The organism is Bacillus sp. FDAARGOS_235, from assembly GCF_002073415.2.
GTDB classification, from domain to species: Bacteria; Bacillota; Bacilli; order Bacillales; family Bacillaceae_G; genus Bacillus_A; species Bacillus_A toyonensis.
The window spans coordinates 1,555,595-1,612,596 of sequence record NZ_CP020437.2 but is presented as its reverse complement, the minus strand read 5'-3'; the positions used below and the strand labels follow the sequence as shown (position 1 = coordinate 1,612,596).

The 57,002-nt window shown below is 36.0% G+C and carries 63 protein-coding genes, 3 pseudogenes, 3 riboswitches and 2 other annotated features (1 of these 71 cut by a window edge); of the genes and pseudogenes, 49 read left to right on the top strand and 17 right to left on the bottom strand.

Annotation, left to right across the window (positions count from 1 at the left end):
• The 3 genes in view from dltB to A6J74_RS09955 are tightly spaced (at most 12 nt apart) and all read right to left on the bottom strand, a layout consistent with a single transcriptional unit that may run on beyond the window.
• On the bottom strand, window positions 1-437 hold the beginning of the coding sequence (gene dltB, locus A6J74_RS09965; protein ID WP_000127922.1) for a D-alanyl-lipoteichoic acid biosynthesis protein DltB. The gene continues 730 nt to the left of window position 1, outside the view; only the first 437 of its 1,167 coding nucleotides appear in the window; its start codon is at window positions 435-437; the stop codon falls past the left edge of the window.
• Window positions 434-1,948, bottom strand: coding sequence for a D-alanine--poly(phosphoribitol) ligase subunit DltA (gene dltA, locus A6J74_RS09960; RefSeq protein ID WP_000770500.1), 1,515 nt, complete (start codon window positions 1,946-1,948; stop codon window positions 434-436). The genes dltB and dltA overlap by 4 nt, the downstream gene beginning before the upstream one ends.
• Before the next feature lie 12 nt (window positions 1,949-1,960).
• Complete coding sequence (locus A6J74_RS09955) at window positions 1,961-2,107, bottom strand: teichoic acid D-Ala incorporation-associated protein DltX (RefSeq protein ID WP_000440293.1); 147 nt, start codon at window positions 2,105-2,107, stop codon at window positions 1,961-1,963.
• A gap of 341 nt (window positions 2,108-2,448) precedes the next feature.
• On the opposite strand from A6J74_RS09955, the gene A6J74_RS09950 reads away from it, so the two are divergent.
• The 5 genes from A6J74_RS09950 to A6J74_RS29995 all read left to right on the top strand — a co-directional run bounded on the left by A6J74_RS09950 (window position 2,449) and on the right by A6J74_RS29995 (window position 5,571).
• Window positions 2,449-3,618 carry a M20 metallopeptidase family protein gene (locus A6J74_RS09950; protein WP_001082804.1) on the top strand — a complete coding sequence of 390 codons (1,170 nt, stop codon included), beginning with the start codon at window positions 2,449-2,451 and terminating at the stop codon, window positions 3,616-3,618.
• Between the two features lie 234 nt (window positions 3,619-3,852).
• Window positions 3,853-4,023, top strand: coding sequence for a hypothetical protein (locus tag A6J74_RS30000; RefSeq protein ID WP_001228174.1), 171 nt, complete (start codon window positions 3,853-3,855; stop codon window positions 4,021-4,023).
• Window positions 4,016-4,462 carry a flavodoxin gene (locus A6J74_RS09940; RefSeq protein ID WP_000041161.1) on the top strand — a complete coding sequence of 149 codons (447 nt, stop codon included), beginning with the start codon at window positions 4,016-4,018 and terminating at the stop codon, window positions 4,460-4,462. Before A6J74_RS30000 ends, A6J74_RS09940 begins: the two co-directional genes overlap by 8 nt.
• A gap of 24 nt (window positions 4,463-4,486) precedes the next feature.
• Complete coding sequence (locus A6J74_RS09935) at window positions 4,487-5,260, top strand: hypothetical protein (protein WP_000544543.1); 774 nt, start codon at window positions 4,487-4,489, stop codon at window positions 5,258-5,260.
• Between the two features lie 149 nt (window positions 5,261-5,409).
• Window positions 5,410-5,571 (top strand): hypothetical protein, encoded by a 162-nt coding sequence (locus A6J74_RS29995; RefSeq protein WP_000651091.1) that lies wholly within the window; start codon window positions 5,410-5,412, stop codon window positions 5,569-5,571.
• Here A6J74_RS29995 and A6J74_RS09925 read toward each other — a convergent pair.
• Window positions 5,568-6,476, bottom strand: a pseudogene (locus tag A6J74_RS09925) (aminoglycoside phosphotransferase family protein). The gene A6J74_RS29995 and the pseudogene A6J74_RS09925 overlap by 4 nt on opposite strands.
• A 99-nt stretch (window positions 6,477-6,575) precedes the next feature.
• Here A6J74_RS09925 and A6J74_RS09920 point away from each other — a divergent pair.
• Window positions 6,576-7,085, top strand: coding sequence for a hypothetical protein (locus tag A6J74_RS09920; protein WP_033659258.1), 510 nt, complete (start codon window positions 6,576-6,578; stop codon window positions 7,083-7,085).
• 82 nt (window positions 7,086-7,167) lie between these two features.
• Here A6J74_RS09920 and A6J74_RS29990 read toward each other — a convergent pair whose 3' ends face one another.
• From A6J74_RS29990 to A6J74_RS09900, 3 genes are all read right to left on the bottom strand, one after another.
• The gene (locus A6J74_RS29990; protein WP_000743731.1) at window positions 7,168-7,317 is read right to left on the bottom strand and encodes a hypothetical protein; all 150 of its coding nucleotides are present in this window, start codon (window positions 7,315-7,317) and stop codon (window positions 7,168-7,170) included.
• A gap of 18 nt (window positions 7,318-7,335) precedes the next feature.
• The gene (locus A6J74_RS09910; protein ID WP_000343564.1) at window positions 7,336-7,509 is read right to left on the bottom strand and encodes a hypothetical protein; all 174 of its coding nucleotides are present in this window, start codon (window positions 7,507-7,509) and stop codon (window positions 7,336-7,338) included.
• Between the two features lie 81 nt (window positions 7,510-7,590).
• Entirely contained in the window at window positions 7,591-8,949 is a 1,359-nt protein-coding gene (locus A6J74_RS09900; RefSeq protein WP_000665536.1) for an MATE family efflux transporter, read from the bottom strand.
• A 180-nt stretch (window positions 8,950-9,129) separates the two neighbouring features.
• Here A6J74_RS09900 and uppP point away from each other — a divergent pair, with 180 nt between their 5' ends.
• Both uppP and A6J74_RS09890 read left to right on the top strand, forming a co-directional pair.
• Window positions 9,130-9,924: a bacitracin resistance undecaprenyl-diphosphatase gene (uppP, locus tag A6J74_RS09895; protein WP_000796245.1), complete on the top strand. Its 795-nt coding sequence runs from the start codon at window positions 9,130-9,132 to the stop codon at window positions 9,922-9,924.
• A 192-nt stretch (window positions 9,925-10,116) separates the two neighbouring features.
• On the top strand, window positions 10,117-10,581 hold the full coding sequence (locus A6J74_RS09890) for an SRPBCC family protein (protein ID WP_000006430.1): 465 nt from the start codon (window positions 10,117-10,119) through the stop codon (window positions 10,579-10,581).
• A gap of 35 nt (window positions 10,582-10,616) precedes the next feature.
• Here the strand turns inward: A6J74_RS09890 and A6J74_RS09885 are convergent, their stop codons facing one another.
• Complete coding sequence (locus tag A6J74_RS09885) at window positions 10,617-11,204, bottom strand: thioredoxin family protein (RefSeq protein WP_105299437.1); 588 nt, start codon at window positions 11,202-11,204, stop codon at window positions 10,617-10,619.
• A gap of 33 nt (window positions 11,205-11,237) precedes the next feature.
• Window positions 11,238-11,572, bottom strand: a pseudogene (locus tag A6J74_RS09880) (YrvL family regulatory protein).
• Window positions 11,573-11,842: 270 nt separating this feature from the next.
• On the opposite strand from A6J74_RS09880, the gene A6J74_RS09875 reads away from it, so the two are divergent.
• Both A6J74_RS09875 and A6J74_RS09870 read left to right on the top strand, forming a co-directional pair.
• Window positions 11,843-12,262, top strand: a complete 420-nt coding sequence (locus A6J74_RS09875) for a MarR family winged helix-turn-helix transcriptional regulator (RefSeq protein ID WP_000081437.1) — start codon at window positions 11,843-11,845, stop codon at window positions 12,260-12,262.
• A gap of 152 nt (window positions 12,263-12,414) precedes the next feature.
• Window positions 12,415-12,570 (top strand): hypothetical protein, encoded by a 156-nt coding sequence (locus A6J74_RS09870; RefSeq protein WP_000184925.1) that lies wholly within the window; start codon window positions 12,415-12,417, stop codon window positions 12,568-12,570.
• Window positions 12,571-12,592: 22 nt separating this feature from the next.
• Here A6J74_RS09870 and A6J74_RS09865 read toward each other — a convergent pair whose 3' ends face one another.
• Window positions 12,593-13,828: a dicarboxylate/amino acid:cation symporter gene (locus A6J74_RS09865; protein ID WP_000814825.1), complete on the bottom strand. Its 1,236-nt coding sequence runs from the start codon at window positions 13,826-13,828 to the stop codon at window positions 12,593-12,595.
• Between the two features lie 1,005 nt (window positions 13,829-14,833).
• Here A6J74_RS09865 and A6J74_RS09860 point away from each other — a divergent pair.
• Window positions 14,834-16,177: a TrkH family potassium uptake protein gene (locus A6J74_RS09860; RefSeq protein ID WP_000869131.1), complete on the top strand. Its 1,344-nt coding sequence runs from the start codon at window positions 14,834-14,836 to the stop codon at window positions 16,175-16,177.
• 34 nt (window positions 16,178-16,211) lie between these two features.
• Here the strand turns inward: A6J74_RS09860 and A6J74_RS09855 are convergent, their stop codons facing one another.
• Window positions 16,212-16,604 (bottom strand): hypothetical protein, encoded by a 393-nt coding sequence (locus A6J74_RS09855; RefSeq protein ID WP_002038267.1) that lies wholly within the window; start codon window positions 16,602-16,604, stop codon window positions 16,212-16,214.
• Window positions 16,605-16,713: 109 nt separating this feature from the next.
• Between A6J74_RS09855 and ytfJ the strand changes: the two genes are divergently transcribed.
• Complete coding sequence (gene ytfJ, locus A6J74_RS09850; RefSeq protein ID WP_002038268.1) at window positions 16,714-17,181, top strand: GerW family sporulation protein; 468 nt, start codon at window positions 16,714-16,716, stop codon at window positions 17,179-17,181.
• A 111-nt stretch (window positions 17,182-17,292) separates the two neighbouring features.
• Complete coding sequence (locus tag A6J74_RS09845; protein ID WP_000608227.1) at window positions 17,293-17,382, top strand: hypothetical protein; 90 nt, start codon at window positions 17,293-17,295, stop codon at window positions 17,380-17,382.
• A 381-nt stretch (window positions 17,383-17,763) separates the two neighbouring features.
• On the opposite strand, the gene A6J74_RS09835 is transcribed toward A6J74_RS09845, so the two are convergent.
• On the bottom strand, window positions 17,764-18,003 hold the full coding sequence (locus tag A6J74_RS09835) for a YkuS family protein (protein ID WP_000101012.1): 240 nt from the start codon (window positions 18,001-18,003) through the stop codon (window positions 17,764-17,766).
• A gap of 86 nt (window positions 18,004-18,089) precedes the next feature.
• On the bottom strand, window positions 18,090-18,329 hold the full coding sequence (locus A6J74_RS09830) for a DUF3911 family protein (protein WP_000752506.1): 240 nt from the start codon (window positions 18,327-18,329) through the stop codon (window positions 18,090-18,092).
• A 59-nt stretch (window positions 18,330-18,388) separates the two neighbouring features.
• Between A6J74_RS09830 and A6J74_RS30670 the strand changes: the two are divergent.
• The 21 genes and pseudogenes from A6J74_RS30670 to A6J74_RS09725 all read left to right on the top strand — a co-directional run bounded on the left by A6J74_RS30670 (window position 18,389) and on the right by A6J74_RS09725 (window position 36,980).
• Window positions 18,389-18,604, top strand: a pseudogene (locus tag A6J74_RS30670) (hypothetical protein).
• 141 nt (window positions 18,605-18,745) lie between these two features.
• Window positions 18,746-19,642, top strand: a complete 897-nt coding sequence (ilvE, locus tag A6J74_RS09820; protein WP_001005494.1) for a branched-chain-amino-acid transaminase — start codon at window positions 18,746-18,748, stop codon at window positions 19,640-19,642.
• A 16-nt stretch (window positions 19,643-19,658) separates the two neighbouring features.
• Window positions 19,659-19,886, top strand: a binding site (T-box leader).
• A gap of 73 nt (window positions 19,887-19,959) precedes the next feature.
• Complete coding sequence (gene ilvB / locus A6J74_RS09815) at window positions 19,960-21,660, top strand: acetolactate synthase large subunit (protein WP_000095847.1); 1,701 nt, start codon at window positions 19,960-19,962, stop codon at window positions 21,658-21,660.
• The gene (gene ilvN, locus A6J74_RS09810) at window positions 21,657-22,166 is read left to right on the top strand and encodes an acetolactate synthase small subunit (RefSeq protein ID WP_000822948.1); all 510 of its coding nucleotides are present in this window, start codon (window positions 21,657-21,659) and stop codon (window positions 22,164-22,166) included. The genes ilvB and ilvN overlap by 4 nt, the downstream gene beginning before the upstream one ends.
• 26 nt (window positions 22,167-22,192) lie before the next feature.
• Window positions 22,193-23,203, top strand: a complete 1,011-nt coding sequence (gene ilvC, locus A6J74_RS09805) for a ketol-acid reductoisomerase (RefSeq protein ID WP_001151718.1) — start codon at window positions 22,193-22,195, stop codon at window positions 23,201-23,203.
• A gap of 1 nt (window position 23,204) precedes the next feature.
• Complete coding sequence (gene leuA / locus A6J74_RS09800) at window positions 23,205-24,725, top strand: 2-isopropylmalate synthase (protein ID WP_000809591.1); 1,521 nt, start codon at window positions 23,205-23,207, stop codon at window positions 24,723-24,725.
• A 77-nt stretch (window positions 24,726-24,802) separates the two neighbouring features.
• Window positions 24,803-25,867, top strand: coding sequence for a 3-isopropylmalate dehydrogenase (gene leuB / locus A6J74_RS09795; protein WP_000415349.1), 1,065 nt, complete (start codon window positions 24,803-24,805; stop codon window positions 25,865-25,867).
• Entirely contained in the window at window positions 25,867-27,261 is a 1,395-nt protein-coding gene (gene leuC, locus A6J74_RS09790; protein ID WP_000520118.1) for a 3-isopropylmalate dehydratase large subunit, read from the top strand. The genes leuB and leuC overlap by 1 nt, the downstream gene beginning before the upstream one ends.
• Complete coding sequence (gene leuD, locus A6J74_RS09785; RefSeq protein ID WP_000433201.1) at window positions 27,239-27,820, top strand: 3-isopropylmalate dehydratase small subunit; 582 nt, start codon at window positions 27,239-27,241, stop codon at window positions 27,818-27,820. The genes leuC and leuD overlap by 23 nt, the downstream gene beginning before the upstream one ends.
• Before the next feature lie 308 nt (window positions 27,821-28,128).
• Window positions 28,129-29,391 carry an ATP phosphoribosyltransferase regulatory subunit gene (locus A6J74_RS09780; protein WP_000170308.1) on the top strand — a complete coding sequence of 421 codons (1,263 nt, stop codon included), beginning with the start codon at window positions 28,129-28,131 and terminating at the stop codon, window positions 29,389-29,391.
• Window positions 29,367-30,002: an ATP phosphoribosyltransferase gene (gene hisG / locus A6J74_RS09775; RefSeq protein WP_001244463.1), complete on the top strand. Its 636-nt coding sequence runs from the start codon at window positions 29,367-29,369 to the stop codon at window positions 30,000-30,002. Before A6J74_RS09780 ends, hisG begins: the two co-directional genes overlap by 25 nt.
• Window positions 30,003-30,013: 11 nt before the next feature.
• Window positions 30,014-31,303: a histidinol dehydrogenase gene (gene hisD, locus A6J74_RS09770; protein WP_000402925.1), complete on the top strand. Its 1,290-nt coding sequence runs from the start codon at window positions 30,014-30,016 to the stop codon at window positions 31,301-31,303.
• The gene (gene hisB, locus A6J74_RS09765) at window positions 31,303-31,887 is read left to right on the top strand and encodes an imidazoleglycerol-phosphate dehydratase HisB (RefSeq protein ID WP_001249957.1); all 585 of its coding nucleotides are present in this window, start codon (window positions 31,303-31,305) and stop codon (window positions 31,885-31,887) included. The genes hisD and hisB overlap by 1 nt, the downstream gene beginning before the upstream one ends.
• The gene (hisH, locus tag A6J74_RS09760; RefSeq protein WP_000560640.1) at window positions 31,888-32,517 is read left to right on the top strand and encodes an imidazole glycerol phosphate synthase subunit HisH; all 630 of its coding nucleotides are present in this window, start codon (window positions 31,888-31,890) and stop codon (window positions 32,515-32,517) included.
• The gene (gene hisA, locus A6J74_RS09755) at window positions 32,490-33,209 is read left to right on the top strand and encodes a 1-(5-phosphoribosyl)-5-[(5-phosphoribosylamino)methylideneamino]imidazole-4-carboxamide isomerase (RefSeq protein WP_000402302.1); all 720 of its coding nucleotides are present in this window, start codon (window positions 32,490-32,492) and stop codon (window positions 33,207-33,209) included. The genes hisH and hisA overlap by 28 nt, the downstream gene beginning before the upstream one ends.
• Window positions 33,203-33,961, top strand: a complete 759-nt coding sequence (gene hisF, locus A6J74_RS09750) for an imidazole glycerol phosphate synthase subunit HisF (protein WP_000880098.1) — start codon at window positions 33,203-33,205, stop codon at window positions 33,959-33,961. Before hisA ends, hisF begins: the two co-directional genes overlap by 7 nt.
• Window positions 33,958-34,263, top strand: coding sequence for a phosphoribosyl-AMP cyclohydrolase (gene hisI, locus A6J74_RS09745; RefSeq protein WP_000803970.1), 306 nt, complete (start codon window positions 33,958-33,960; stop codon window positions 34,261-34,263). The genes hisF and hisI overlap by 4 nt, the downstream gene beginning before the upstream one ends.
• A gap of 10 nt (window positions 34,264-34,273) precedes the next feature.
• Window positions 34,274-34,597 (top strand): phosphoribosyl-ATP diphosphatase, encoded by a 324-nt coding sequence (gene hisE / locus A6J74_RS09740; RefSeq protein ID WP_000390407.1) that lies wholly within the window; start codon window positions 34,274-34,276, stop codon window positions 34,595-34,597.
• Window positions 34,598-34,609: 12 nt separating this feature from the next.
• A complete protein-coding gene (locus A6J74_RS09735) occupies window positions 34,610-35,629 on the top strand; it encodes a histidinol phosphate phosphatase domain-containing protein (protein ID WP_000861853.1) in 1,020 nt (339 codons plus the stop codon).
• A gap of 67 nt (window positions 35,630-35,696) precedes the next feature.
• Window positions 35,697-35,864 (top strand): YozQ family protein, encoded by a 168-nt coding sequence (locus A6J74_RS09730; RefSeq protein WP_001118881.1) that lies wholly within the window; start codon window positions 35,697-35,699, stop codon window positions 35,862-35,864.
• Window positions 35,865-36,008: 144 nt separating this feature from the next.
• On the top strand, window positions 36,009-36,980 hold the full coding sequence (locus A6J74_RS09725; protein ID WP_001062842.1) for a 2-hydroxyacid dehydrogenase family protein: 972 nt from the start codon (window positions 36,009-36,011) through the stop codon (window positions 36,978-36,980).
• Between the two features lie 98 nt (window positions 36,981-37,078).
• Here A6J74_RS09725 and pssA read toward each other — a convergent pair whose 3' ends face one another.
• Together pssA and A6J74_RS09715 are read right to left on the bottom strand one after the other, a co-directional pair.
• Window positions 37,079-37,780: a CDP-diacylglycerol--serine O-phosphatidyltransferase gene (gene pssA, locus A6J74_RS09720; RefSeq protein WP_000285424.1), complete on the bottom strand. Its 702-nt coding sequence runs from the start codon at window positions 37,778-37,780 to the stop codon at window positions 37,079-37,081.
• A gap of 181 nt (window positions 37,781-37,961) precedes the next feature.
• Complete coding sequence (locus tag A6J74_RS09715) at window positions 37,962-39,848, bottom strand: LTA synthase family protein (protein ID WP_000939071.1); 1,887 nt, start codon at window positions 39,846-39,848, stop codon at window positions 37,962-37,964.
• A gap of 262 nt (window positions 39,849-40,110) precedes the next feature.
• Here A6J74_RS09715 and A6J74_RS09710 point away from each other — a divergent pair, with 262 nt between their 5' ends.
• The 12 genes from A6J74_RS09710 (at window position 40,111) to A6J74_RS09650 (ending at window position 51,264) form a co-directional block, all read left to right on the top strand.
• Window positions 40,111-40,506 (top strand): DUF3888 domain-containing protein, encoded by a 396-nt coding sequence (locus A6J74_RS09710; RefSeq protein ID WP_001228518.1) that lies wholly within the window; start codon window positions 40,111-40,113, stop codon window positions 40,504-40,506.
• 89 nt (window positions 40,507-40,595) lie between these two features.
• A riboswitch (Lysine riboswitch) is annotated at window positions 40,596-40,777 on the top strand.
• Between the two features lie 180 nt (window positions 40,778-40,957).
• Window positions 40,958-42,274, top strand: a complete 1,317-nt coding sequence (gene lysA, locus A6J74_RS09705; protein ID WP_000280670.1) for a diaminopimelate decarboxylase — start codon at window positions 40,958-40,960, stop codon at window positions 42,272-42,274.
• Between the two features lie 163 nt (window positions 42,275-42,437).
• A riboswitch (SAM riboswitch) is annotated at window positions 42,438-42,546 on the top strand.
• Window positions 42,547-42,618: 72 nt separating this feature from the next.
• Window positions 42,619-42,762 carry a YezD family protein gene (locus A6J74_RS09700; RefSeq protein WP_000116159.1) on the top strand — a complete coding sequence of 48 codons (144 nt, stop codon included), beginning with the start codon at window positions 42,619-42,621 and terminating at the stop codon, window positions 42,760-42,762.
• Window positions 42,763-42,848: 86 nt separating this feature from the next.
• Window positions 42,849-43,553, top strand: coding sequence for a phosphoadenylyl-sulfate reductase (locus A6J74_RS09695; RefSeq protein ID WP_000959008.1), 705 nt, complete (start codon window positions 42,849-42,851; stop codon window positions 43,551-43,553).
• A gap of 38 nt (window positions 43,554-43,591) precedes the next feature.
• The gene (sat, locus tag A6J74_RS09690; protein ID WP_000213327.1) at window positions 43,592-44,728 is read left to right on the top strand and encodes a sulfate adenylyltransferase; all 1,137 of its coding nucleotides are present in this window, start codon (window positions 43,592-43,594) and stop codon (window positions 44,726-44,728) included.
• A gap of 12 nt (window positions 44,729-44,740) precedes the next feature.
• A complete protein-coding gene (gene cysC / locus A6J74_RS09685; protein WP_000380522.1) occupies window positions 44,741-45,352 on the top strand; it encodes an adenylyl-sulfate kinase in 612 nt (203 codons plus the stop codon).
• Window positions 45,353-45,444: 92 nt separating this feature from the next.
• Window positions 45,445-47,067: a nitrite/sulfite reductase gene (locus tag A6J74_RS09680; RefSeq protein WP_000119600.1), complete on the top strand. Its 1,623-nt coding sequence runs from the start codon at window positions 45,445-45,447 to the stop codon at window positions 47,065-47,067.
• A gap of 10 nt (window positions 47,068-47,077) precedes the next feature.
• Window positions 47,078-47,278: a DUF3906 family protein gene (locus tag A6J74_RS09675; RefSeq protein WP_000424930.1), complete on the top strand. Its 201-nt coding sequence runs from the start codon at window positions 47,078-47,080 to the stop codon at window positions 47,276-47,278.
• An 86-nt stretch (window positions 47,279-47,364) separates the two neighbouring features.
• Window positions 47,365-48,141 (top strand): uroporphyrinogen-III C-methyltransferase, encoded by a 777-nt coding sequence (gene cobA / locus A6J74_RS09670; protein ID WP_000521277.1) that lies wholly within the window; start codon window positions 47,365-47,367, stop codon window positions 48,139-48,141.
• A 1-nt stretch (window position 48,142) separates the two neighbouring features.
• The gene (locus tag A6J74_RS09665) at window positions 48,143-48,895 is read left to right on the top strand and encodes a sirohydrochlorin chelatase (protein WP_000644376.1); all 753 of its coding nucleotides are present in this window, start codon (window positions 48,143-48,145) and stop codon (window positions 48,893-48,895) included.
• Window positions 48,870-49,487, top strand: a complete 618-nt coding sequence (locus A6J74_RS09660) for an NAD(P)-binding protein (RefSeq protein WP_000283324.1) — start codon at window positions 48,870-48,872, stop codon at window positions 49,485-49,487. The genes A6J74_RS09665 and A6J74_RS09660 overlap by 26 nt, the downstream gene beginning before the upstream one ends.
• A 61-nt stretch (window positions 49,488-49,548) precedes the next feature.
• Window positions 49,549-49,797: a binding site (T-box leader), on the top strand.
• A 111-nt stretch (window positions 49,798-49,908) separates the two neighbouring features.
• The gene (locus A6J74_RS09650; protein ID WP_000665429.1) at window positions 49,909-51,264 is read left to right on the top strand and encodes a sodium-dependent transporter; all 1,356 of its coding nucleotides are present in this window, start codon (window positions 49,909-49,911) and stop codon (window positions 51,262-51,264) included.
• A gap of 25 nt (window positions 51,265-51,289) precedes the next feature.
• Here A6J74_RS09650 and A6J74_RS29985 read toward each other — a convergent pair whose 3' ends face one another.
• Together A6J74_RS29985 and A6J74_RS09645 are read right to left on the bottom strand one after the other, a co-directional pair.
• Window positions 51,290-51,454 carry a hypothetical protein gene (locus A6J74_RS29985; RefSeq protein ID WP_000380940.1) on the bottom strand — a complete coding sequence of 55 codons (165 nt, stop codon included), beginning with the start codon at window positions 51,452-51,454 and terminating at the stop codon, window positions 51,290-51,292.
• 101 nt (window positions 51,455-51,555) lie between these two features.
• Entirely contained in the window at window positions 51,556-52,824 is a 1,269-nt protein-coding gene (locus A6J74_RS09645; protein WP_000726105.1) for a murein hydrolase activator EnvC family protein, read from the bottom strand.
• 492 nt (window positions 52,825-53,316) lie between these two features.
• Here A6J74_RS09645 and gltP point away from each other — a divergent pair, with 492 nt between their 5' ends.
• The 3 genes from gltP to A6J74_RS09630 all read left to right on the top strand — a co-directional run bounded on the left by gltP (window position 53,317) and on the right by A6J74_RS09630 (window position 56,817).
• Complete coding sequence (gltP, locus tag A6J74_RS09640) at window positions 53,317-54,591, top strand: glutamate/aspartate:proton symporter GltP (protein ID WP_000821124.1); 1,275 nt, start codon at window positions 53,317-53,319, stop codon at window positions 54,589-54,591.
• A 70-nt stretch (window positions 54,592-54,661) separates the two neighbouring features.
• Window positions 54,662-55,180, top strand: a complete 519-nt coding sequence (locus tag A6J74_RS09635; RefSeq protein WP_000824639.1) for a ribonuclease FAU-1 family protein — start codon at window positions 54,662-54,664, stop codon at window positions 55,178-55,180.
• A 120-nt stretch (window positions 55,181-55,300) separates the two neighbouring features.
• A riboswitch (SAM riboswitch) is annotated at window positions 55,301-55,406 on the top strand.
• 94 nt (window positions 55,407-55,500) lie between these two features.
• Window positions 55,501-56,817, top strand: coding sequence for a Na+/H+ antiporter NhaC family protein (locus tag A6J74_RS09630; protein WP_000665472.1), 1,317 nt, complete (start codon window positions 55,501-55,503; stop codon window positions 56,815-56,817).
• The last annotated feature ends 185 nt before the right edge of the window (window positions 56,818-57,002 follow it).

Here is a 57,002-nt window from a genome sequence, read left to right as displayed (position 1 = left end):
AAAACAAACTCCCAGAAATTAAAGAAGGAAAGTTCTTTAATTAAATTATCACGAACTTCAAAGACCATTTGTACAGCTCTAAATGTTACGTAAGACATACCTGCGAAAACAATAAAATGCAATTCAGGTACAAATGGTGCGATTTTTGCCAAAATAAGTGGCAAAATCGATAAAATAACAGCTATACAAAACATGAATGTACTATTATTTTGTTTTCTTAAAATTAAATAGCCTTTAATAAGGGCATATTGCCAAATAATAAATGCGGCTAACATAATCGCTTGCTTTGGTTTATCCGAGAAGATAATAGCAATCATGACTAATGTTAAAACGGCATTATATTTACGCAACATTTTACCTTTTAATCCAGCTATGATAGTAGGTATTAATAAAATGCCCACTATAGCGAAAAAATAAAATGATCCATATGCGGTCATGCTGTAACCTCACTCAATAATTTTTTGCGATCTACCTTTCCATTTGGTGTCATTGGAATAGAAGATTGATACATGAATTTACGTGGAATCATGTAGTTTGGTAATCGCTCATTGAGTTCTTTTTTAATTGCAGATGTTAATTTGAATTCTTTTTCAAACGAATGTTCTCCAGGAACAACAACCGCTAATAAATAATCGTATTTCTCACCTTTTTTAATCGGAACAATAACTGCTCCTTCTACGTAAGAACACGCACGAAGATGATGCTCAATTTCTTCTAATTCCATTCGATAACCATGAAGCTTAATTTGGAAATCAAGACGACCATTATAGAATAGAAGACCATTTTCTACATAGCCAGCATCGCCTGTTTTATAGGCGCGCTCACCGTCAATCATAGTAAATGCTTTTTCTGTTAATTCAGGGCTTCCTAAATATCCAACGCTTACACTTGGACCGACAATTACGATTTCACCTTTTTCACCATCAGGTGCAATTGTACCATCTTCTTTCATAATAAGAAGGCGACAGTCTGATTTACAGTAGCCAACTGGAAGTGATTTGTATTGATCAAGCACTTCTTCTGTAACGTGAATACCTGTTACAGCAACAGTAGCTTCTGTTGGACCGTACGTATTCATAATCGTTGCTTTCGGGAAACGCTCAATTAGTTTTCTAGCCACTTCATTTGGTAACACTTCACCGCAGAATAAGAATGTTTTCATGTTTGGTAGCATACTCTCAGAGAAAGATGCTTCCATTAAACACATTTCAGCGAAAGATGGTGTTGAAGTCCATACTTGAGTATCCGATTGCTCTAGAGAAGCAAACAAGTCTTTTGGACGTGCAATCATATCTTTATCGATTGCCCAAAGTGTACCGCCTGTTACTAATGATGGGTAAATATCCATTACAGATAAATCGAATGAGAAAGGTGCTTGGTTTAAGAATACTTGCCCTGTTTGTAAGTTGAAATCTTCTACAGCCCATTTTGTAAAGCTAACAAGGCAGTTATAAGTAATCTGAACCCCTTTCGGATTACCTGTACTTCCTGATGTGTAAATAATGTAGAAGTTCTCATCACCTTTTACCGCATGTTCAGGATTTGGAATGTTCCCTTTATGAGTAAAGAAAATATCTTTTAAGTTGTCTTCACTTACGATGCGAACTGGTAAATCAGTTACAGTTACTTCTGCAGCTGATAAAAGTAATTTCGCACCAGAATTTTCAGCGATACGTTGTACGCGATCAGCTGGGATAGATAAATCTACAGGAATGTAAGCATGTCCAGCTTTTACACACCCTAAAAAGTTTATAATCATTTCAGGTTGCATATGGCCATACACCATAATTGGTGAACGATCATCTGGATATTCAGAAGAAATCCAATGTGCTAACGCATCAGAATCTTCCTTTAATTGTTTGTACGTAATTTTCGCATCTCGCCAAACAAAAGCGGTTTGATCAGGCGTTTCTGCAGCCCACTTTTCAATTTGTTCTAATAACTTCATAACGTTCCCACCCTAGAATTCATTGTAAATAAATGTACTTGTGTTTGTATCATGGAATCCATACAACCAAAGTAATGCAAATAAAATTGCAAGATAATAAACCGTCTTTGCAACCCATTGTGTGAGTGGTCGAGACCATATCTCTTTTAATCTTTCCATGTCTTTCCCTCTCTTAATGAAATAATAGCTCTTTGTAGGTATCATGTCCTACATTATTGTGAAAAAAACAAAATTCCACATTTTAGGTAAAAATAAGACAAAAGGCTCTTTTCTGATATTAGCACTAAATACTAAAAAAGAAAATCCCTAACTTAGCAATTATATTACATTCGGCATGAATTTGTAATGGGTTTGACATGTAAATAGAAAGTGGATTGTATGAATACATAAAAGTGGATTGTGAGAAGGCGTGAAAAATATAATATTTGTTTTTTCATGCAATCAACAAAGGCTGAGTAAACTTTAAATTTCTAGCTCTTTTTTAAAAGGAGGAAATTATCATGAATAGAGTGTGGAAGAGTCTTATTTCAGAAGAAAATATTATGAAATGGAGACGGCATTTTCATAAGTATCCGGAATTATCGTTTCATGAAAAAGAAACTTCGCAATTTATATATGATACGTTATGTTCATTTTCTTCTTTTGAAGTAACAAGGCCAACGAAATACAGTGTTTTAGCAATTAAAAGGGGTGTGGAACAAGGTAAAGTAGTTGCGATTCGAGCTGATATTGATGCTTTACCAATTCAAGAGGAGACAAGTAAATCTTATACATCTGTTCATAAAGGAAGGATGCATGCGTGTGGGCATGATGCACATGCGGCTATTTTGTTAAGTACAGCAGAGGCGCTGTCAAATATGAAGGAAGAGTTTGTAGGGGAAATTCGTCTATTCTTTCAGCATGCAGAAGAGGTATATCCTGGTGGTGCTAGGGAAATGGTTGAGGCGGGTGTGATGGACGGTGTTGATTATGTAATAGGTTTACATGTTATGTCTGGATTGGAAAGCGGGAAGATAGGAATTGTATATGGGCCGATGATGGCAGCGCCAGACGTATTTACAGTTGAAATTCACGGTAAAGGAGGGCATGCAGCGCGGCCAGAAGAAACGATAGACCCTATTGCTATTGGAGCGCAGATTATTACAAATTTACAACATATCGTATCAAGAAATACAAGTGCTTTTATGCAGAGGGTAGTTTCAGTTACGCAATTTCATGGGGGAAAGGCTGACAATATTATTCCCAATACGGCAACTTTAATGGGAACTGTGCGTTCTTTTAATAAAACGTTAAGATTGGAAGCAGAAGAGAAAATTGAACAAATCGTGAAAGGAATTACAAAAGCACATGGAGGGGATTACACATATACGTATCGTTACGGATATGATCCTGTTATTAATAATGAATATATTACAAAAGTGGTAGAAGAAAGCGCACTATATTTGTTCGGGAATGAGCGTGTTGTGAAGCTTGAACCTTCTATGGGGGGAGAAGATTTTTCAGCATATTTAAGAAAAGCACCGGGTTGCTTCATTAAATTGGGGACGAGGAATCAAGAGGATAATACTTGTTATCCGCACCATCATCCAAAATTTGATGTAGATGAATCGGCTTTAATTTATGGAGTGGAATTATTTTTAGAGGCGGCCATAAGACTACTAAAATCATAGGTGCATATAAAAAAAGGCAACTGCGCTCTATCGCAGTTGCTTTTATTTCTTTCCGTCAGAGAGGGCTGAGAAAGAACTATGCTCATTTATAGTATATGAATAGCTAACGGACAAGCTTGTACATTTTAATCATTTTTTTAAAAATAGTTATTGACTTTGATAATCAATTTCAATTAATCTAATGTTACAGTTGAAATTGATAATTATTATCAATAGAATGGATGCGACATGTTAATGAGAAAAAAATATCACCTTCTGCGAAGGGGATTAAAAAATAAAAATAAAGATGTTGATCAGCATATGGAATGGCAACGAAATGTAATTCGTTCTGAATATGTAGATGAGAAGAATAAAATGCAAACAGAAAAAGCGATACATAGTAAAGGGAGAGATTCAGTTGAGTAAGCTAGTAATGATTTATGCAAGTATGAGTGGAAATACAGAGGAAATGGCAGATCATATTGCAGGCGCCATTCGTGAAACAGAGAATGAGATTGAAGTTATTGATATTATGGATTCACCAGAAGCTTCTATATTAGAACAGTATGATGGTATTATTTTAGGCGCTTATACTTGGGGAGACGGGGATCTTCCAGACGACTTCTTAGATTTTTATGATGCAATGGATTCTATTGATTTAACTGGTAAAAAAGCAGCGGCATTCGGTTCTTGTGATTCGGCTTATCCAAAATACGGAGTAGCGGTTGATATTTTAATAGAAAAGCTGCAGGAACGCGGAGCAGCAGTTGTGTTAGAAGGACTAAAAGTAGAATTAACGCCAGAAGATGAAGATGTAGAAAAATGTTTACAGTTTGGAGCTGAATTCGTAAAACACCTTTCTTAATGGCAGAAGGGAGATGAAGAGCAATTGCATGAGAAAATCGCAATAAAAACGATGACAGATTATCATTTGTATGATTTTATGCGTTGTCCACATAAATTTTATTTCCGTCATATAAAAAGAAGAGAACCTTCTTCATTTGAATGGCAACAAATAGCACAAATGATTGTGAATCAAATTATTAATGAGTATTACACGCTACCTGCGAGCCAACAAACGAAAATTGTACTTTTAATATTAATAGAAAAGTATTGGAAAAAGGTAAGGATTAGTATGTTTGCTTCGAAGACGGAGTACTATATTGTATTAGCAAAGCTAACTGATCACTTATTACAGTTTGTTGAAAGAGATGATAGTCAGACGCCACCATTGTTTTTGTATGAGAAGTTTCAAACATATATGGAAGAGTTAGGTGTCCACATGTCATTGACATTTGAAGTTGGTGAGTGGAGTACAGAGTCATTTGTAATTAAAAAATATGTTATTGATGCGGATGAGGAAATGCTAGCTCTTTGTCAGAAGTTAATGACAGTATTCAGTTATAAAGCTTTCGGCATTCTTCCAGGGAAAATTGAAATTATTAATTTAATAGAAGGAACTAAGTATGAATACATTCCGAAACAGGAAGATATTATAACTGGAATGGATGATTTATTTAGAATGAAAGAAATGTTACAGCAACCTGAGCACTATACAGAGCGTCATTTTCGTTCAGAGTGTACGAGTTGTGCTTTTCGTAGTGAATGCCAGGGGGAAGAAGTAAAGGAAGAAGCGAAGCAGAAGGAAAATATCGTACATTAAAGGATGCAAATTTGCATCCTTTTTGTTATTGACATGAAAAGCTTTTCATCATTTACGGTATATTTGCAGCAGATTTTAATGCGGGCTAATAATCAGTGGGGGATGCCCCCGCTGATTAAAGTTTCACTTTATAAGAGGAGGAATAATCAATGAAAGATGAAACGAAAGTATTTCAATGGTTAAAAGAACAAAATGCTCCTTTTGGAATTCAACTGCAAATTTTACAGGCATTTCAATTGTACAAAGTTATTGTTGAAATGGATAAAAAGTTAATGATGTATGAGGAGAAAGAATATAGGGAGAGAATTTAATCTCGTCCCTGTAATATCGCTTTTAGCTGTTCTGTATCTGCTATGAATTTAAGCGCATTCTTTGTTTCAAAGTTATAAATAATATTATGTAGTAAAGGGCTGTATTGATAAAAACTAGTGATACGGTGAATGAGTAATGGATCGTGGTGAGAAATAATTGTACTGTATTGTTCGTATACAGATGTAGTAAATTCACGTCCGAAATCATAATAGAGCCCGGCAAAATCAAAGGCAGGATCTCCAATTTGAGCATCACCAAAATCGATAATCCCTGAAATACTCTTGCTCTGCTTATTAAATAAAATGTGATGATGTGTAAAATCGGCGTGAATAATTGTATTTTGAAAAGTGGATGTAGCTATACAGGCAAAGAAATTTTCGAATAAATGATGTAAGGCTGATTTCTGTAATGAAGTAAACATGTTAGTAAGATACTGATTTAATTTTGTTTGTAGCTCTTTCCAGTAGGTAATTGTTTTTTCAATTGGAAATCCTAACGTTGTAACTTGTTTTACAGGAATATTATGTAGTGCCACAAGGAAAGTAGCTAATTGTGTAATGATTGCTTTCAATTCTTTTTTCTCTAGTGTGGTAACTATTTCTTTTTGTAACGGTTCACCATGAATGAGAGTATAGTAACTACAAAGCGGAATAGTATCAGTATCCTTTTTATATAATAGGTGATACTTTGGAACCTCAATTTCTTGTAGCGAATGAGAGAGAAGTGTGCATAGTTTTTTTTCTAACGGAATTCGTTTAGCATATTCCTATTTTCGTGGAAAACGAAACAGTAGGTCGTCATTAATTATAACCGCTATATTATCCCATCCTTCTTCATTTTGTTTATATGAATGTATAGAAAGATTAGGCAGAGCCTGTTTTATATACTGTTTGTAAGAGTCCATAATCGTTCCTCGTTTCTAAGTGAAAATTCTGATATTCCATTTTATAATATCAGAATTTTCATTCTATATGTTAATATGTAACTAACATTATGAATAGGGATGGGGTGTATGGTGAAGAAAAGAATAGTAATCATTTCTATATGTATCGCTTTTGGTTTGCTTTGGTCATATAAAGAGGCGGTTTTCGCTACCTTTAAATCGATAGATCAGTACGAGTTAAATAAGGAATTAAAGAATAAAAGTATAGAAACTTTAACTCATAAAGAAATGAAACAGGTAGGAGAGCACTTTGTGACAGCACAATTATCAGTGTTTGAGTTTCATAATAAAGAAGATGTGAAGCGAAAAGGCGAAGAGATATTTGTAAGTAGGGGATATGAACAATTAATACAAAATTATTATCCAAATCGTTTTCGAGATTTAGAGTATAAATTTACAAACGAGGAGATACGTGAAGTGACGGATGAGAGTTTTCTCTATCATGCTGTAGCGTATGTTGCGGGTACTGAAAATGGTAAGAGAAGTGAAATGAAAGTAAATTATGACGTGAAAGTTGTAAAGGTTAATAATATATTTAGGGTGCTCGAACAAAAGCAGTACGTACAATAAAGTGAAACTTTAATCAGTAAGGTGTTCACTCTTACTGTCCACAAATAGCGGGATAAAAAGCCCCCTCGAGGAGTAGAGGGGGTTAAAGATTTTCATTTTGTTGACCAAGTTCTTTTTGAGCAATGTATACATTTCCTTGCTTCACTTGTTTCTGTGTATAAACAGAATCGCCTACATATCCTTTTTCCGTTTTCACAGTTCTTTTTGAGTGATTTGAATCTTGTTTCTTCATATAATATGTCACCTTTCCTTAAAAATAGACGAAAATAATGAGTACGAGTAATACAGCAGCGAAAATAGTAATACCCATTAAAAACGAAGCGTTTTTATATTTAGGTGGTTTATGTATATCTTGCTGGTATCCAGGTGAGATTTCAGGGGCGAATTCTTCATCGAATGATTGATCTGTTTCTTTTTCGTCCATATGATATGTATCCACCTTTCTTTTTCATTATGTTATACGTTACAAGAAAAAATATGCATAAAGAAAACAGCCGCTCTAGCGTTAGCGGCTGTTTTGTGTTGTATATTTTCTTTGAACTTGGAAGAGACGGATTAGAAGGAAGCTAGCACCAAATGCTAGACCGATAATAAGACCAATCCAATATCCTTTTGCTGCCCAGTCAGTGTACGTTGCTAATATGTAACCGAGAGGGAGACCGATTACCCAATAAGCGACTAATGTCATAATTAACGCAACATTTACGTCTTTGTAACCACGTAGTGCTCCTTGTACAGGAGTTGCAATTGCATCTGAAATTTGAAATAAAATCGCAAATATAAGGAACTCTTTTGCTAAATGGTGAACATTTGCATCTGTCGTATAAATAGATGCAATTTCATCATCAAAGAAATAAAGAAGAATCGAATAGAAAAGAGCGAAAGCAAGGGCTAATCCAATGCCGATAAATCCATATTGTTTTGCGTTATCATATCGTTTTGCTCCAACTTCAAATCCAACTGCTATCGTCATTGCCATTGCTAAACTTAAAGGAGTCATATATAACAAGGAAGCGAAGTTCATAGCTGCTTGATGCGCTGCAATTGTTGTCGTACTAAAGTTACTCATCATTAGTGTAACTGCAGCGAAAATACTCGTTTCAAAAAAGATAGCAAATCCGATAGGGACGCCAAGTTTTAAAAATGATTTCCAACTCGAAAGAGAAGGACGATATAACTGTTTAAAAATATTAAAAGATGCGAATGGCTCTTTCGTACGAATAATAATGACGGTAATAATTAAAATGCACCAATAGGTTGCTGCAGAAGCAATTGCTGCACCGACACCACCGAGTTTAGGGAAACCAAAGTTCCCAAAAATTAATACATAATTTAATACTACGTTAATCGGTAATGATAGTAATGTAATGATCATCGTTGTTCGAGTTTTTCCTAATGCATCAATAAATCCACGCAAGACAGTATAAGTAAATAATGGGATAACTCCAATCGCGATAATACTTAAAAATTGTGCTGCAATACGTTCAACAGGTTCTTCTAATCGCATGCCATTTAAAATAGGTGGAACAACGAAGAAGCCAATAAGGATAACAACGAAGCTAGCGCAAACTGCTAAATAAACTGCTTGTATGACAACGTGAGGAACATCCTCTTTTTTCTTGGATCCAATGAGTTGGGCAACAATAGGAGTAGTAGCCATTAAAACCCCTGTTAATCCTGTACTAACTGGGAGCCATATACTCGTTCCGATAGCCACACCTGCTAAATCAATTGGACTGGCATGTCCGGACATTGTCGTATCAAAAAAGCTCATTGCAAATAATGACATTTGGGTTACGAAAATCGGGAAGAATAGTAATACAAAGTGTTTTAGCTTTTGTGAGAATGAAGTAGTTTCTTTCATAAAATCCCCTTTCCGATAAAAAAACAATCCTTCCTATCATACAATTTAATTAAAAAATAAAAAAGAAATACGCACCAGTATATATAAAAGCAATAAAAAAAGGATGCACATTGAAAAGGGATAAGGTATTATGATAAGGTGTGAAAAAATTACATATTCGTTATTAAGGAGGCACTACTCGTGGCTGATTGGTTAATTGGAATAATCATGGGTGCTGTTGAAGGTTTAACAGAATTTTTACCAGTTTCATCAACAGGACATATGATTTTAACAGGTCATTTACTTGGATTTGACGACGAGAGAGCGAAAGTTTTCGAAGTTGTTATTCAATTGGGATCGATTTTAGCAGTTGTTGTTATATTTTGGAAGCGTTTATGGTCTTTAGTTGGCATAGGTAAAGTAACAGACGGACCGTCGTTGAATTTATTACATATTATTATTGGGATGATTCCTGCTGGCATACTTGGCGTATTATTCCATAGTACAATTAAAAAAGTTTTATTTGGTCCAGGACCAGTTGTCATTAGCTTAGTAGCTGGTGGTATTTTAATGATTGTTGCTGAGAAATTTTCAAAACCAAGTACAGCAAGAACGTTAGATGAAATCACATATAAACAAGCATTTACAATTGGAATGTTCCAATGTTTAGCGCTTTGGCCAGGGTTCTCTCGTTCTGGATCAACAATAAGTGGTGGTTTATTAGCTCGCGTGTCTCATACAGCAGCAGCTGAATATACGTTCATTTTAGCAGTTCCAATGATGGTGGCTGCAAGTGGTTTAGATTTAATTAAAAGTTGGGATATATTAAGTACGGCTGATATACCGTTATTTGCAACAGGATTTATTACAGCATTTGTTGTTGCGATGTTTGCAATTGTTTCATTCTTAAAATTATTAGCACGTGTAAAACTAACACCGTTTGCTTACTATCGTTTCATTTTAGCTGCGGTATTCTATTTCTTCTTCATTATGTAAGAAGAAATCACCAGAAATACCCTATAGATTAGACGCTTGAAAAAGTCTACTCTATAGGGTATTTCTTTTATAGCAGGAGAAAATAAAGTTTTTGCTCTCATTTACTTGTATTTCACTATGTAAAATATGACATAATGATTTTGTTACATTAATATAGAGAAAATTTATAGGGTATTTGAGAGGAGCAGTTTAGTGAGTTTTGCAATAGAGATAGTAATTCCGGCACCAATTGATGTTGTGTTTGATTATGTACATAATGACGAGAAAATACTAGAATGGAGTACCTTTATGGTAGAAAATAGGTATCCTTCAAATATAGATGTTGAAAAACCTCGTGAAGGTGATAAATATATATCTGTGCAAAAAATGGGGAAGAAAATATATGAATTTGAGGCGGAAATTTTAGAGTATGATGAACCGTATATCGTATCAGTTGGATGTGAAATGAAACAAGGTTATACTGCTGCAACTTATATGTTAGAAGAGGATGAAGAAGGTACATCGCTTACTTTAATCGTAGAATTTGAACCGAAGAACTTTATATATAAGATTATGTACAAGTTGACTGGCTGGATGACGCGTGCGGTATATATGGGTGAGATGGAGCGTTTAGCAGAGTGCGTAGATGTTGCATATTCTCAGAAAAAAAGATTATGATTTTGCAAAAAAAACTGCCGATTTCGGCAGTTTTTTTATTTTACTATTTTTTCAATCATACTTTCCATTACATGTTCCCAAAGAGAAGTATCATCAGCTAATGTAGCACGGAAATTAGCATACATTTCTTTCTGTTTTTCTTCAAATGTTGGATCTTCTTTTTCAGGCAATGTAGCGCGCATTGAAGTTACTAATTCTTGTACTTTTGGAGCGCGTGGTCCAAAGACAGCTTGTTCATTTCCGTCTTTATCAATGAAAATAAAGATTGGAATTGCACGTGCTGTTCCATTTGTTAAGTATTGATCCATTAATTCTAAGTTTTCATCACGAATTAATAAGCTCATATCAATATTTGCAACTTCAGAAATTCGTTTCATAACAGGTACGCATAAAAGAGCATCTCCGCACCAGTCGGCTGTTAATACGATAACACGCCAGCCATCATTTTGGCGTTCTTCTAAAACTGGGAGTAATTCATTTGGAATTAAAAAGTTATTGTAAATATGTAATAGCTCATATTGGTTTACTTTCATTTCATTTACATATGTATCAAAGGACATACCTTTATCAGCCCATTGTTGTAAGTTCATAATTAACACCTCTTTAGTATGATTTACTTTTATTGTACCAATTTTTATATAGAAAAGCTTGTATTCTTACTCTTTCTTATCACTAAATAATATATTTAGTGTGTAAAGGAATAGTGCGACACATAGTTCAGCTATGTTGGACATTTGTACGCTCTCTATCCAGTCGTCGGCAGTATGAATGACGAACCAATCTAGTGTAATTTCAATAATGGAGAGAAGAGCAATTGAGACCAATTTGGCATACTTGTCATCATTGGCTGTAGGAGCGATTTAAAGAAAATGAATATAAAATATGTAATACCATCTAATAAAAGAATAAGTAAAAAAAAGAGTAGTATAGCTGTTCGTGATGAGTATTCTATACCCGTAATTTGAAAGATTCCTACATATACAAAAAATATAAATGTAAATGTAAATGTAAAAAATGTAATGAGAATAAAAACAACAAAACTAATAACGATAGTCCTATCTTTTAGACTGAGATTAGAAAATTTGTCTTCCTCACTCACTACCTCAACTCCTTTTTCTGGAAAATCAAGTTCATTGTATCACGAAATGCATATTAAAAAGCTACGAATTATGGGAAAATAAGGTGACAAAAAGTAAGATTTCATGTAAAATTATTAATAAGGTTTTTATTTAACTAAATGAAATAAAAGGGGCTGTCAAAGTTGTCTCAAAATAGAGAACAATTAATGGAAGAACTATCGACAAATGTTTTTGCGATGTTTCGCACGTTGCGTAATGACATTGGAAAAATATTTGGTGGTTACATACCGTGGAATGAGTTCATCGTCCTTAGAATATTGAATCGTACAAATAAAGAAATGGTATCACGTGTCGCTAATGAGTTAAATGTGTCGAATAGTCATATTACAGCTGTTACAGAAAAATTAATTAATAAAGGTTTCGTAACCCGTTCACGTTCTACATCAGATCGCCGAGTTGTATATTTAGAGATTACAGAACAAGGGAAAGATTTAGTTGCGAAAATGGAAGAGGCGAAAAAACGATACTTACAAGAAAGATTTTCCGCACTTTCAGAAGATGAAATGAATGTAATGATTTCTATTTCCCAAAAACTTATTTAATTAATTACAAACGAGAAAACGTTTACCTAGTGGAAAAGAAGACCTTCCTTATATGTGGAAGGTCTTCTTTCTTGTGTAATAGCTTATAAAAATAAAATGTGTATGAAAAAAGATAGAGCGCCATACTACTAATAATGGAAGGAGGGAGAAATATGACGAATCGTAATGGTAGTAAAGGAAGCGCGAATCAAGGTTCACCAAAATCAGGAAAGTTTAATCAGGAATTTAGTACTGAATTCGAAACTGGTAACGATAATAAAGGGAAAGAATATCGTTCAAAAAAAGGAAGTAAATCAAAAAAGGAGTGAATCATTTCACTCCTTTTTTGATTTAAGATGCTGCCGATTGATCTGTATTATATTTTTCTTCTGATTTTGCGACAATCATTGCGCAAATTGCATCACCGGAAATATTTACAGCTGTTCTAGACATATCTAGGATGCGATCAATACCGATAATTAAAGCAATACCTTCTACTGGTAGGTTTACTTGATTTAAAACCATTGTAAGCATTACAAGTCCAACACCTGGTACACCAGCAGTGCCGATACTAGCTAGTACAGCAGTTAATACGACCATGGCTAATTGTGCTAATGTAAGTTCAACTCCGTACACTTGAGCGATAAATACAGTTGCCACACCTTGCATAATGGCAGTGCCATCCATATTAATCGTTGCACCTAGTGGTTGTACAAAGGAGCTTATCGCTTTTGGAACTCCAAGTTTTTCTTGTGCCGTTTTCATTGCGAATGGAAGAGATGCATTAGAGCTAGATGTACTAAATCCAATTGCCATTACTGGTCCGAAATGTTTAAAGAAACGAATAATACTTTCTTTTGCTAATATCTTTAATAAGCCGCCATATATGAAGACACCGTGAATAATGAGTACTAACATAACGACTATCATATACTTGAACATCGCAGCGACGCCTGCAAGCCCCATTTTACCAACGGATGAAGCAAGCAAACCAAATGTTCCAATTGGGGCTAATTTCATAACGAGATTAACAAGATACATCATTAATTCGTTGCCCTGTTCAAGTAATGAATGGATACTTTGAACTCGTTTTCCTAAAACAGCTAAACCGAGTCCGATTAATGCAGCAAAGGCAATAATTTGTAACATGTTACCATCAGCCATCGCTTTAGCTGGATTATCTGGCACAATATTCAGCAATGTATCGACGAAAGATGTTTCAGTTTTTGCACCTTCATACGTAAGCCCGTCTGTTTTAAAGTTACCGCCAGTTCCTGGTTTGATGATAAGTGCAAATGTCACTGCAATAGAGATAGCAACTGCTGTTGTGACGAGAAAGAATGAAATTGATTTTAAACCGATTCTTCCAAGTTGTTTCGGATCTCCAAGACCAGCAGCCCCTAGTACGATGGAAATGAATACAACAGGAACAACTAGCATTTTAATAAGTCGAATAAACAGTTGGCCAATTGGGTTAAACACATATTGATTTAAAGGTTCAAAAATAGATGGTGCAGCTAAATTTAAAGTGAGTCCAACAATTAGACCAAGAAACAATGCAAGTAAGATCGCTTTTGTTTGCTTCAATAAAATCCCCCCTTGTTTTTGTACAATTACTTTCTAAATGAATTGTACCGAAAAAATCCCTGTTTTGACAATATTTTCTGAAAAATTCGCAAGGTTTTATTTGTTTTTATATGAATAGTCTGATTTTTCTGTAGTTTATAGAAAGAATAAATTTCAGAAAATAAAATAGACCATCACATAGGATGGTCAAAGGAAGGGGACAATTTATGTCAATTTAATTAGGGATGGAAGCTATTCAGAGACACTGGGGAATGTCTTAAATTAGGGAGGAACAGCTTCGATACATATACTATAAAAGATAGATGTGACCCTCGTGTGAACATAGAGTGAAAGAGAGAGGGAGTTTAAAAAAGGATAGAAAGACAAAAAAATAAGACCATCGTATAAAAGATGGTCAAAGGAAGGGGACAATTTATGTCAATTTAATTAGGGATGGAAGCTATTCAAAGACACTGGGGAATGTCTTAAATTAGGGAGGAACAGCTTCGATACATATACTATAAAAGATAGATGTGACCTTCGTGTGAACATAGAGTGAAAGAGAGAGGGAGTTTAAAAAAGGATAGAAAGACAAAAAAATAAGACCATCGTATAAAAGATGGTCAAAGGAAGGGGACAATTTATGTCAATTTAATTAGGGATGGAAGCTATTCAAAGACACTGGGGAATGTCTTAAATTAGGGAGGAACAGCTTCGATACATATACTATAAAAGATAGATGTGACTCCCATGTGAACATAGAGTGAAAGGTATGGGGATTTGAAAAATAGTACATATAAAATTATTGTTGCAAGAGTTGTAGAGTTAAGAGAAAGATAATAGAAAGTTTTTCTGTCATAATAATGAAGTAAAGTTCGAATATAAATAAAAGTTGAAATCTATGAAAAAAAGGATTATGCTCAACTATGTTATGAGAATATAAGGTTTATCCCGCTACTTGTAGGTTCTTAAAAACCTGTATTTATGAGAGGATAGAAGCTTCACTTAATAAAGGGAGTTAGTGATATGAAAGTAACAAAAAGACAAAGTTTGTATAATCGTTTTATACAATTAAACCCACCACAAATATTAGCATTAGGTTTTTTCTGCTTAATTGTGGCCGGAGGTTTGTTATTAAAGTTACCATTCGCAACGAAAGTACATATTAGTTGGGTAGATGCTTTTTTTACAGCAACGTCGGCAGCGACTGTAACGGGTTTAGGAGTAGTAGATACTGCAAGTACGTTTACGATGTTTGGTGAAATTGTTATTATGTTTCTAATTCAAACAGGTGGTTTAGGTCTTATGACAATTGCCATTTTAATTGTTTGGGTACTAGGTAAAAAAATTGGCTTACGCCATCGATTATTAATTGGAGAAGCATTTAATCAAACAAATATAGGTGGTCTTGTAAAATTAGTAAAACGTGTCTTTATTTTTTCTATTTGTATTGAATTCATTGGAGTCATCTTTTTATCGTTTCGCTTTATTCCAGAGTTTGGTTTTGGGAAAGGTTTATACTATAGTATTTTCCATGTAATTGCTTCCTATAATAATGCGGGGTTTGCTCTTTGGCCAGATAATTTAACAAGGTATGTAGGAGACCCTATTATTAATATTGGAATTTGTTCCTTAATTGTAATAGGAGGACTCGGTTTTACCGTATTAATTGATATATGGTATAGTCGTAGTTTTCGAAAATTATCACTTCACTCAAAAATAATGATTATTGGAACAGTAGCGCTAAATGTTATAGCAATGATTGTGATTTTTGTATTGGAATATAATAATGTGAAGACGTTAGGGAATTTATCTTTAAATGAAAAGTTATGGGCGTCTTTCTTTCAAGGTATTACACCTCGTACAGCTGGTTTTAATACAGTTGACTATGGAGGGATGGAAGAATCATCTATATTATTTACGATGGTTTTAATGTTTATCGGTGCAGGAAGTGTATCAACGGGTGGAGGTATTAAATTAACGACGTTTGTTATTTTAATTACATCTGTCCTTTCTTTCTTTAGAAAGAAGGAGGAAATTGTTTTATTTCAGCGTACAATTAAAATGTCGACAGTAACGAGAGCGTTAGCAATTGTCGTTGCCAGTCAAATACTTATTTTTACAGCAGTATTTGTATTAATGCTTACAGAAGACTTTAGCTTTATTCAGCTACTATTTGAGACAATTTCAGCATTTGGCACAGTTGGATTAACGATGGGGATTACTGCGAAGCTATCAGCATTTGGAAAATGTATTATTATGTTTGTTATGTTTTGTGGATTAATTGGACCGCTAACACTTGTGTTTTCTTTAGCACGCCCAGCAAAACAAAAAATAAAATATCCATCAGAAGATGTATTTACAGGATAAGGTATCTCGCATAAAGCGAGATACCTTTTTCTTTTTAAAAAAGGGAGAACAATAAACCGATAAGTGCTACACGGAATAAAATCGCGATGAGTGCAGCAATTCCACCAACAATGGCAGCGATACCACCAGTTACAGTAGCTCCGCGATTATAAGCGTAAATTCCTAGTAACACAGAAACAAGACCAAATAGTGTTGGGAAGGTGAAGAGTGATAATATAGATAAGGCAAGAGCGATAAAACCGGCAGTTGATCCAGCGGCAGACGATCTTACATCATCTTTATCTTCTTTCTTATCGTAATCATAATCAATGCGCTGTGGTGCAACTTCAGCTGCATATTCTTCTTTATAGTCACTATAATCACTATCTATTCTATCTCTTTTTTTGTAATCATCAAATTTCTCAGTCAAAGTCATGACTCCTTTCATAACAAGGTTCAATAGTAGTATGTATCTCTTTTTCTTTTTTATCCGAGGATAGGCAGGGAGTAATATCCATGTAGAAGAAAATTGTTTTTTTGAAATAGGAAAAGTTAGTATGACTTCCTCTATTTTGGAAAGTATAAAAAGGAATAATGAGGAAAGGGTGCAGTACATAATGGAACATCCAATTGAAAATTTAATGAAAACAGCAATGACAAATTTAAAAGAGATGGTAGATGTAAATACGATTGTTGGAAGTCCGGTTTCGACAGCTGACGGAAATGTAGTATTAACAGTATCTCAAGTGGCGTTTGGTTTTGGAGCTGGTGGAAGTGATTTTAAAGGGGATTTCATTACTGAAAAACATAATGGTGGACAAGGTCAGCATAAAGAGAATAAGCCAGGGCATCCATTTGGAGGCGGAAGTGGGGCTGGGGTTTCCATTAGTCCCGTTGCTTTTTTAGTAGTTGGTTCTAACGGAGTACAAGTATTGCATCTTAACAGTAGTACACATTTAATTGAAAAAGCTTTAAACACTGTACCAAGTACTGTAGATAAATTTGTGAATGGTCGTCAAAAGTGAACTTGCAATTTTTAGGAATTGTGATATATTAGAAAAAGTGCGCTTTAGGATGATCGGAATAATTGAAATGGAAATATATAATAAGATGTGTGGAATAAGGGAGAGGAATGTATGATTAATATTAAAAACTTAGTAGTTGGCTTATTTATGTTAGTAAGCGGCTTTGTTGTATATGTAATAAAAGAAAAAGCTCCATTCTAAAACAGACAAACCGTTACTGTCTGTTTTTAATTTGTAAAAAATATTGACAAGTTACTGTATTGGTGTTAAAATTTTAATTCGTGTCTCGGTTACAGCTAGTGTAAAGTAAATATCTCTTATGAATACAATACGAAAAGTTTGCGAAAGATCGGGTAATTTTATCAACAACTTTTGTGAACAAACCCTATAAATTGTATTTGTAAGCCATATATGTATACTAGTGAATCAAGGAGCGGTCATTGGAACCGTAATGATGAGAGAGAGGTAGGGCTTTCATCCAGTATATGTTACTTTCCCGTTAGGTGAATATAAAAAAGAGGACTCCTTTTTTAAAAGGAGTCCTCTTTCTTTTGTGTGTTATACCATAATGAGAAATGACTTTTAAATACGGTTCTCAACTTGCTGACAAATTTCATCTGTTGTTAAACCATGAGCTGTAATTATCGATCCTTTTATTGATGTATCTGCAATCCCCATCACATTAGAATCTTGCCCAGTTACAACACAACAATCGCAGCCTTGTGCATCATTTTCTGAGTTAAGTGTAACGACTTCATGTCCTTGTTGCTGAAGAGCTTGTTGAACATCTGTTAATGAGTTTTCAACGCCAATTCTAGCCATAATTCTCACCTCCTACCATCTAGTTGCTAGTATGCTCAAGTCTATAGCATATATTTATGAAAAGATGGTAGGAAGCATATATTTGTTTAGTCGTTATAAACACCAGTAAGCATTTGACTAACGAATTGATCGTTTAATGTATCCTGTGCGGAAGAAGGATTAGATTGAATATCGATTGAAGCGATAAAATTATTATGTTCTTTGTTATTCGGTTCTACCTCTACATAATTATCGAATTTACAAAAACCTTTCGTATCCATTAGATCAAATAGTTGTAGCATTTCAACTACCTCTTGTCTCGTTCCTTTAATTTGTACACACGCCATATTTATTTCCTCCTTCATTTTGACAAATTGTTTTTTAAAAATAGGATTATGATTTCGAAATGAAAAATATGAATGTTATTTTTACACAGCACTAATTTTTTTATTTTCCCCCTTTTTCAGCAAAAGTCGTTATATATTCCCGAATTTATAAAATCGGACGTCCGTTTATTGAATACAATAGATTCGTACCTCTTAGAGAAAATCCTTCTTTTAAACAAATATTTTTTTTAGTGGAAATTGGCGAAAAAAATTTTTTGACTTTTTGTAAACGTTAACAATGTTGTTAAATCAATATGATTAAAGATGTACGTACGATTAAAAATTAAAAATTTTCTAAAAATTCACTTGATTTATTTAGAAAGGAGAGTAAACTAGGAAACAATAAAAAATTCATAGAACATAGGAGGCGCTTTCCAGTGAACGAACAATGGATTTTCTTAAATGGAGAATTTGTTCCAAAAGACGAAGCAAAAGTTTCAGTATATGATCATGGCTATTTATATGGCGATGGAGTGTTTGAAGGCATTAGAGTTTATAGCGGTAATGTTTTCCGTTTGAGAGAGCATCTTGTCCGGTTATATGAATCAGCGAAATCCATCATGTTAGAAATTCCATATTCGTTAGATGAAGTAACGAATATTGTTGTTGAGACGATTCGAAAAAATAAATTATCTAATGGATACATTCGCCTTGTTGTATCGAGAGGAGCAGGAAATCTTGGGTTAGATCCTGATTCTTGTAAGACACCGAATGTAGTAGTAATTGCAGAACAACTATCTTTATTCCCACAAGAATATTATGAAAAGGGGATTCCAGTTGTAACAGTTGCAACGCGCCGAAATCGACCAGATGTTTTATCACCTCAAGTAAAATCTTTAAATTATTTAAACAATATTTTAGTTCGTATTGAAGCGAAATTAGCTGGAGTACAAGAAGCACTTATGTTAAATGATCAAGGATACGTAGCTGAAGGTTCAGGAGATAACGTATTTATTGTAAAAGGAAATAAATTAATTACACCACCAAGTTCTGCTGGAGCGTTAGAAGGTATTACACGAAACGCAATTTTAGAAATCGGCGAAAAACTTGGGTATGACGTAAGAGAAGAGTTATTTACAAGACACGATGTATATGTAGCTGATGAAGTATTTTTAACAGGAACAGCTGCTGAAGTTATTGCTGTTACGACAGTAGATGGTAGGACGATTGGTTTAGGAAAAACGGGACTACATACGAATCGTTTACTAGAAGAATTCCGTAAATTAGTTGTAGAAGATGGAGAGAAAATTTACGAAGAAAATAAAGTTGGATAATAACTCTTTATGAAATGAGAAAGCGTTGATAGGGAGGAGTAGTTGATTGTGAAGCCTCACAGAGAGTCGGTGGTTGCTGGAAACCGATGGTTCACGTCGACGAACATCGCCCTTGAGTGCTAAGCTGAAGCATTTGGTTAGGCTTAGACGGTAGCTCCGTTATTAGCTAGACTCATTTATGGGTCACTGAGGCAAGAGTATTCTTGCGAAGAAGGGTGGTACCGCGAAATCTTTCGTCCCTTCAGCACATAGCTGGAGTGTGGACGTAGGATTTTTTTTATTTATAAATTTTTTTAAAAAGGGGGCTTATAAGAACAATGTCTTCAAAAACGGAAGAGAAACTGGCAACTGGTGCACAGCTATTGTTAGAAGCGCTAGAAAAGGAAGGCGTAGAAGTGATTTTCGGTTATCCGGGTGGTGCCGTTTTACCTCTTTATGATGCGCTTTATGACTGTGAAATTCCGCATATTTTAACAAGGCATGAGCAAGGGGCCATTCATGCAGCTGAAGGGTATGCCAGAATTACTGGAAATCCAGGGGTTGTAATTGCAACAAGCGGGCCTGGTGCTACAAATGTTATTACTGGTCTAGCTGATGCGATGATTGATTCATTGCCACTTGTTGTATTTACAGGGCAAGTAGCAACAACGTTAATTGGAAGTGATGCTTTCCAAGAAGCGGATATTATGGGGCTTACGATGCCAGTAACAAAACATAATTATCAAGTGCGAAAGGCCTCGGATTTACCTCGAATTATTAAAGAAGCATTTCATATCGCTAGAACTGGAAGACCAGGTCCAGTCGTAATTGATCTTCCGAAAGATATGGTAGTAGAACAAGGGGAACGATGTAGTGACGTGCAAATGGATTTACCAGGGTACAACCCTAATTATGAACCGAATCTACTCCAAATAAACAAATTATTACAAGCAATTGAGATTTCAAAAAAACCGTTAATTTTAGCTGGAGCAGGTGTATTGCATGCGAAAGCTTCGAAAGAATTAACAAGTTTTGCTCGTAAATATGAAATTCCTGTTGTGCATACGTTACTTGGTCTTGGTGGTTTTCCGCCAGATGATGGACTATTTCTAGGGATGGGAGGAATGCATGGTTCTTACACAGCCAATATGGCGCTATATGAATGCGACTTACTGATCAATATTGGTGCGAGATTTGATGATCGTCTTACTGGGAATTTAGCTTATTTTGCTAAAGAGGCGACTGTTGCACATATCGATATTGATCCAGCAGAAATTGGAAAAAATGTGCCGACTGAAATTCCTATTGTTGCAAGTGCTAAGCGAGCTTTGAAAGTATTACTTCAATCAGAAGGGAAGAAAGAAAATCATCATGATTGGCTCATTTTATTAAAGGGTAGAAAAGAAAAATATCCACTCTCTTACAAACGAAATTCTGAAAGTATTAAACCTCAATACGCAATTGATATGTTATATGAACTTACGAAAGGAGAAGCGATTGTAACAACAGATGTTGGGCAACATCAAATGTGGGCCGCACAATATTATCCGCTGAAAAATCCAGATAAATGGGTAACTTCAGGTGGATTAGGAACGATGGGCTTCGGATTTCCAGCAGCAATTGGGGCGCAAATTGCAAAGCCTGAGGAACTAGTTATTGCAATTGTCGGTGACGCTGGATTTCAAATGACCCTGCAAGAATTAAGTGTCTTAAAAGAACATTCCTTACCTGTTAAAGTTTTTATTTTAAATAATGAAGCTTTAGGAATGGTAAGACAATGGCAAGATGAATTTTATAATCAAAGATACTCGCACTCTTTACTGTCGTGTCAACCAGATTTCGTCGCTCTTGCGAATGCGTATGGCATAAAAGGAGTTCGCATAGATGATCCACTTCTTGCAAAGAAGCAAATACAGCATGCGATTGAATTACAAGAACCGGTCGTAATTGATTGCCGTGTACTTCAATCAGAAAAGGTAATGCCGATGGTTGCGCCAGGGAAAGGTGTTCACCAAATGGAGGGAGTGGAAAAAAGGTGAAGAGAATTGTTACAGCGACAGTTCGAAATCAAAGTGGTGTGTTAAACCGAATTACAGGTGTTATGACACGAAGACATTTTAATATTGAAAGTATTTCAGTAGGTCATACAGAATCATCGGACATATCACGGATGACAATTGTTGTACACGTTGAAAATGAACAGCAAGTGGAGCAGTTAATTAAACAACTTCATAAGCAAATTGATGTTTTGAAAGTGTCAGATATTACAGAAGAAGCGATGATCGCAAGAGAACTTGCACTTATTAAAGTCGCAACATCAGTAGCAAGAGCAGAATTATATAGTTTAATTGAACCGTTTCGAGCCGCTGTAATAGATGTTGGGAAGGATTCCATAGTTGTGCAAGTAACTGGTACGCAGGAGAAAGTAGAAGCATTAATTGAATTACTTCGTCCATACGGTTTGAAAGAAATTGCTAGAACGGGTGTAACAGCATTTACGCGTAGTATGAAAAAACAAGATAAGCAAGTTATGTTAATTCAATAATCATTTAAATATAGGGGGAAATGAAAATGGCAAAGGTTTATTATGAGAAAGATGTAACGGTAAATGTATTAAAAGAAAAGAAAGTAGCAATCATCGGATATGGCTCGCAAGGTCATGCGCATGCGCAAAACTTGCGTGATAACGGATTTGATGTAGTAGTAGGTTTAAAAAAAGGTAAATCTTGGGATAAAGCGAAAGAAGATGGATTTTCTGTATATACAGTAGCAGAAGCAGCGGAGCAGGCTGATTTAGTAATGATTTTATTACCTGATGAACTGCAGCCAGAAGTATATGAAGCGGAAATTGCACCAAATTTACAGGCAGGAAATTCTCTCGTTTTTGCACACGGATTTAATGTTCACTTTGATCAAGTGAAACCACCAGCTAATGTAGATGTATTTCTAGTAGCGCCTAAAGGTCCGGGGCATCTTGTACGCCGTACGTTTGCTGAAGGCGGAGCCGTTCCTGCATTATTTGCCGTATATCAAGATGCGACAGGAGTTGCGACTGAAAAGGCACTTTCTTATGCTGATGGAATTGGAGCGACGAGAGCGGGCGTATTAGAAACGACGTTTAAAGAAGAAACAGAAACAGATTTATTTGGAGAGCAAGCTGTACTTTGCGGCGGAGTAACTGCGCTAGTAAAAGCTGGATTTGAAACGCTAGTTGATGCAGGATACCAGCCTGAACTTGCATATTTTGAATGTTTACATGAACTGAAACTTATTGTTGACCTTATGTATGAAGGTGGACTTGAAAATATGAGATATTCAGTTTCAGATACAGCGCAGTGGGGCGACTTCGTATCAGGACCACGTGTTGTAACGGAAGATACGAAGAAAGCGATGGGTGCAGTGCTAGCCGAAATTCAAGATGGTACATTTGCAAGAGGTTGGATTGCAGAGCATAAAGCAGGAAAACCAAATTTCCATGCGACAAATGAGAAAGAGAATGAACATGAAATCGAAGTAGTTGGACGTAAATTACGTGAAATGATGCCTTTCGTACAGCCGCGAGTAAAGGCAGGGGTCAAATAATATGAAGCAGATTTTGTTCATGGATACGACGCTACGTGATGGCGAACAATCACCAGGAGTGAATTTAAATGAACAAGAGAAATTGCAAATTGCAAGGCAATTAGAGAGACTAGGTATTCATGTCATGGAAGCTGGCTTTGCAGCAGCTTCCGAAGGCGATTTTCAATCGGTAAAGCGCATCGCAAATACCATTCAAAATGCTACAGTTATGAGTTTAGCTAGAGCGAAAGAAAGTGATATTCGAAGAGCATATGAAGCTGTGAAAGGTGCTGTATCTCCTCGTTTACATGTATTTTTAGCTACGAGTGATATTCATATGAAATATAAACTTTGTATGTCAAAAGAAGATGTGTTAGATAGTATTTATCGCTCGGTTACGCTTGGGAGATCTTTATTTCCGACAGTGCAATTTTCTGCAGAAGATGCGACAAGAACATCAAGAGATTTTTTAGCTGAAGCAGTAGAAGTTGCGATTCGTGCAGGAGCGAATGTAATCAATATTCCAGACACAGTAGGTTATACGAACCCAGAAGAATACTATTCCTTATTTAAATACTTACAAGAATCCGTTCCTTCATATGAAAAAGCGATTTTCTCTTGTCATTGCCACGATGATCTTGGGATGGCGGTGGCAAATTCGTTAGCTGCGGTTGAAGGTGGAGCACTGCAAGTAGAGGGAACGATTAATGGCATTGGAGAAAGAGCAGGGAATGCTGCACTAGAGGAGGTCGCAGTTGCTCTTCATATTAGAAAAGATTTCTATAAGGCGGAGCCTTCGATGACGCTAAAAGAGATTAAATCGACAAGTACATTAGTAAGTAGGTTAACGGGTATGGTTGTACCGAAAAATAAAGCGATTGTGGGAGCGAATGCTTTCGCTCACGAATCAGGCATTCATCAGGATGGTGTTTTAAAAGAAGTGACAACATATGAAATCATTGAACCAGCACTTATAGGAGAATCTCAAAACCTATTTGTACTTGGCAAACATTCTGGGCGTCACGCATTTACAGAAAAAATGAAAGAACTAGGCTATGAATTTACAAACGAAGAACGCGATGTGGTGTTTGAAGCGTTTAAAAAATTAGCTGATCGTAAAAAGGAAATTACGGAAGAAGATCTACGTGCACTTATGCTTGGTGAAGCAGCTTTTGCAGCGCAGCAATATAACATTACGCAATTGCAAGTACACTTCGTATCGAATAGTACACAGTGTGCGACAGTTGTATTGAAAGATGAGGCGGGAACTATATACGAAGATGCAGCGACTGGTTCTGGAAGTATTGAAGCAATATACAATGCAATCCAAAGAATTTTAGGATTAGAATGTGAATTGGCAGATTATCGCATACAATCTATTACACAAGGTCAAGACGCACTTGCTCATGTTCATGTTGAATTAAAAGAAGGAACGCATCAAGTATCAGGTTTTGGTGTTGCGCAAGACGTATTGGAAGCATCGGCGAGAGCATATGTTCATGCAGCTGGAAAATTGAAATCGTTTATAGCGCTTGTAAAATAAGGGTTTGATAGGTGAGTGAAGCTTTCCTCACCTATCAAAATAAAGTTCTGAAAATTCAGTTAAAAGGAGTGTTAAAATTGGAAAAACGTATCGTTTGTTTAGCTGGTGATGGTGTCGGCCCGGAAATTATGGAAAGTGCAAAGGAAGTATTGCATATGGTAGAGAGACTATATGGGCATCATTTTCATTTGCAAGATGAGCACTTTGGTGGTGTTGCTATTGATTTAACGGGGCAACCATTACCACAGCGAACACTTGCCGCTTGTTTAGCGAGTGATGCGGTTTTACTTGGGGCAGTTGGTGGACCTCGTTGGGATGGTGCGAAAGAAAGACCGGAGAAAGGATTATTAGCTTTAAGAAAAGGACTTGGTGTATTTGCGAATGTTCGCCCTGTAACGGTAGAAAGCTCAACTTCGCATTTATCCCCATTAAAAAATGCTGATGAAATTGACTTCGTTGTCGTTCGTGAATTAACAGGTGGTATTTATTTTTCTTATCCGAAAGAGCGAACGGAAGAAGTCGCAACGGATACACTTACGTATCATCGTCATGAAATTGAACGTATCGTTTCTTATGCTTTTCAATTAGCGAGTAAGAGATCGAAAAAAGTAACGTCTATTGATAAGGCGAATGTTTTAGAATCTAGTAAATTATGGAGAACTGTTACGGAAGAAGTCGCTCTTCGTTATCCTCATGTTGAGTTAGAGCATATTTTAGTAGATGCAGCTGCTATGGAGTTAATTCGGAACCCAAAGAGATTTGATGTTATCGTAACAGAGAATTTGTTTGGTGATATTTTAAGTGATGAGGCTTCTGTATTAGCAGGGTCATTAGGAATGCTTCCATCAGCGAGTCATGCGGAAAACGGGCCTTCTTTATATGAGCCTATTCACGGTTCAGCACCGGATATTGCAGGGAAAAATAAAGTGAATCCAATTGCGATGATGCGTTCGGTTGCGATGATGCTTGGGCAATCATTTGGATTAACGAGAGAAGGATATGCGATTGAAGAGGCAATTTCTGCAGTTCTTCAATCTGGAAAATGTACAGTTGATATTGGGGGAGATGAGACGACAACTTCATTTACGAAGGCGGTTGTTCAAGAAATGGAAGAGCAGGCACTAGTAGGGAGAGGAAGATAATGGGGAAAAGGTTGCTAGATAAACTTTGGGAAAGGCATGTAGTTACAACAAATGAAAATGGATTGGATTTATTATATATCGATCTTCATCTTATTCATGAAGTAACTTCACCGCAAGCCTTTGAAGGCTTGCGGCTTGCAAATCGAATTGTTCGGAGACCGGAATTAACGTTTGCAACGATGGATCATAATATTCCAACGAAAGATATTTGGAATATTACCGATCGCATTGCGAAGCAGCAATTGGATACACTTCGTGAAAATTGTAAACAATTTGAGGTGCGATTAGCTGATATTGGTGATGAAGAGCAAGGAATCGTTCATGTTATCGGGCCGGAACTTGGACTCACACAACCAGGGAAAACGATTGTTTGTGGTGATAGCCATACAGCAACTCACGGTGCTTTCGGTGCGCTAGCGTTTGGTATTGGTACGAGTGAAGTAGAACATGTATTAGCAACTCAAACGTTGTGGCAACGAAAACCGAAAGCGATGGGGATTGAATTAACAGGAAAGTTACCGAAAGGCGTTTATGCAAAGGATATTATTTTACATCTTCTCTCAAAGTACGGTGTAGCGGTTGGGACTGGGTATGTAATGGAATTCTACGGAGAGACGATTCGTGATATGGGAATGGAGGAGAGAATGACACTTTGTAATATGGCAATTGAAGGAGGAGCGAAAGCAGGCATTATTGCACCGGATGAAAAAACATTTTCTTATGTAAAAGGGCGTAAATATGCACCAAAAGACTATGAATCTTTCACGGAAAAATGTTCGGAGCTTTATACGGATTCAGATGCGATTTATGATTTACATATTTCAATAGATGTTACGAGTCTAGCTCCATACGTAACTTGGGGAACAAATCCTAGTATGGGTGTTCCTATTGATGAAAAGTTACCAGAAAAGCATAACGAAAATGATGAAAGAGCATTTTCATATATGGGATTGAGTCCTGGACAAAGTACGTTTGAAATTCCTGTTAAGCATGTCTTTATTGGTTCTTGTACAAATTCACGTTTATCTGACTTAGAAATTGCTGCATCCGTTGTAAAAGGGAAAAAGGTAAAAGAAGGTGTGCGGGCACTCGTTGTACCAGGATCAAAAAGTGTGAGAGAGCGGGCAATGCAAAAAGGCTTACATCACATATTTGAAGAAGCGGGGTTTGAATGGAGAGAGCCTGGATGCTCAATGTGCCTTGGGATGAATCCAGATCAAGTACCTGAAGGAGAACATTGTGCGTCTACTTCAAATCGTAATTTTGAAGGAAGGCAAGGGAAAGGGGCAAGAACACATTTAGTAAGTCCAGCTATGGCAGCAGCTGCTGCATTATATGGGCATTTTGTTGATATTAGAAAGGAGAGTTACGATGGAGCCATTTCGTATTCATAAAGGTACTGCCGCAGTACTTATGAATGATAACATTGATACAGATCAAATTATTCCGAAACAATACTTAAAGAGAATTGAAAGGACAGGATTTGGAAAGTATTTATTTGATGAGTGGCGTTACGATAATGAGCGCCATGAAAATCCTAATTTTCCCCTTAATGCACAAGAACGAAAGGGAGCAAGTATATTAATTACAGGTGATAATTTTGGATGCGGTTCTTCAAGAGAGCATGCTCCGTGGGCCCTTGCTGATTATGGTTTCCGCGTTATTATCGCAGGGGGATTTGCAGATATTTTTTATATGAATTGTATGAAGAATGGTATGTTACCGATTGTAATGGATAAAGAGATGCGTAAACAACTTGCTAAAATAAATGCGAGAGATCAAATAGAAGTCGATTTAGAGAATGAAGTCATTACTACAAATACGCACAGGTTTCATTTTACAATCGAGAAAATGTGGAAAGAAAAATTATTAAATGGTCTAGATGAAATTGCCATTACGATGCAATATGAACAAGAAATTGAAGAGTATGAAAGAAAAGTAGCTTTATATTAAGAAATAACGGAATATTAAAAATGTATTTACATTCAGAATTAACTGTTATATAATATGGAAAAATCAGAGGAGAAAGGGAGTAAGTATTATGAATATCGTACAATCTATTAAAATGCTTACACAACTACATCATCATACATGAAACCCTTGAACCTAACGTGAAAACGTGTAGGCACAAGGGTTATTCCCGTTGTACCTACACTCTACTAAAGAGCCTTGTAGGTATTTTGTCTACAAGGCTCTTTTTATTTTCGGTTTGGGTGAATGGAATGGGCATACATTAGAAAGGGAAGGGCGTGTGAATTCAGATGACAAAGTGGAAGCGGGCAAATCCGAATGGAACGAGAGATTACTTATTTGAAGAATGTACGTTAATTGAAGAAGTGGAACAAAAATTAAGACGTACATTTTTAGAGAGAGGCTATGAGGAAATAAGGACACCTACAATTGAATTTTATGATGTGTTTGCTTTTCAAAATCGGCCGATAGATGAAGAGAAGATGTATAAATTTTTTGATGAAAAGGGACGGATTATCGTGTTACGTCCAGATATGACGATTCCTTTAGCGAGAGTAATTGGAACGCAAAGGTGGGATACGCCTCTTAAGGTGACATATAGTGGAAATGTATTTCGGGCGAATGAGTCTCTGTCTGGAAAATATAATGAAATTGTACAAAGTGGTATTGAAATTATCGGGATTGATAATGTAAGAGCTGAAATTGAATGTGTGATAAGTGTAATGCAAGCACTACAAAGGTTGAAGGTACAATCTTTTACAATCGAAATTGGGCAGGTAGAGTTATATAAATGTATTGTAAAAAAGCTCTCTATTCATGATGAAGAAGAGAGAGTACTTAGAACGTATATAGAAAGCAAAAATTATGCTGCTCTCTCAAATTTTATCGGAGAAAAGAAATTAGATCGGTGCGATGAAACAGTAAAATTACTTGAGAAATTACCAAGGTTATTTGGGAATTTAGAGGTTATTGAGGAAGCAGAAAAACTCGCCTCAAGTAATGAAATGAAAATGGCCATTGCAAGAGTGAAAGAAATATATGAAGCGGTTGAAAGGCTAGGCTATGGACCTTATATATCCATTGATTTAGGCATGATTCAACATTTGGACTATTATACGGGTATTATTTTCAAAGGGTATATATATGAAATTGGAGAAGAGATTGTTAGTGGTGGAAGATACGATGAGTTAATTGGGAATTTTGGAGAGATGGTGTCAGCGGTTGGCCTCGCGGTGCAAGTAAATCAAATAGTCAAGGCACTTCAAGAGCAACAAGAATCTTATGAACGAGAGCCAATAAATATGATGATACATTATGAATTAAATAGATTAGCGGAAGCTGAAAGGTTAAGAAACTTACTTCGAAAGGACGGGAAGAATGCCCAGTTATCTTTATTCTCTAATTTAAACGACACATTTCAATTTGCAAGAAACAATAAAATAGTAACGGTCGTTGAGGCAAGGAATGAATCATTGGTGGAATATGTATGGAAAGAGAAATGGGTCGTTCAGAAAGAAGGGGAGACTTCATGCGTAACATTCAAATTGCGTTAACGAAAGGAAGATTAGAGAAACATGTTATTCCGCTGTTTGAGAAAATTGGAATTGATTGTTCAGAGCTTAAAGATAAAGGGAGAAAGCTTGTCTTTCAAAGTAAAAATACAAACATTTCATTTATTTTAGTAAAAGCGGTTGATGTTGCTACTTATGTAGAACATGGAGTAGCTGATATTGGGATCGTTGGAAAAGATATTTTAATGGAAAATGAAAAAGATATATATGAAATGTTGGATTTAGGAGTGGGTATGTGTAAATTTTGTGTCGCTTCTATTCCTACGTATAATCCGAAGAGTTACCGAAAGAAACGAATTGCTACGAAATATCCACACATCACTTCCAATTATTTTCACGAAAAGGGAGAAGATGTAGAAATCATAAAAATAGAAGGTTCTGTAGAAATTGCTCCGCTTCTTGGATTAGTAGATGCGATTGTTGATATTGTTGAAACAGGAAAAACACTACAAGAGAATGGGCTCATTGTATTTGAGGAAATGTATTCTATATCCGCTCGAATGATTGTAAATAAGGCAGCTTTAAAAACTAAAAAAGACGAAATATTCAGTATTATAAATATGATGGAGCAAGAAATTTTATCAGGGAAATAGGAGGGCTTACAATGGAGATCATTTATGAAGACTTCAAGGAGGCATTATCCAAAATAAAAGTGTTGCGAGAAAACGCTAATATAATAGAAGAAACTGTTCAAAGAAGTGTAAGGGAAATCGTTCAAAACGTAAGAGAAAGTAAAGATGAGGCTTTATCTTTCTATACAAAAAAGCTTGATGGTGCGGATGTTAAAACTTTTCGTGTAAGTGAAGAAGAAATAAAACAAGCAAGTGCGTTTGTAGAACTTTCTTTTTTAGAGGCGCTACAAGAGGCGAAGAAAAACATTATCTCATATCATGAAAAGCAAAAGAGGCAATCTATGTTTGATTGCGAAAGTGATGGGATAATTAGAGGGCAGCTCATTAGACCGTTAGAAAATGTAGGTGTATATGTGCCAGGCGGGAAGGCATCGTATCCCTCTTCAGTATTAATGAATGTATTGCCAGCCAAACTGGCAGGTGTGAAAAAAATTGTAATGGTAACACCGCCAAGGCAAGGAGGAATTGACCCGCATATATTAACTGCCGCAGGTCTTGCAGGTGTAGATGAAGTTTATATGGCTGGTGGTGCCCAGGCAATCGCTGCTTTAGCGTATGGGACGGAATCGATTCCGAAAGTGGATAAAATAGTTGGACCGGGAAATTTGTACGTTGCTTTAGCGAAGCGAGAAGTATACGGAATAGTAAATATCGATATGATTGCTGGGCCATCAGAAATTGTAGTTATCGCTGATGAAACAGGCAATGCCAAATATATCGCTGCTGATTTATTATCGCAAGCAGAACATGACGAGAGGGCAACAGCGATTTGTATTACAACGAATATAGAACTAGCTAAAGAAGTAGGAAGAGAGATAGAAAGACAGTTAGAAACATTACCAAGAAGTGAAATCGCTCGTGAATCAATAAAAAGAAATGGAGCCATTTTTATCGTTTCTTCTTTAGATGAGGCACTAAAGTTATCAAATGAAATAGCTCCAGAACATTTAGAGTTACATATAAAAGAGCCAATGAATGCTCTAGCTTATGTGAAACATGCAGGCTCTATTTTCCTTGGGCCATATGCACCAGAGCCGCTCGGCGATTATTTGGCAGGACCGAATCACGTTTTACCGACAAGTGGAACAGCAAGATTTTTCTCCCCGTTATCAGTCGATGATTTCGTAAAAAAATCAAGCTTTCTTTCTTATACAGAGGAAGCGTTAAAAAATGTACAACATCATATTGTAGAACTTGCAAATAAAGAAGGTTTATATGCACACGCAAGAGCAGTCCAAATGAGATTTGAGGAGGAAGAATAATGCGACAGTCGAGTCAAGTACGTGAAACGACAGAAACAAAAATTAAATTAAGTTTGCAGCTTGATGAAAGTACGAATGTTTCTATTCAAACAGGAGTAGGTTTTTTTGATCATATGCTAACTTTATTTGCAAGGCATGGACGATTTGGTTTACAAATTGAAGCTGAAGGTGACGTGTTTGTCGATGCACATCACACGGTTGAAGATGTTGGAATTGTACTCGGAAATTGCTTGAAAGAAGCACTGCAAAATAAAGAGAGTATTAATAGGTACGGTTCCGCATATGTACCGATGGATGAATCTTTAGGTTTTGTCGCAATTGATATAAGTGGACGTTCCTATATTGTGTTTCAAGGCGAGTTAACAAATCCGAAATTAGGCGATTTTGACACAGAATTAACGGAAGAGTTTTTTAGAGCAGTTGCTCATGCAGCAAATATTACGTTACACGCTCGTATTTTATACGGAAGTAATACACATCACAAAATTGAAGCTTTATTTAAGGCATTTGGTCGAGCGCTTAGAGAGGCAGTCGAAAAAAATGACAACATTACTGGTGTAAATTCAACGAAGGGGATGTTGTAATTGATTGCTATTGTAGATTATGGGATGGGAAATATTCGTAGTGTGGAACAGGCATTAAAATATATTGGAGCAGAGTATATCGTAACGGATGATAGAGAGGAAATATTGAGAAGTGATGGCGTTATTTTACCAGGAGTAGGGGCATTTCCGAAAGCGATGGACGTTCTAGAAGAAAAAAAATTAGTATTTGTGCTAAAAGAGATTGGGAATTTAGGGAAACCGTTCCTTGGTATATGTTTAGGTATGCAACTTTTATTTGAAAAAAGTGAGGAATTAAAAGACTGTAGCGGATTAAGTTTATTGCCAGGTGTTATTCGGAAATTAAAAGTGCCTTATAAAATTCCACATATGGGATGGAATGAATTGAAGAAAGAAGGAGAAATACCACTTTGGAATGGAATAGAAGACGGTTCTTTCGTATATTATGTCCACTCTTATTATGCAGATTGTCCAAAGGGGATTGTGTATGGGGCAAGCGAGTATGGGGTGCAAGTACCTGGTTTTGTAGCGAAAGGAAATGTATTTGGAGCGCAGTTTCACCCTGAAAAAAGTGGGGAAGTCGGAATACAAATTTTAAAGAATTTTAAAGGGGTGGTAGAAGCATGGAAATTTTCCCAGCTATCGATTTAAAAGAAGGGCGATGTGTCAGACTTTATCAAGGAGAGTTTAGTAAAGAAACGGTTATGAATGAAGATCCGGTTGCGCAAGCGATCATATTTGAAAAGCTTGGAGCGAAAATATTACACATTGTTGATTTAGACGGTGCAATTGCTGGAGAGTCTTTAAATTTGTTTATCATTGAAAGAATATGCAGGGCGGTACGTATTCCTGTGCAAGTTGGAGGAGGGATTCGATCGCTTGTAGCAGTGGAGAAGTTATTGTTAGCAGGTGTAGAAAAAGTCATTTTAGGAACAGCTGCTCTTTATGATAAGTCATTTTTAGAGGAAGCAGTTCGGCTATATAAAGAGAAAATAATTGTTGGAATTGATGCGAAAAATGGTTTCGTAGCAACGAGAGGTTGGCTTGATGTGTCTGAAATTTCTTATATTCATTTAGCGAAGCAAATGGAGAGTATAGGTGTTCAAACGATTGTATTTACAGACATCTCGAGAGATGGGACACTTGCAGGACCAAATTTTGAGCAATTAGGGTTACTGCAAAAAAGTGTGGGTATTCGTCTCATTGCTTCTGGAGGAGTGGCGTCTATTCAAGATGTGAAAAGGTTAAATGATATGAATATACATGGTGTTATCATTGGTAAGGCTCTTTACGAGAATACAATTGATTTAGAAGAAGTGCTAGAGGTAACAAAGCTATGTTAGCGAAACGAATTATTCCATGTCTAGATGTGAAAGAAGGGCGAGTCGTAAAGGGTGTAAATTTTATAGGATTACAAGATGTCGGTGATCCTGTTGAAATAGCGGCTTTATATAATGATGCGGGAGCAGATGAAATTGTATTTTTAGATATTACTGCGACACATGAAGGGCGAAAAACGATGATAGATGTTGTAGAAAAAACTGCCTCAAAAATATTTATTCCTCTTACAGTAGGTGGGGGGATTTCTAATGTTCAAGATATATACAATCTGCTACGAGCCGGTGCGGATAAAATTTCAATTAATTCAGCAGCAGTACGGAATCCAAAACTAATTCAGGAAGGTGCAGAACATTTTGGCTCGCAATGTATTGTTGTAGCAATCGATGCTAGAAAAGTAGCAGAAGGTAAATGGAATGTATACGTAAATGGCGGGAGGGTTGATACAGGAATGGATGCAATCGAATGGGCGAAGCACGCCGTACAATTAGGGGCAGGAGAAATTTTGCTAACGAGTATGGATGCAGATGGAACGAAGGATGGATACGATCTTCAGTTAACAGAAGCAATTTCAAGTAGCGTTTCCGTCCCGGTAATTGCATCAGGAGGATGTGGTCATGCGGATCACATTATAGAGGTATTTAAAAAGACAACAGTCGACGCAGCGCTAGCAGCATCAATCTTTCATTATGGTGAAGAGACTGTGCAGGATGTAAAGAGAAAATTAAGAGAAGCAAACGTTGAGGTGCGACTATGAAGCCTAACTTCTCAAAAGGGTTATTACCAGCAGTGGTGATAGAGGAAGATACGAAAGAAGTTTTAATGCTCGCTTACATGAATGAAGAAGCGTATGAAAAGACGTTAGAAACAAAAAGGACGTGGTTTTATTCTCGCTCAAGACAATCGTTATGGAATAAAGGAGAAACATCGGGCAATATGCAGTATGTTCAATCCCTTTATTTAGATTGTGATCAAGATTCAATTGTAGTTGTTGTAAAGCAAGTAGGACCTGCTTGTCATACGGGAGAGAAAACATGTTTTCATTATAAAGTTATATAGGGGGATGAAGATGGAAGATGTCCTTAAATTATTATTTGAAACAATTGAAGACCGAAAGGAAAATCCAGTGCCAGAATCATATACAAATTATTTATTTTCAAAAGGAGAAGATAAAATTTTAAAGAAAATTGGGGAAGAGTGCTCTGAAGTGATCATTGCTTCTAAAAATAATGATAAAAAAGAACTAGTAAAAGAAATGGTTGATGTGTTTTATCACTGTTTTGTTCTATTAGCCGAAAAAAATATTTCACTAGAAGATGTTATGGAAGAAGTGAAAGAAAGAAATGGAAAGCTTTCGAGAGTAGGGGAACGAAAAGAAATAGATACGTTATAAGGGGGAATATGTATGAAAGTGGATTATCATCTTCATTTAGAAGAAGGGCCTTATTCAATAGGTTGGCTTGCCAAAATAAATGAAACGCTACAATATTATGAGCCGCTTCAAGAAGAAAGACATTCTATCGAATGGCTTATGAAGACGCAAGAACGCCTGCAAAGACGTGTGAAGGAAGGACCATTTACAGCGAAATGGATTGATTTATATTTAGAAGAGGCATTGCGAAAAGGTATAAAAGAAGTTGGGATTGTGGATCATTTATACCGCTTTCATGAGTCGAAAGTATATTATGAAAAATATGTGAATATTAGTGATTCGAAGCTTGGGCGTTTACAGAAGGAATGGTTAGACCAAGTAAGAGTAGTTTCACTATACGATTTTACAAAGTCGATTGAAGAGGCGAAAGAACGATGGAGTAAAAGAGGCGTTACACTTAAACTTGGAATTGAAGCGGATTATTTTATTGGCTGTGAAGAAGAGCTAAAAGAATTGTTAGCACTAGGAGACTTTGATTATGTAATTGGGTCTGTTCATTTTTTAAACGGCTGGGGGTTTGATAATCCAGATACGAAAGAATATTTTGAAGAGCATGATTTACATATACTATATGATACGTTTTTCAAAACAGTTGAGAGTGCAGTTCGTTCCGAGTTATTTGATATTATAGCCCACCTTGATAACATAAAAGTATTTAATTACAGGTTGGATGAGAATGAACAGCTTTCTTATTATAAGAAAATAGCCCGTGCATTAGTAGAAACCAATACCGCAACAGAAATAAATGCGGGATTGTACTATCGTTATCCTGTACGGGAAATGTGCCCGAGTCCACTGTATTTACAAGTGTTAGCTAAACATGGTGTTCCCATTACTATTTCTTCAGATGCTCATTATCCGAATGATTTAGGGAAATACGTAAAAGAAAATGTGCAAACATTACGAACTCACGGTATTACTCATATCGCAACATTTACGAAACGAGCAAGAGTAATGAGACTACTTGAAGAAGAAGTAACAATTTCAAAATGAACCACGATTTTTTGATGAAAACATTCCTTTTTGTTCAAAATAAGAAAGAAAAAAAGGAGGGTAAGAAATGGCGAAACAACAAAATAAACAAAATGTACAAGGTGCACAGCAACAAGCTTATACTTCTGAAACGAATGCTACATCTCAATCAGTTATTGAGGAGCAAATTAGCGATACAGTTGCAGAAGGAACAATTGATGTGAAGCTCGGAAAAGAATCGCAGGAAAAAGCGTAAGAAGAGGGGGGAGTTGCATCTCCTCTTTTTTCATGGAAAAGTGTCGATTTTCAAAACTATAATCAAATTCCTTGGTTTTTATAAGTGGATTTCTTACAATGAAATATAAGAGATATCTTATTTTCTATAGAAGAGGTGTTAGTAGTGGCAAAAATATTAGTAGCAGGGAAAATTCCAGAAATCGGATTAGAACTATTAAAAGATCATGATGTAGAAATGTATGATAAAGAAGAGTTAATTTCTTTAGATGAATTAACAGAGCGTGTAAAAGATAAAGATGCATTGTTAAGCTTACTTTCTACAAAGGTGACGAAAGAAGTTATAGATGCGGCACCTAATTTAAAGATTGTTGCAAACTATGGTGCTGGCTACGATAATATTGATTACTTGCATGCAGGAGAAAAAGGGATTGCGGTAACGAATACACCGAAAGTATCAACTGAAGCGACAGCAGAATTAACATTTGCACTTCTTTTAGCAGCAGCACGTAGAATTCCTGAAGGAGATACGTTATGTCGTACAACTGGATTTAACGGATGGGCGCCATTATTTTTCTTGGGCCGCGAAGTACACGGTAAGACAATTGGAGTTATCGGTCTTGGAGAAATCGGGAAGGCAGTTGCAAAGCGTGCGAAAGCATTTGGAATGAACGTTTTATATACAGGACCAAATCGTAAGTTTGAAGCTGAATCTGAACTAGAAGCGACATATGTAACATTAGAAGAGCTGTTACAAACGGCAGATTTTATTACAATTAACTGTGCCTATAATCCAAAATTACATCATATGATCAATGAAGAACAGTTTAAAATGATGAAGAAGACAGCATATATTATAAATGCTTCGCGTGGACCAATTATGAATGAATTAGCACTTGCTTATGCATTAAAAACGAAAGAAATTGAAGGAGCAGCTCTTGACGTATTTGAATTTGAACCGAAAATTACGGAAGAACTAAAAGGATTAAAGAATGTGGTACTTGCTCCTCACGTAGGGAATGCAACATTCGAAACTCGTGATGCGATGGCTGAAATGGCAGTAAGAAATATTTTAGCTGTATTAAACGGTGAAGAACCTGTAACACCTGTAAATCCAAAAGTATTAGTTACAAAATAAAGTGAGACTTTCATTTGTAAGGCCTCCCGATTAATCAGGTTGTCCGCAAATAGTGGGATAAAAAGAAACCTTCCGAATACGGAAGGTTTTTGTTTTTATTATTTTTCTTTATTCGCTTTTTTAGACGGTCTTTGTCTAATAAATTGAGATAGCATATACAAAATATATAGTGGAATAGCAATGAATAAGAAAACAGAAAAATTACCGATCCCTGTTTGATACATTGTGATAATGATTCCAACTAAAAATAATGTAATAATGATGCTATATCTTGGAATTGGTACATCTTTTAAACTTGGGATACGAATACGACTCACCATTAAAAATGCGAACGTTACAAAGACTGTAATAAGAACGATTTTGGGAATGGTATGTGAAAATAATGTTAAGAAAGCAACAAGCCCTCCCGCTGCTGTAATCGGTACTCCAGTGAAATATTTCATTGAAGTAGAAGATGGTGTTACATTAAATCGTGCTAAACGATATGCTCCGAAAAGAGGGAATAATCCCGCTATGTATAATCCGATGATTCCGTAGTTTGAGAAAGATGTGTAATACATTAAAACAGCTGGTGCTGCACCAAATGTTACGACATCTGCGAGTGAATCAAGCTCTTTTCCCATTTGTGAATCAACGCGTAATAAACGAGCAACACGACCATCAAGACTATCTAACATCATCCCGATAAGTACTAAAATAGCAGCTGATTTATAATATCCTAAAGATGCATAGCCGATTGATAAAAATCCGCTATATAAATTTCCGAGCGTAAATAAGTTTGGAATAGCTGCTCTATACAAAATCTGATCCCTTGCTTTCTGTAATAAATTCTTAATTAGTGTATGAAAGTTTACTTATTTTATCATACCATAAATTTCTTCCTCATACGAAAGAAATTACCAATTTGTGAAAGATTTCATGGGAGAATGATTTGGAAAATAAGTAGAAAAAGAAGCAACTTTTATAAAGTTGCTTCTTGCACTATTCAAATTTTGTTGTCATCGTTCCGGTTTTATATCGATTGTTAGGATCGAAACGTAATAAATCTCCATAAATGAGTTTATCGGATAATTTTAATTCTGTTTTTGCTTTTTCAATATACGGCTGACATAGTGATATAGCAGCTTCTTCACCTGTATTTCGTTTATAGCACATGTTTTTTGTATAAACATAATCTTCCGAAACAAAACTACCATCACGCATTACCATAAGTGGATCTTTTTCTTTAATAAATAAGTCCGTTCCAAATTCAACGGATTGATTTGTTTTAATCCCAAGTAAATGAAGGAGCGTTGGTTTAATATCAAGTTGACCGGATACTTTAGAAATCGTTTTTCCTTCTTGACCTGGCACATGAATAATGAGAGGGACGCGTTGTAATTGCATAGAATCAAACGGTGTAATAGCGTCTTTCCCAAGGAACTGGGCCATAGCTGCGTTATGGTTTTCAGAAATACCGTAATGATCACCATAAATGACAATAACTGAATTATCATACAGTCCTTCATCTTTTAACTGTTTAATAAATAATTTAAGAGCTTCATCCGTGTAACGAACAGTTGGAAAGTAACGGTTTAAAACACCACTGTCCGAATTAAACTCATCAACATATTGATCTTCTGGATTTAGAAGAAATGGAAAATGGTTTGTTAAAGTGATAAATTTTGTATAGAACGGTTGCGGTAAAGATTTTAACTTTGGAATAGATTGTTCAAAGAACTCTTTATCTTTTAATCCCCAACCAACAGACATTTGTTCCGTACCTACGTAATCATTTAAATTAAAGTAACGGTCATAACCAAGCGCAGGATACATTACGTCACGATTCCAAAACGTTTTATCGTTTGAATGGAAGACAGCAGAAGAATATCCGTATTTCTTTAATTGTTCTGGTGTGGCAGTATACTCATTTGTTGCATGAGTAAAGAATACAGAACCACGGTCTAACGGATAAAGTGAATTTTCAACGATAAATTCAGCATCAGAAGTTTTACCTTGTCCCGTTTGATGATAGAAGTTATCGAAATAAAAACTATCTTTAATAAATTCATTTAAAAATGGAGTAATTTCTTTTCCATTTATTTTTTTATTAATAACAAAACTTTGTGTAGATTCCATTGAAATTAAAATTACATTTTTACCTTTTGCAGCTCCAAATAAGTTTTTATCAACTTGCTTATCTTTTGCATCTGTATAGTTTTTAATTTCAGAGAATCCGTCGCCACTTGCGAATACACGTTCAGCCGAAGACTTAGATTGAAGCGTAATATCAAATAGATGATATGTGTATAACCCTAAATTTTTCACGACAGTTTGACGGTCAAATGAGCGTGAGAACATTTGTGGCTTATAAATAACTGAAACAACAATTTGTAGTGCTAATAACGCAGTTACACCGCTAAAGAAAGTTCTCTTCTCAGATCGTGAAAGTGGTGTTTTATCACCAAATGATGGGAATTTACGTGAAATAAACATTAAAATAATTGCATCTGCAAATAAAAGTAATGTTTTGTACGTAAAGAGCTCTTTTATGCTCGTCCCTAAATCAGCCATATTATTTGTTTGGAATAAAACCGGGAAGGTAACGAAATCGTTATAAAACCCATAAAACATTGCATTTCCAAATAAAATAAATGACAGTATAAAACTAATTCCAATTATAATTCGATTTCGATGCTTAGATGCAAATAAAGCTAAACCGAAAAATAAAAGTAACGCAGCTAGTGGATTAATAAACAGCATAAATTCTTCAAAGAAGTTATCAATTTTAATATCAAACGCTAGCTTGTACACAATATATGTTTTAATCCATAATAAAACGACTGCAACGAGTGCAAATCGTAATTTTGGAAACAGATGTTGTAGCATAATATACTCCTCTCCTAGAAAGCATGACAGTTCTTGCGAGCCGGTTTGATTAGCGCCTCACTTTATATATACGAACAGTCTTTTGTTATTATGATTATTATACTATGAGTATCATTATACGAAAATTAAAGAGGGTTGTGGGCTTTTTTTGCAACAATTGAGTAGAAAAAGAGAAGTAGGAGACAATAAAATAGAATTTCTATGCGCGATTATTGTAATTCATTAAACATAGAAAGTATCGCGTAATGGTGCGGAGGTTATAATGCGAAAATTATTTTATCTTATAATGTGCAGTATTTTTATACTCTTTGCTTCACCGAGTGTATCAGTAGCTCAGTATGATGCACCTCTTATGGAAGATGCACTTTATTCTGTTTTATTTCCGAAAATAAATAAAGCAATTGAAAAACAATATGGGAGTTTGAAACCTTATCAATGTCCTAAAATTATTAGTTTAAAAAAAGTGTATAGTGGTACATATTTATTTCAAACGGTTATTGAAGTGACGAAGTACGAACAGATTGGTGGGAAAATTGTTCCACCATTTGAAAAAGTAACTATTACGTTTAATAATGAAGAAGGCGAATGGGAAGTAACGAAGATAATAGTAAAGCGCTTACCAAATGATACGAAATTAAACTGTAAAAAAACAATATAAAAAATTGTTTGACAAATAAAATGGTCCTTTGGTATTGTTAATAGCAACAATTAGATGTTTGAAAATTAAATAGACTTACCTCATCTACTCTCAAAGGTAGAGGCCGCGATAGGAAAGAGTAAGCTATGGGAGATTTAGTGGAATCTGTGACCATGGGTTGAAAGGGACTATTGCCGAAATATAAGAATAACCACCTTATTCATATATTGGGACTGCATTGAATAAATGTAGTACTGTCATAAGATTTATTTTATGGAGAGCTATTTGGAGATGTTGATGCGGTTTCTTATTTTGAGAAGATAACAACTTGTTTATTTTTTCAATATATATTTTTCCTAATAAGAAACGCGTGTGAACATTGTTCCGCGCGTTTTTTGTCTATCTAAAAGCGTGCTGCAATGAATAGAAGATTGGGGTTATGAGTTTTAGAGGAAATAAGGGAGGAATTCAAATGTATTTACACGGCACAAGCCGAATCAATGGGCAAGGACACTTAGAAATTGGAGGGTGCGATACGACGCAGCTAGCAAAACAATACGGAACACCACTTTATGTATACGATGAAGAGTCTATTCGAGGGAAATGTCGTGCGTTTCATCGTGCTTTTAAAGAAAGTGGTTTCTCTTATCAAGTAGCATATGCAAGCAAGGCGTTCTTGTGCATGGAGATGTGCCGAGTAGCTCGTGAAGAGAACATGTCATTAGATGTTGTTTCGGGTGGGGAATTATATACTGCGCTCCAAGCAGGATTTCCAGCATCACGTATTCATTTTCATGGAAACAATAAAACAGAAGAAGAGATAGTGATGGCTCTTCAGGCGAATATCGGTTGTTTTGTAGTAGATAATTTCTTGGAATTAGAAGTTTTACACGATTTAGCAATGCAACATGGGAAATTTGTAAACATATTAATTCGTGTAACGCCTGGAGTAGAGGCGCACACACATGAATATATTACGACAGGCCAAGAGGATTCAAAATTTGGATTTGGCGTTTCAAATGGTCAAGCGATGCAGGCAATTGGGCTTGCTTTACAAAAATCAAATTATAATGTGTTAGGGATTCATTCACATATCGGATCACAAATATTTGAAACGGCTGGTTTTGTTCGAGCGATTGAAGTTCTTCGTAAATTTTTGGAAGAGGTGAGAGAGCAAACGAACTATGTAGTAAAAGTATTAAATGTAGGCGGAGGATTTGGAATACGCTATACAGAGTCAGATACACCATTAACTCTTGAGACATATGTGCGAGCTGTAACAAGTGCAGTGAGAGAACAATTTACAGTATGTGAATATCCATTGCCAGAAATATGGGTTGAACCAGGCCGTAGTATTGTAGGTGATGCGGGAACGACAATTTATACAGTTGGATCTGTGAAAGAAATTCCTGGCATTCGGAAATATGTATCCGTCGATGGTGGAATGACAGATAACTTAAGACCGGCTTTATATAGCGCTCGTTACGAAGCGATGTTAGCGAATCGAGGAAATGATGAGAATGAGGAACTCGTTTCAATTGCTGGGAAATGCTGTGAGAGTGGAGATATGCTAATTTGGGATATTAATCTACCGAAAGTTGCTTCTTCTGATTTACTAGCAATTTCTTGTACGGGAGCATATGGGTACTCGATGGCGAATAATTATAATCGAATTCGGAGACCAGCCGTCGTCTTTGCGAAAGGTGGCACATCGCAAATTGTTGTGGAACGTGAAACGTACGAAAATATCATTGGGAACGATCGCATACGTATTAAAGAGCTTGTTTAAATAAGGAAAAGGAGTTGTTCGAATGGGCAATTCCTTTTTATAAAGTGAAACTATAATCAGTGGGGGGGATTGCCCGCAAATAGCGGGATAAAATAAAATAATTAAAATATATCGGAAAACTAGGATTGAAAAAAATCAGAATTGTGATAAAATACAAATACAAAGCTTATCAAGAGAAGCGGAGGGAACTGGCCCGAAGAAGCTCGGCAACCTGCTTATAGAAAGCAAGGTGCTAAATCCAGCAAAATGGAATCCATTTTGAAAGATAAGGTAAAATATATTACCGAACAGTCTTTTCGAAATGGGAAAGATTTTTTTTATGAATAAAAAGGGGGGCTGTTCGCGTGAGCGTACGGGAACATTTTGATGAAGTATCTGAGAAAATTCAAGCGATGCTTGCTGATATGAAATATGGTTCAATTACAATTGTGGTGCAAGATGGAAAAGTAATTCAATTAGAGAAAAGTGAAAAAGTACGTTTAAAGTGAAAAGCGCTGACTAGAAAAACTAGAGGCGGTTTTAATCTATTTTAATAGATTAAAACCGTCTTTTTGCTTTTACAGGGGGAAAAAACATGTTGACGTATGAAACGTGGGAAGAAAATCGTGTTTCATTTTCAGAGGAAGATGAAACGAAAGGCGCGCTATCCGTATTAAGTTGGGCTTATAAAGAATATAAAGATGAAATTGTATACGCGTGTAGCTTCGGAGTGGAAGGCATGGTTTTACTGCATCTTATAAACCAAGTAAATCCATCTGCTAAAGTTGTATTTTTGGATACAAATGTTCATTTTCAAGAAACGTATGAATTAATTCAAAAAGTAAGAGAACGATTTCCTTCATTAAATATTATAGAAAAACAGCCGGAACTTACACTCGATGAACAAGCGAAGTTGCACGGTGAGAAACTATGGGAAAGCAATCCGAATCTCTGTTGTAAGATTAGGAAGATTTTGCCGTTAGAAAAATCACTTACAGAGGAAAAAGCGTGGATATCGGGCTTAAGAAGGGAACAATCAGAAACGCGTAAGCATACAAAGTTTATAAATCAAGATCATCGTTTTCAATCTATTAAAGTTTGTCCGCTTATTCATTGGACGTGGAAAGAAGTATGGCGATATGTATACAAACATAACTTGTCATACAACCCATTACATGATATTGGATATCCAAGTATCGGGTGTGAGAAGTGTACGTTACCTGTAGGTGCCGGTGGTGATTCAAGAGATGGTAGGTGGACCGGGAAAATGAAAACCGAATGCGGTCTTCATTACCAATAAGATGTATCTTGAAATAAAGCTAAGAGGGGATATAGAAAATGACTACAAGAAACGAATTAATAAACCGTGTAGATGAGACATACGACGTATCACAAATTGAAAAAGAAATTGAATTAGACAACATTGCATTAAGTGATTTAGAACTGCTAGCGACAGGGGGATATAGTCCGCTTACTGGTTTTTTAGGGAAAAAAGACTATGATTCGGTCGTAGAAACGCTTCGTTTAGCAGATGGAAGCGTATGGAGTATACCGATTACATTGCCAGTAACAGAAGAAGTAGCAGAGGGACTGAAAGCTGGAGAGGAAGTAAAACTTGTTAATGATAGAAATATATATGGTGTCATTCAAATAGAAGATATTTTTGCACCTGATAAAGAAAAAGAAGCTTTACTTGTATATAAAACGACGGATGAGGCTCATCCAGGCGTGAAAAAATTATATGAACGACCAGATGTTTATGTTGGAGGAGCTATTACGCTTATAAAACGCTTGGAAAATAAGCAATTTCCTTCTTATCATTTAGACCCAATTGAAACGAGAGAAGAATTTAAAAAACGTGGCTGGAAAACAGTAGTTGGATTTCAAACGAGAAATCCGGTACATCGTGCCCATGAGTATATTCAAAAATCTGCTCTTGAAATTGTAGATGGTCTCTTTTTAAATCCGCTCGTTGGGGAAACAAAGTCAGATGATATTCCTGCTGATGTAAGGATGGAAAGCTACGAAGTGTTGCTTCAAAACTATTATCCGAAAAATCGTGTCTTTTTAGGTGTATTTCCTGCAGCGATGCGCTACGCAGGACCAAGGGAAGCGATATTTCATGCATTGGTAAGAAAGAATTTTGGGTGTACCCACTTTATTGTAGGACGTGATCATGCTGGGGTAGGAGACTATTACGGAACATACGAAGCGCAGGAAATCTTTACGAACTTTACAGTGGAAGAGTTAGGGATTACGCCGCTATTTTTTGAACATAGCTTTTACTGTACGAGATGTGAAGCGATGGCTTCAACGAAAACGTGTCCGCATGGAAAAGAGGACCGTGTCATTTTATCAGGTACAAAAGTAAGAGAAATGTTAAGAAATGGTGAGATTCCGCCAAGTACATTTAGTCGTAAAGAAGTAGTGGAAGTGTTAATTAAAGGTTTGAAAAAAGAAGTAGTAACAGAATAGGGAGAGAACGAGATGGATACGAATATTACTTGGCACACAGCTTCTGTTTCGAAAAATGAGAGAAGAGTGAAGAATGGGCATCATAGTTTTGTAATTTGGTTTACTGGTTTATCAGCTTCGGGTAAATCTACAGTAGCGAATGCGGTTGCTCGTAAACTATTTGAAAAGAATATTGGAAATTATGTGTTAGATGGGGATAATATTCGCCATGGTTTAAATAAAGACTTAGGTTTTTCTGAAAGTGATCGTATGGAGAATATAAGGCGTATTGGCGAAGTGGCGAAGCTATTTGTAGATCAAGGTACTGTTGTTCTTACAGCGTTCATTTCACCATTTCGAGTAGATCGAAAACAAGTTAGGGATCTATTAGCGGCAGATGAGTTTATAGAAGTGTTTGTAAAATGTCCAATTGAAGAGTGTGAAAAACGTGATCCAAAAGGGTTATACAAAAAAGCGAGACAAGGTGATATTAAAGATTTTACAGGTATTGATTCACCGTATGAGGAACCAGATCGAGCGGAATTAATTGTAGAAACGCACAAGTATTCTATTGAAGAATGTGCAGAACAAATCGTGAAGTACTTACAAGAGCGTAGTTTTGTCCCGTTGTTTGCTGGGAAGTAAAACGCCCACCTCAAAATTCGGCTGGAGCAGGCTGTAAATGCCCGATTGGTGAGGGTTGATTAAAGTTTCACTTTATATAGGGGGATTTAAAAATGAGTTATGAAAAAGTATGGGCCAATAATGAAAAATTAAATCAGACTGAGAAAAATAAATTAGCAAAAGATGGTTTGGAAATTTTTAATGATATTCCTTACTATGCGGAAAATGGATTCGAATCTATTCCGAAAGAAGAGTGGGACGCATTTAAATGGGCAGGATTGTATTTGCAAAGACCGAAAGAAGCTGGCTATTTTATGATGCGTGTAAATATTCCTTCAGGGATTATTACAAATGCGCAGGCGGAAGTGCTTGCTTCTATCGCTGAGGATTATGGACGTGATGTAATAGATATTACGACAAGACAGGCGATTCAGTTTCACTGGTTAGAAATTCAGCAAATGCCAGATATTTTTAAAAGATTAGCAAGAGTTGGGTTATCTTCAGCAGGGGCGTGTGGTGATATAACACGTAATATTACAGGTAATCCACTTGCAGGAATTGATGCGAATGAACTGTTTGATACAACGCATATTGTGAAGGAGGTATATGACTATTTCCAACATAATGAAGAGTTTTCTAACTTACCACGTAAATTTAAAATGTCTATTAGTTCTAACGTTTATAACTCGGCAAACGCAGAGATTAACTGTGTTGCATTTACACCTGCTACGAAAGAAATAGATGGTGAGAAAAAAGTTGGTTTTCATATAAAAGTAGGCGGTGGATTATCAGCCCGTCCATATTTAGCTGATGAATTAGATGTGTTCGTTTTACCAGAAGAAGTGAAGGCGGTAGCAATTGGGATTGCTACTATATTCCGTGATTTTGGATATCGCGAGAAACGTCATTTAGCTCGTTTGAAATTTCTTGTTGCAGACTGGGGAGCAGAGAAATTTAAAGAGAAACTAATAGAGTATACAGGACCATTGCAAAGTAAAGGAGAAAGTGCACTTAAAGGATGGAATGCAGGCTATTTTTATGGTGTTCAAGATCAAAAACAAGATGGATTAAAATATGTCGGTTTTAATGTGCCGGTAGGTCGTTTACATGCAAAAGAAATGTTTGAGATTGCAAGAATTGCAAAGCAGTATGGAAATGGACAAATTCGTACGTGTAACTCACAAAACTTCATCATTCCGAATGTTCCACCAGAAAATGTAACGGGTTTATTAAGTGAACCGTTGTTTGAAGCGATATCTGCAAGTCCGAAATCATTTATTGGTCATGCGGTTTCATGTACTGGTATTGAATATTGCAATCTTGCTCTAGTAGAAACGAAAGAAAGATTACGGAAAATTGCAGAATACTTAGATACAGAAATTGCACTTGATGTTCCAGTTCGAATTCATATGGTAGGATGCCCAAATTCATGTGGTCAACGTCAAATTGCTGACATCGGATTACAAGGGGTAAAAATGAAAACGAAGGAAAAAGGGATTGTTGAAGCATTTGAAATATATGTAGGTGGAACGTTGTTAGATGGCGGTGCCTATAATCAAAAGTTAAAAGGGAAAATAGATGGCGAGGATTTACCGGATGTACTCGCATCATTTATAAGTTATTTTAAAGAGAATAAGTTACCTGCCGAAACATTTTATGATTTTGTCGGACGTATCGGTGTAGATACATTGCAAATAGCTTTAAATAACGTGTTAGAAGAAGTAATAGCGTCTTAGGAGGGGCAATATGGAATTATATCGATTTGAAGCTGTGTTAGCGAATAATATCGTTCCGATTGTTGTTGTTGCTCAAAGTGAAGAGCAGGCATTTAAGCTTGCGGAGATTGAGCTTGAAAAGCATTTTTTACCGTTGCCAGAAGTAAAGGAAATCTCCTTATTTGAAAAAAAGAAGATTCGAAAAGGTGCGGCATTTGTTGTTCATGAGTAAATAACATTGAAATACGAACGTATACTAACTTCCATTCATGCATAAGGATGGAAGTTTCATTTTAATAGTAGAAATGAGGAGAGATGATGGGGAAGGTGTATATAGTTGGAGCGGGTCCTGGCGATCCGGATTTAATTACTGTTAAAGGATTGAAATGTATTGAGAAGGCAGATGTTATTTTATATGACCGTCTCGTGAATAAAGAATTGCTTTCATATGCAAAGCCTGAAGCGGATTTAATTTATTGCGGGAAACTCCCGAATTATCACACGATGAAGCAAGAGACAATTAACACATTTCTTATTAAATATGCGAAAAAAGGAAAAGTTGTAACGAGGTTAAAGGGCGGTGATCCATTTGTATTTGGTAGAGGGGGGGAAGAAGCTGAAGCGTTAGCAAAGCAGGGTGTACCATTTGAAATCGTTCCTGGAATTTCAGCTGGAATAGCTGCACCTGCTTATGCTGGTATTCCGGTGACGCATCGTGATGCAAGTGCGAGTTTTGCGGTTGTGACAGGGCATAGAAAAGAAGGTGCTGAAGAGGAAGTGAAGTGGGAAAATTTAGCGAAAGGTGTAGAGACCTTGGCAGTATATATGGGAGTTAGTAATTTGCCCTACATATGCGAACAACTTATGAAGCATGGAAAAGATAAAGGTACACCTGCTGCTATTATTGAACGGGGAACGACGTCTATGCAGCGTACAGTTGTCGGGACGTTAGGGACAATTGTAGATGTTGCGAGAAAAGAACAAATTCAAAATCCGAGTATGATTGTAATTGGAGAAGTTGTCCGTTTTAGAGAGAAAATTCATTGGTTTGAAAAACAAACGGAACAGACTTATCAAGTAAGCGGAGTGTTATAAAATGAAAGCCATCTTATATATATGTCATGGAAGTCGTTTGAGGGCAGCGAAAGAAGAGGCAATTCAATTTATTACGACATGTATGAGCCGTATAGAAGCGGCTATTCAAGAAGTTTGTTTTTTAGAGCTGGCGAATCCTTCTATTGAAGAAGGATTTCGTACATGTGCGAAGCGTGGTGCGACAGAGATTATTGCTATTCCTGTTTTCTTATTAGCAGCAGGCCATGTGAAGAATGATATTCCTTTTGAATTACAAAAGTTAAATAATCAATACCCTAATATTAAAGTGACGTATGGTAATCCGTTTGGTGTATCAGAGACGCTTATAAAGTCGGTATATAACGGAAGTGGTATTGAAGAATATAAAGATGAAGTAACACTTTTACTCGTTGCAAGGGGTAGTAGCGATCCTGAAACTTTACAAGATATAAATCGGATCGCTACTTTATTTCAAGCAGAAGAAAAAATTGCTAAAGTAGAAGTTTGTTTTTTAGCAGCTGCGGAGCCGAAATTTGAGGAGAAATTAAAGGAAGTTGTAGAGCGAAAAGAAGGGTGTATTATTGTATTACCTTATTTGTTATTTACAGGCTTACTTATGAAACATATTGAGAAAGAAGTGCGTCAATATGAGTTGGATGAGATAAAAATAAGTCCGTATTTAGGAAAAAATGAAGTGGTTCAAGATATGTTAATTCAGAAAACGAAGGAGTTATTGAAGGGAGATTCATATGTATCCACTTACAGTGCAAGTTAATAAGAAACGGGTTGTTGTCATTGGTGGAGGAAAAGTTGCCGGATTTAAAATAATTCCTTTACTCAAACAAGGTGCGGATATAGTAGTAGTAAGTCCAGAATTAGATGTAAATTTAGTGAAACTTGTGGAGGAGAAGAAAATTCGTTGGTATCAAAGAGAGTATGAAAAAAGTGATATTAAAGATGCTTTTTTAGTTGTTGCGGCGAGTAGTGATTCTATATTAAATGAACAAGTTGCTGAAGATGCTGCAAAGAATCAATTGGTAAATGTTATTACGAACCCGGAAAGTGGCAATGTTCACTTTCCGGCAGCGATTCATCGTGGGTTACTTAATATAGCGGTTTCTACCGGAGGAGCAAGTCCAAAACTCGCAAAAAAAATTCGAGATGATATCGCGAATAAATACGATGAAACATACGAAATATATTTAGATTTTTTATATGAAGTAAGGGTGAAGTTAAAAGACTTACAGTTAGAAAAGAAAGAACGGCATATATTACTACAAGAAGTATTGAAATCAGCATATGTGCAAAATGAGAGAAAAAGAGAACAGTTTTTACAAGAATTAGAGGAGAGAGTTCTAAAGAGATAAAAAGTAAATAGCGCTTTACAAGTATAAAAATATAATTTATAATCACAAGTAACTTCAATAGATGAAATCGATGAGCAAGAAGAGTACGTATATTTGATGCGTTCAGAGAGCTGGGGTAAGGTGTGAGCCCGGTACGATAAAATATACAGAATGGGCTTGCGAGAGGTATGTTGAACATTGTAGTAGGCAACCCGGGTTCCGCCGTTAAAAGGATAGAGTATCGGAATGATTCCTGTACTTGAACAAGTGGGATTTATCAGTCCAATTGAGGTGGTACCACGGTATTTACATTACATATATCGTCCTCTACATGCATATTTGCGTGTAGGGGACTTTTTTATTTTCTAAAGGAGGTGTGCGAGTATGAAATGAAAGTGTATAATTGTTAAAAGTTTAAATATTCAGAAAAGGGGAATTTATGATGAAAGAAACACAGCAATGGACGTCGAAAATAGGCTTTGTACTCGCAGCAGCCGGAGCAGCAGTAGGTCTTGGTGCGATATGGAAATTTCCATATGTTGCAGGTAATGGCGGGGGAGGCGCATTCTTCCTAGTCTTCTTACTATTAACTATATTTATTGGGATGCCGCTATTACTAGCAGAATTTGTTATTGGTCGTAGTACACAAAAAGAGGCAGTTACAGCGTATAAAGTATTAGTGCCAAATAGTAAAGTATATCCTTGGATTGGTCGTATGGGAGTTGTAACATGTTTTAGTGTACTCTCTTTCTATAGTGTTGTAGGTGGATGGATTTTACTGTATTTATACTACAGTGTTACAGGTAGTTTCTGGAATGGTGTTGTCGATTATGCGAGTGTGTTTGGTGAGGCGATTTCAAATCCAGTAAGTGCGATTGGAGCGCAATTTATCTTTATGCTTTGTACTATTTTTGTCGTAAGTAAAGGTGTAGAGAAAGGTATAGAAAAGGCAAGTAAGTATATGATGCCATTATTATTTATTTTATTTATCGCGATTATTATTCGTGCGTTGACACTTGATGGTGCTTTTGCTGGAGTAGAGTTCTTCTTAAAACCTGACTTTTCAAAGCTTACAGCAGATACGATTTTATATGCGATGGGACAATCTTTCTTCTCACTAACAGTAGGTGCCTCGGTAATGGTAACGTATAGTTCGTATTTAAAGAAAGAAGAACATTTAGCGAAATCAGCAACATCTATTGTAAGTTTAACTGTTTTCGTTACAGTACTTGCGGGATTAGCGATTTTCCCAGCGATTTTCGCATTAGGAGTTAAACCGACGGAAGGACCGGGATTACTGTTTATCGTCCTTCCAGCCGTATTTGCAAAAATACCATTTGGACAATTTTTCTTTATTATGTTTTTAATTTTATTCTTCTTTGCGACTTTAACATCAGCTATTTCAATGCTTGAAATTGTAGTAGCATCTGTTGCGAAAGGTAATGAAAAGAAGCGTCCTTCAGCATCATTATTAATTGGTATTCTTATTTTTGCAGTTGGAATTCCGTCAGCATTATCGTTTGGAATTATGAGTGATGTGAAAATATTTGGGAAAACATTCTTTGATTTCGTTGACTTCTCGGTAAGTAATGTATTGCTGCCGCTAGGGGTACTAGCTATTTCGCTATTTGTACCAAATAAAATGAGTAAAGAGTTATTAATGAAAGAATTAGAAGTTACGGAAACGAAAGGGAAGACGTTATTTAACATTTGGTTCTTCTTGCTTCGTTATGTTATTCCAGTAACTGTAATTATCGTATTTTTAAATGCGATAGGCGTATTTAAAATGTTTGCATAAAAAAGACGGGGGTCCCCCGTCTTTTTTATGCTGACATTGATGAATGTAATAGACGATTATATGCTTTGTAGGCTGTAACGACTGCGATGAAAGAACCGATTAAAAACAATGCTGAGCCGCCAAATGTAAATAACCGGCCAATATACGTTTCTCTAGCTTCTTCTATTTTTTGTTGTAATTGTGTATCCATCTTTGATCACCCCGTAAACGATAGGCATTTAGTTATAGTCTATGTAGAATGCCTATAGTGTGTGAAGTGTAAAGAAAAAAACTCGGTATGCACCGAGTTTTTTATAATCCGATATATGAAGATGGATCAACTGCGTTTGTCTTGCCGACATTCCATTCTCCAAGGTGAAGTTCGAAGTGTAAATGTTGCCCGTATGATTGGCCAGTATTCCCCATGAATCCAAGTTGAGTGCCTTGTTTTACAGTTTGTCCATTTGATACAGAACGGCTACTCATATGTGCATATACTGTCGTGTATGTCTTTCCGTTTATGCGGTGAGATAAGTACACAACATTTCCGTAACTAGATGAGAATTCCGAGCGGATAACTACACCATCTGCAGCAGCAATAATTGGAACCGTTCCCGAAGCGGCAATATCGATACCTTTATGGTTATCTAAAGAACGTGTACCAAACCCAGAAGTTTTTGATCCAGCTGCTGGTTTAATAAAGCCGCCAGTATTTGTATCGTGTGGCGGTGAAGCTGCTTGAGCTTTTTGAGCAGATGTAGTAGCTTGTTTAGCTTCTTCTGCCTTGCGGGCTTCCTCGGCTTTACGAGCCTCTTCTGCACGTTTTTCTTCTTCAATTGCTTTTTGAACAGCTTGACGCTGATTTTCTAAAATGCCTTTTGATTCTTCTAGTCCTTCAATCTCTGAATCTACTTTTGCTACTTTCGTATGTAGATCATTAATAAATGATTGTTGCTGTTGCTGGTTTGTTTGTAGCTCTTGTTGTTTTTGGATTAATCTTTGTTCGGCCTCTTTTAGTTGTTGTTCTTTTTTCTCAACAGCCTCTTTTTCTGTCGCCACAGCATTTTGATCGGTTGTTTGTTTTTTCACAATATCTGTATCATTGTTTAAAATTAAACTGACGGAGTACATATTATCAATAAGGTCAGCAATGTTTGCAGAGTTTGTTAATACCTCTGTAATGATGTTTGTACGTGGTTTTTCTTGCATAGATTGTAATCGTTGTTTAATAACTTCCTGACGTGTATCTATGTTTGTTTGTAATTGTTCTATATGTTTCTTTTTGTCAGCAATTACTTGTTGTGTTTTGCTAATTTCTTTTTTTGTATCGTTTAATTCAGCCTCGTTTTTATTAATAGAAGTAGTTAATTCGTCGATTTTTTTCTGTAAATCTTGGATTTCTTTTTCTATTTGTTCTTTCTCAGCTGATTTATTTTGTAAGTCATTTTGTTTGCCGTCTAATTCTGATTGTATATTCGATAATTTATCTTGATTTGTTTCAGCGTATACGGGTGAAAGTAATGGGGAAGCAAAAATCGTTCCTGCTGCTAAAACACTAAGCGCTGCAAATTTCTTTTTCATGGTTGTCTGGCTCCTTTCCCTATGAATGTTATATATCATAAGAAGAAGTGTGTCTATCGTTGTAATCATAATGTAAAGAAAATTTTATAAAATTGCTAAGTTTTGTCGGAATTTATCATTTTTCAACAGTAATTGTCATGAAAGTTATATTTTTTTACATATGAAATAAAGGTATATTTAGGTATTTTTATAAAATAAAGGAATAAACAGAATTGTTGTATATAGCGAAAAATTATGTAGGGAGTCAATTAAACACTAGTAAGGAATCGTTCTCATGTTAGGTTTTCTGACATGGGTTTTATTTTTGTCAAGAAAATTATTTGCGTTCGGGAAAAGTTATTTTGTTGTCAGATTTAATTTTTTGATTTATGATTTTTAACAGGGACAAAATGTAGTGAATTGTCGAATAATATATAATACTCTTAATTTCTTAGTTTTATAGAGATAGAATGAGGGATAGAGTGATACATCGAAGAGGGGGTTACAACAAATATGAAAAGAATAGGACTTGCATGGCAAATATTAATAGGTCTTGCGTTAGGTATTGCAGTTGGTGCGATTTTCTTTGATAATCCAGCAGTTGCGAAGTACTTACAACCAATTGGTGATGTTTTCATCCGATTAATTAAAATGATCGTTGTACCGATTGTTGTAGCAAGTATTGTTGTTGGGGTTGCTGGTGTTGGCGATGTTAAGAAGTTAGGTCGACTAGGCGGAAAAACAATTATTTACTTTGAAATTATTACAACACTTGCAATTGTTGTTGGTCTATTAATAGCGAACATTTTCCAACCTGGAAAAGGCGTTGATATGGATAAGTTAACAAAAACAGATATTTCTAAATATACACATACGACAGAGCAAGTACAAAGTCATTCGTTTGCGGATACGTTTGTAAATATTGTTCCGACGAACATTATGAAATCATTAGCTGATGGTGATATGCTTGCTATTATTTTCTTCTCTGTATTATTTGGTTTAGGTGTAGCAGCAATTGGTGAACGTGGTAAACCAGTTCTACAATTTTTCCAAGGTGTAGCAGACGCAATGTTTTACGTAACGAACCAAGTTATGAAGTTTGCACCATTTGGTGTATTCGCATTAATTGGTGTTACAGTTTCTACATTCGGTTTAGCTTCATTAATTCCGTTAGGGAAATTACTAATTGTAGTATACGGAGCAATGATCTTCTTCGTTGTAGTTGTCTTAGGACTTACAGCGAAAATATTTGGAATTAACATTTTCCAATTCTTTAAGATTTTAAAAGACGAGCTGATCTTAGCGTATTCTACAGCAAGTTCAGAAACAGTTTTACCGAAAATCATGGAGAAAATGGAAAAGTTCGGTTGTCCGAAAGCAATTACATCTTTCGTTATTCCGACAGGTTATTCATTTAACTTAGATGGATCAACTTTATATCAAGCAATTGCGGCTATTTTCTTAGCACAAATGTACGGTATTGATTTATCTATTTCTCAACAAATTACATTATTACTTGTATTAATGGTTACATCAAAAGGTATCGCAGGTGTACCGGGCGTATCATTCGTTGTATTATTAGCAACGCTTGGTACAGTAGGTATTCCAGCAGAAGGTTTAGCCTTTATTGCAGGTATTGACCGTATTCTAGATATGGCTCGTACAGCAGTTAACGTTGTAGGTAACTCTTTAGCAGCTGTAGTTATGTCTAAGTGGGAAGGTCAATATGACGCTGAAAAAGGACAAGCCTATTTAAAAGAGATATCTGAAAAGGGTCAAGCAGCTTAATTATAATATGAACAAGCTCTCACATAATATATGTGGGAGCTTTTCTATATATAGAAGAGGAGCGGGCGTAATGAAACGTAAATATGGTGACGGTTCTTCGTGGAAGCGACTAATAGAGAAGGATTATATGGTTAAGCAAGTAGAAGAGGGCATGCTAGGAATACTGGACATAAAAAAGGTGAGAGAACCTAGTTATAAAGAATATGATGGTAAAGAAATTTGTGTCGCAGGTAATGAGTATACGTGGATTCAGTATTTCATAAAAGGGAAAAACTTTGCGATTACAGCTATGTTAGATAATAAGGGGAATTTAGTACAATATTATATTGATGTGACGAAAGAATACGAAATAGACGACCGGGGTTTACCGTATTTTGATGATTTATATTTAGATGTAGTGCTATTGCCGAATGGTAAGATGTATGTATTGGATGAAGATGAGTTAGAGGACGCTTATAAAAATGGTGATGTTACAAAGGAAGAATATGAATTAGCCTGGCAAACAACGAAATGGATCATGGAAGCCATAAACAATAGTGAATTTTATTGGATTTCAATATTAGATAAAGAAATCAAAAAGTTAAAATGATTGGTGTATTCATATTTTTGTATAATTACCAAAAAAATCTATACAAAAAATAATTGACTTTTGTTTTGTAAGCGAGTAAAGTTAGGGAAGAAATTATTATTAAAAAATAAATATGAAACCTTCTTATAAAGAGAGGCGGAGGGACTGGCCCTACGATGCCTCGGCAGCGGACTCGATTTTAGAGTGCTGTGCCAAATCCAGCAAGCATGTGCTTGAAAGATGAGAAGAGCGTTCCTTATAGATGTATAAGACCTCTTCTCGTTGGAAGAGGTCTTTTGTTATTCATTAAAAAAAGGTTGAAACTAGGGAGAGATGGTACTTTGAAAGAAACGAGAGGAAATGGTTTAGCTTTATTACCACTTGGGATATTTTTAGCGCTATTTATTGGTTCTGGAATTATTACGGGTGATTTCTATAAATTGCCGATACTTGTAGCGATTTCAATTGCTGTAGGAATTGCTTTGGTGATGAATCGTAAAGAAAGTTTTAATGTGAAAGTAGAAAGATTCGCTAAAGGTGCAGGAAATCCGGATATTATGATTATGGTATTAATTTTTGTACTTGCAGGTGCATTTTCTGAAACAGCAAAAGGAATGGGCGGAGTAGACTCAACTGTTAATTTAGCGTTAACTATTTTGCCACCAGGATTTATCGTAGCTGGAATTTTTGTTATAGGTGCGTTTATTTCATTAGCGATGGGAACTTCAATGGGAACAATTGCAGCGTTAGCACCGATTGCTGTAGGTATTAGTGGACAAACTGATATCTCAATTGCACTTACGATGGCTACTGTTGTTGGTGGAGCGATGTTTGGTGATAATTTATCATTTATTTCAGATACAACAATCGCAGCTGTTCGTTCGCAAGGAACAGAAATGAAAGATAAGTTTAAAACGAACTTTTTAATTGTATTGCCAGCTGCTATTATTACAATTGTACTATTAGTAATAATTACTTCAGGAAGTGATACGCAGGTTAAAGCTCATAGTTTTGATTGGATAAAGATTTTACCGTATGCAGGAGTACTTATTACCGCGCTACTTGGCTGGAATGTACTTATTGTGTTAACTGGTGGAACTGTATTATCTGGCGCTATCGGTCTTATAGATGGAAGTTACACGTTGGAGAGTTTCTTTAAAAGTGTAACGACTGGAATGGGCGGTATGATGGAGTTAGTATTACTTGCTATTTTAATCGGAGGTATGGTTGAACTAATTCAATATAATGGTGGGATTCAATATTTAATGAATCTTTTAACGCGTAATATTCGTTCGAAAAAAGGCGCAGAGTTCGGTATTGCTGGTTTAGTGAGTATGACGAATATGTGTACAGCGAATAATACGATTTCAATTATCTTTACAGGCCCGCTTGCGAAAAACATTGCAGATCAATATGAAATTGATCCCCGTAAATCAGCAAGTGTATTAGACCTTTTCTCATGTTGTGTGCAAGGATTAATTCCGTATGGTGCTCAAATGTTAACTGCGGCAGGGTTTGCTGCTTTATCTCCGATTGAACTGTTACCGTATGCATTTTATCCAATTTTAGTTGGGGTATGTGGAATTGTTTCGATTTTGATTGGATTTCCGAAGTTTTCGAAAGTGGCGGAGAAAAAAGAGTATCATAAAACAGCATAATTTAATATGAATGATAACTTTAGTAATTGAAACCGTGTAGAGAATATTCTCTGCACGGTTTTTTTATGTGTGGTAAAAGAGTGAATCATCCTATTCTACCTTATGTTTTTTACAGAAGGCTGAATGTATCTCGGTCTTAAGTCTGAGTTGAAAACGGTTCTTAAGCTCGTTATGGAAAAATGAAA

Bases quoted from the DNA above. Each gene is read 5' to 3' on its own strand.
- A6J74_RS29990 (WP_000743731.1), bottom strand. From the start codon at position 7,317: ATGAAGAAACAAGATTCAAATCACTCAAAAAGAACTGTGAAAACGGAA.
- hisD (WP_000402925.1), top strand. From the start codon at position 30,014: ATGGAGATCATTTATGAAGACTTCAAGGAGGCATTATCCAAAATAAAA.
- A6J74_RS09870 (WP_000184925.1), top strand. From the start codon at position 12,415: ATGACGAATCGTAATGGTAGTAAAGGAAGCGCGAATCAAGGTTCACCA.
- leuD (WP_000433201.1), top strand. From the start codon at position 27,239: ATGGAGCCATTTCGTATTCATAAAGGTACTGCCGCAGTACTTATGAAT.
- leuC (WP_000520118.1), top strand. From the start codon at position 25,867: ATGGGGAAAAGGTTGCTAGATAAACTTTGGGAAAGGCATGTAGTTACA.
- A6J74_RS09695 (WP_000959008.1), top strand. From the start codon at position 42,849: ATGTTGACGTATGAAACGTGGGAAGAAAATCGTGTTTCATTTTCAGAG.
- A6J74_RS09920 (WP_033659258.1), top strand. From the start codon at position 6,576: ATGGGGTGTATGGTGAAGAAAAGAATAGTAATCATTTCTATATGTATC.
- cysC (WP_000380522.1), top strand. From the start codon at position 44,741: ATGGATACGAATATTACTTGGCACACAGCTTCTGTTTCGAAAAATGAG.
- hisA (WP_000402302.1), top strand. From the start codon at position 32,490: ATGGAAATTTTCCCAGCTATCGATTTAAAAGAAGGGCGATGTGTCAGA.
- hisG (WP_001244463.1), top strand. From the start codon at position 29,367: ATGCGTAACATTCAAATTGCGTTAACGAAAGGAAGATTAGAGAAACAT.
- hisB (WP_001249957.1), top strand. From the start codon at position 31,303: ATGCGACAGTCGAGTCAAGTACGTGAAACGACAGAAACAAAAATTAAA.
- A6J74_RS09680 (WP_000119600.1), top strand. From the start codon at position 45,445: ATGAGTTATGAAAAAGTATGGGCCAATAATGAAAAATTAAATCAGACT.
- A6J74_RS09650 (WP_000665429.1), top strand. From the start codon at position 49,909: ATGAAAGAAACACAGCAATGGACGTCGAAAATAGGCTTTGTACTCGCA.
- lysA (WP_000280670.1), top strand. From the start codon at position 40,958: ATGTATTTACACGGCACAAGCCGAATCAATGGGCAAGGACACTTAGAA.
- A6J74_RS09735 (WP_000861853.1), top strand. From the start codon at position 34,610: ATGAAAGTGGATTATCATCTTCATTTAGAAGAAGGGCCTTATTCAATA.
- A6J74_RS09910 (WP_000343564.1), bottom strand. From the start codon at position 7,509: ATGGACGAAAAAGAAACAGATCAATCATTCGATGAAGAATTCGCCCCT.
- sat (WP_000213327.1), top strand. From the start codon at position 43,592: ATGACTACAAGAAACGAATTAATAAACCGTGTAGATGAGACATACGAC.
- A6J74_RS09845 (WP_000608227.1), top strand. From the start codon at position 17,293: ATGATTAATATTAAAAACTTAGTAGTTGGCTTATTTATGTTAGTAAGC.
- A6J74_RS29995 (WP_000651091.1), top strand. From the start codon at position 5,410: ATGAAAGATGAAACGAAAGTATTTCAATGGTTAAAAGAACAAAATGCT.
- gltP (WP_000821124.1), top strand. From the start codon at position 53,317: ATGAAAAGAATAGGACTTGCATGGCAAATATTAATAGGTCTTGCGTTA.
- leuA (WP_000809591.1), top strand. From the start codon at position 23,205: ATGAAGCAGATTTTGTTCATGGATACGACGCTACGTGATGGCGAACAA.
- ilvC (WP_001151718.1), top strand. From the start codon at position 22,193: ATGGCAAAGGTTTATTATGAGAAAGATGTAACGGTAAATGTATTAAAA.
- A6J74_RS09665 (WP_000644376.1), top strand. From the start codon at position 48,143: ATGAAAGCCATCTTATATATATGTCATGGAAGTCGTTTGAGGGCAGCG.
- A6J74_RS09675 (WP_000424930.1), top strand. From the start codon at position 47,078: ATGGAATTATATCGATTTGAAGCTGTGTTAGCGAATAATATCGTTCCG.
- A6J74_RS09950 (WP_001082804.1), top strand. From the start codon at position 2,449: ATGAATAGAGTGTGGAAGAGTCTTATTTCAGAAGAAAATATTATGAAA.
- ilvB (WP_000095847.1), top strand. From the start codon at position 19,960: ATGTCTTCAAAAACGGAAGAGAAACTGGCAACTGGTGCACAGCTATTG.
- A6J74_RS30000 (WP_001228174.1), top strand. From the start codon at position 3,853: ATGAGAAAAAAATATCACCTTCTGCGAAGGGGATTAAAAAATAAAAAT.
- ytfJ (WP_002038268.1), top strand. From the start codon at position 16,714: ATGACTTCCTCTATTTTGGAAAGTATAAAAAGGAATAATGAGGAAAGG.
- A6J74_RS09730 (WP_001118881.1), top strand. From the start codon at position 35,697: ATGGCGAAACAACAAAATAAACAAAATGTACAAGGTGCACAGCAACAA.
- A6J74_RS09635 (WP_000824639.1), top strand. From the start codon at position 54,662: ATGAAACGTAAATATGGTGACGGTTCTTCGTGGAAGCGACTAATAGAG.
- A6J74_RS09835 (WP_000101012.1), bottom strand. From the start codon at position 18,003: ATGGCTAGAATTGGCGTTGAAAACTCATTAACAGATGTTCAACAAGCT.
- A6J74_RS09900 (WP_000665536.1), bottom strand. From the start codon at position 8,949: ATGAAAGAAACTACTTCATTCTCACAAAAGCTAAAACACTTTGTATTA.
- A6J74_RS09955 (WP_000440293.1), bottom strand. From the start codon at position 2,107: ATGGAAAGATTAAAAGAGATATGGTCTCGACCACTCACACAATGGGTT.
- A6J74_RS09715 (WP_000939071.1), bottom strand. From the start codon at position 39,848: ATGCTACAACATCTGTTTCCAAAATTACGATTTGCACTCGTTGCAGTC.
- dltA (WP_000770500.1), bottom strand. From the start codon at position 1,948: ATGAAGTTATTAGAACAAATTGAAAAGTGGGCTGCAGAAACGCCTGAT.
- hisF (WP_000880098.1), top strand. From the start codon at position 33,203: ATGTTAGCGAAACGAATTATTCCATGTCTAGATGTGAAAGAAGGGCGA.
- A6J74_RS29985 (WP_000380940.1), bottom strand. From the start codon at position 51,454: ATGGATACACAATTACAACAAAAAATAGAAGAAGCTAGAGAAACGTAT.
- A6J74_RS09660 (WP_000283324.1), top strand. From the start codon at position 48,870: ATGTATCCACTTACAGTGCAAGTTAATAAGAAACGGGTTGTTGTCATT.
- cobA (WP_000521277.1), top strand. From the start codon at position 47,365: ATGGGGAAGGTGTATATAGTTGGAGCGGGTCCTGGCGATCCGGATTTA.
- A6J74_RS09645 (WP_000726105.1), bottom strand. From the start codon at position 52,824: ATGAAAAAGAAATTTGCAGCGCTTAGTGTTTTAGCAGCAGGAACGATT.
- hisI (WP_000803970.1), top strand. From the start codon at position 33,958: ATGAAGCCTAACTTCTCAAAAGGGTTATTACCAGCAGTGGTGATAGAG.
- hisE (WP_000390407.1), top strand. From the start codon at position 34,274: ATGGAAGATGTCCTTAAATTATTATTTGAAACAATTGAAGACCGAAAG.
- A6J74_RS09780 (WP_000170308.1), top strand. From the start codon at position 28,129: ATGACAAAGTGGAAGCGGGCAAATCCGAATGGAACGAGAGATTACTTA.
- A6J74_RS09855 (WP_002038267.1), bottom strand. From the start codon at position 16,604: ATGAAAGGAGTCATGACTTTGACTGAGAAATTTGATGATTACAAAAAA.
- A6J74_RS09830 (WP_000752506.1), bottom strand. From the start codon at position 18,329: ATGGCGTGTGTACAAATTAAAGGAACGAGACAAGAGGTAGTTGAAATG.
- A6J74_RS09710 (WP_001228518.1), top strand. From the start codon at position 40,111: ATGCGAAAATTATTTTATCTTATAATGTGCAGTATTTTTATACTCTTT.
- A6J74_RS09860 (WP_000869131.1), top strand. From the start codon at position 14,834: ATGAAAGTAACAAAAAGACAAAGTTTGTATAATCGTTTTATACAATTA.